Source organism: Streptomyces sp. NPDC090106, from assembly GCF_044747265.1.
Taxonomy (GTDB): domain Bacteria; phylum Actinomycetota; class Actinomycetes; order Streptomycetales; family Streptomycetaceae; genus Streptomyces.
In genome coordinates, this window is the sequence record NZ_JBIVDS010000030.1 from 1 (window position 1) to 48,778 (window position 48,778).

Annotated in this window: 55 protein-coding genes and 2 pseudogenes; 24 read left to right on the forward strand and 33 right to left on the reverse strand. The window is 68.5% G+C overall.

What is annotated here, in order from left to right; translation table 11 throughout:
* Positions 1–206: 206 nt before the first annotated feature.
* Positions 207–2,546 carry an FxSxx-COOH system tetratricopeptide repeat protein gene (fxsT, locus tag ACIPSE_RS45775; protein WP_401675855.1) on the reverse strand — a complete coding sequence of 780 codons (2,340 nt, stop codon included), beginning with the start codon at positions 2,544–2,546 and terminating at the stop codon, positions 207–209.
* 544 nt (positions 2,547–3,090) lie between these two features.
* On the opposite strand from fxsT, the gene ACIPSE_RS45780 reads away from it, so the two are divergent.
* Together ACIPSE_RS45780 and ACIPSE_RS45785 are read left to right on the forward strand one after the other, a co-directional pair.
* Positions 3,091–4,407 carry a pentapeptide repeat-containing protein gene (locus ACIPSE_RS45780; RefSeq protein WP_401675857.1) on the forward strand — a complete coding sequence of 439 codons (1,317 nt, stop codon included), beginning with the start codon at positions 3,091–3,093 and terminating at the stop codon, positions 4,405–4,407.
* Positions 4,408–4,457: 50 nt separating this feature from the next.
* Positions 4,458–4,811: a nucleic acid-binding protein gene (locus ACIPSE_RS45785; protein ID WP_401675859.1), complete on the forward strand. Its 354-nt coding sequence runs from the start codon at positions 4,458–4,460 to the stop codon at positions 4,809–4,811.
* A 28-nt stretch (positions 4,812–4,839) separates the two neighbouring features.
* On the opposite strand, the gene ACIPSE_RS45790 is transcribed toward ACIPSE_RS45785, so the two are convergent.
* The 4 genes and pseudogenes from ACIPSE_RS45790 to ACIPSE_RS45805 all read right to left on the reverse strand — a co-directional run bounded on the left by ACIPSE_RS45790 (position 4,840) and on the right by ACIPSE_RS45805 (position 6,085).
* A complete protein-coding gene (locus ACIPSE_RS45790) occupies positions 4,840–5,055 on the reverse strand; it encodes a hypothetical protein (RefSeq protein WP_401675861.1) in 216 nt (71 codons plus the stop codon).
* 47 nt (positions 5,056–5,102) lie between these two features.
* Positions 5,103–5,453: a DUF6233 domain-containing protein gene (locus ACIPSE_RS45795; RefSeq protein WP_401675863.1), complete on the reverse strand. Its 351-nt coding sequence runs from the start codon at positions 5,451–5,453 to the stop codon at positions 5,103–5,105.
* A gap of 129 nt (positions 5,454–5,582) precedes the next feature.
* A pseudogene (locus tag ACIPSE_RS45800) lies at positions 5,583–5,849 on the reverse strand (hypothetical protein).
* Complete coding sequence (locus ACIPSE_RS45805; RefSeq protein ID WP_401675865.1) at positions 5,849–6,085, reverse strand: hypothetical protein; 237 nt, start codon at positions 6,083–6,085, stop codon at positions 5,849–5,851. The pseudogene ACIPSE_RS45800 and the gene ACIPSE_RS45805 overlap by 1 nt, the downstream one beginning before the upstream one ends.
* A 291-nt stretch (positions 6,086–6,376) precedes the next feature.
* Between ACIPSE_RS45805 and tcmP the strand changes: the two genes are divergently transcribed.
* Positions 6,377–7,555, forward strand: coding sequence for a three-Cys-motif partner protein TcmP (gene tcmP, locus ACIPSE_RS45810; RefSeq protein WP_401675867.1), 1,179 nt, complete (start codon positions 6,377–6,379; stop codon positions 7,553–7,555).
* Between the two features lie 36 nt (positions 7,556–7,591).
* Here tcmP and ACIPSE_RS45815 read toward each other — a convergent pair whose 3' ends face one another.
* The 3 genes from ACIPSE_RS45815 to ACIPSE_RS45825 form a co-directional block, all read right to left on the reverse strand.
* Positions 7,592–8,338, reverse strand: coding sequence for a DUF5131 family protein (locus tag ACIPSE_RS45815; RefSeq protein WP_401675869.1), 747 nt, complete (start codon positions 8,336–8,338; stop codon positions 7,592–7,594).
* Positions 8,339–8,763: 425 nt separating this feature from the next.
* Complete coding sequence (gene dnaB, locus ACIPSE_RS45820; RefSeq protein WP_401675871.1) at positions 8,764–10,125, reverse strand: replicative DNA helicase; 1,362 nt, start codon at positions 10,123–10,125, stop codon at positions 8,764–8,766.
* A complete protein-coding gene (locus ACIPSE_RS45825; protein ID WP_401675873.1) occupies positions 10,122–11,045 on the reverse strand; it encodes a hypothetical protein in 924 nt (307 codons plus the stop codon). The genes dnaB and ACIPSE_RS45825 overlap by 4 nt, the downstream gene beginning before the upstream one ends.
* A gap of 479 nt (positions 11,046–11,524) precedes the next feature.
* Between ACIPSE_RS45825 and ACIPSE_RS45830 the strand changes: the two genes are divergently transcribed.
* Together ACIPSE_RS45830 and ACIPSE_RS45835 are read left to right on the forward strand one after the other, a co-directional pair.
* Complete coding sequence (locus ACIPSE_RS45830; RefSeq protein ID WP_401675875.1) at positions 11,525–12,082, forward strand: hypothetical protein; 558 nt, start codon at positions 11,525–11,527, stop codon at positions 12,080–12,082.
* Positions 12,083–12,401: 319 nt separating this feature from the next.
* On the forward strand, positions 12,402–12,749 hold the full coding sequence (locus tag ACIPSE_RS45835; RefSeq protein ID WP_401675877.1) for a hypothetical protein: 348 nt from the start codon (positions 12,402–12,404) through the stop codon (positions 12,747–12,749).
* Positions 12,750–13,131: 382 nt separating this feature from the next.
* Here the strand turns inward: ACIPSE_RS45835 and ACIPSE_RS45840 are convergent, their stop codons facing one another.
* The 8 genes from ACIPSE_RS45840 to ACIPSE_RS45875 all read right to left on the reverse strand — a co-directional run bounded on the left by ACIPSE_RS45840 (position 13,132) and on the right by ACIPSE_RS45875 (position 19,922).
* Positions 13,132–13,992 (reverse strand): hypothetical protein, encoded by an 861-nt coding sequence (locus ACIPSE_RS45840; RefSeq protein WP_401675879.1) that lies wholly within the window; start codon positions 13,990–13,992, stop codon positions 13,132–13,134.
* A 27-nt stretch (positions 13,993–14,019) separates the two neighbouring features.
* Positions 14,020–15,177 (reverse strand): helix-turn-helix domain-containing protein, encoded by a 1,158-nt coding sequence (locus ACIPSE_RS45845; protein ID WP_401675881.1) that lies wholly within the window; start codon positions 15,175–15,177, stop codon positions 14,020–14,022.
* 472 nt (positions 15,178–15,649) lie between these two features.
* Complete coding sequence (locus tag ACIPSE_RS45850) at positions 15,650–15,838, reverse strand: hypothetical protein (RefSeq protein ID WP_401675883.1); 189 nt, start codon at positions 15,836–15,838, stop codon at positions 15,650–15,652.
* Between the two features lie 188 nt (positions 15,839–16,026).
* Positions 16,027–16,410, reverse strand: a complete 384-nt coding sequence (locus tag ACIPSE_RS45855) for a DUF6009 family protein (protein ID WP_401675885.1) — start codon at positions 16,408–16,410, stop codon at positions 16,027–16,029.
* 154 nt (positions 16,411–16,564) lie between these two features.
* Entirely contained in the window at positions 16,565–18,118 is a 1,554-nt protein-coding gene (locus ACIPSE_RS45860; protein WP_401675887.1) for a phage/plasmid primase, P4 family, read from the reverse strand.
* 620 nt (positions 18,119–18,738) lie between these two features.
* Complete coding sequence (locus ACIPSE_RS45865; protein ID WP_401675889.1) at positions 18,739–19,146, reverse strand: hypothetical protein; 408 nt, start codon at positions 19,144–19,146, stop codon at positions 18,739–18,741.
* 424 nt (positions 19,147–19,570) lie between these two features.
* Positions 19,571–19,702 carry a hypothetical protein gene (locus ACIPSE_RS45870; RefSeq protein ID WP_401675891.1) on the reverse strand — a complete coding sequence of 44 codons (132 nt, stop codon included), beginning with the start codon at positions 19,700–19,702 and terminating at the stop codon, positions 19,571–19,573.
* Complete coding sequence (locus ACIPSE_RS45875) at positions 19,692–19,922, reverse strand: hypothetical protein (protein ID WP_401675893.1); 231 nt, start codon at positions 19,920–19,922, stop codon at positions 19,692–19,694. The genes ACIPSE_RS45870 and ACIPSE_RS45875 overlap by 11 nt, the downstream gene beginning before the upstream one ends.
* Positions 19,923–20,336: 414 nt before the next feature.
* Here ACIPSE_RS45875 and ACIPSE_RS45880 point away from each other — a divergent pair, with 414 nt between their 5' ends.
* The 3 genes from ACIPSE_RS45880 (at position 20,337) to ACIPSE_RS45890 (ending at position 22,461) form a co-directional block, all read left to right on the forward strand.
* The gene (locus tag ACIPSE_RS45880; protein ID WP_401675895.1) at positions 20,337–21,176 is read left to right on the forward strand and encodes a hypothetical protein; all 840 of its coding nucleotides are present in this window, start codon (positions 20,337–20,339) and stop codon (positions 21,174–21,176) included.
* Between the two features lie 323 nt (positions 21,177–21,499).
* Positions 21,500–21,967 (forward strand): hypothetical protein, encoded by a 468-nt coding sequence (locus tag ACIPSE_RS45885; protein ID WP_401675897.1) that lies wholly within the window; start codon positions 21,500–21,502, stop codon positions 21,965–21,967.
* Positions 21,958–22,461, forward strand: a complete 504-nt coding sequence (locus tag ACIPSE_RS45890; protein WP_401675899.1) for a hypothetical protein — start codon at positions 21,958–21,960, stop codon at positions 22,459–22,461. Before ACIPSE_RS45885 ends, ACIPSE_RS45890 begins: the two co-directional genes overlap by 10 nt.
* Before the next feature lie 82 nt (positions 22,462–22,543).
* Here ACIPSE_RS45890 and ACIPSE_RS45895 read toward each other — a convergent pair whose 3' ends face one another.
* Positions 22,544–22,828: a hypothetical protein gene (locus ACIPSE_RS45895; protein ID WP_401675901.1), complete on the reverse strand. Its 285-nt coding sequence runs from the start codon at positions 22,826–22,828 to the stop codon at positions 22,544–22,546.
* A 369-nt stretch (positions 22,829–23,197) separates the two neighbouring features.
* On the opposite strand from ACIPSE_RS45895, the gene ACIPSE_RS45900 reads away from it, so the two are divergent.
* The 3 genes from ACIPSE_RS45900 (at position 23,198) to ACIPSE_RS45910 (ending at position 24,192) form a co-directional block, all read left to right on the forward strand.
* The gene (locus ACIPSE_RS45900; RefSeq protein ID WP_401675903.1) at positions 23,198–23,416 is read left to right on the forward strand and encodes a hypothetical protein; all 219 of its coding nucleotides are present in this window, start codon (positions 23,198–23,200) and stop codon (positions 23,414–23,416) included.
* A 10-nt stretch (positions 23,417–23,426) separates the two neighbouring features.
* The gene (locus tag ACIPSE_RS45905; RefSeq protein WP_401675905.1) at positions 23,427–23,846 is read left to right on the forward strand and encodes a hypothetical protein; all 420 of its coding nucleotides are present in this window, start codon (positions 23,427–23,429) and stop codon (positions 23,844–23,846) included.
* A gap of 133 nt (positions 23,847–23,979) precedes the next feature.
* Entirely contained in the window at positions 23,980–24,192 is a 213-nt protein-coding gene (locus ACIPSE_RS45910) for a hypothetical protein (protein WP_401675907.1), read from the forward strand.
* 56 nt (positions 24,193–24,248) lie between these two features.
* Here ACIPSE_RS45910 and ACIPSE_RS45915 read toward each other — a convergent pair whose 3' ends face one another.
* The 3 genes from ACIPSE_RS45915 to ACIPSE_RS45925 all read right to left on the reverse strand — a co-directional run bounded on the left by ACIPSE_RS45915 (position 24,249) and on the right by ACIPSE_RS45925 (position 25,384).
* A complete protein-coding gene (locus tag ACIPSE_RS45915; RefSeq protein WP_401675909.1) occupies positions 24,249–24,458 on the reverse strand; it encodes a hypothetical protein in 210 nt (69 codons plus the stop codon).
* A 534-nt stretch (positions 24,459–24,992) separates the two neighbouring features.
* Complete coding sequence (locus tag ACIPSE_RS45920; RefSeq protein ID WP_401675911.1) at positions 24,993–25,148, reverse strand: DUF6233 domain-containing protein; 156 nt, start codon at positions 25,146–25,148, stop codon at positions 24,993–24,995.
* Positions 25,145–25,384, reverse strand: coding sequence for a hypothetical protein (locus tag ACIPSE_RS45925; protein ID WP_401675913.1), 240 nt, complete (start codon positions 25,382–25,384; stop codon positions 25,145–25,147). The genes ACIPSE_RS45920 and ACIPSE_RS45925 overlap by 4 nt, the downstream gene beginning before the upstream one ends.
* A 347-nt stretch (positions 25,385–25,731) precedes the next feature.
* Here ACIPSE_RS45925 and ACIPSE_RS45930 point away from each other — a divergent pair, with 347 nt between their 5' ends.
* Positions 25,732–26,070 carry a hypothetical protein gene (locus tag ACIPSE_RS45930; RefSeq protein ID WP_401675915.1) on the forward strand — a complete coding sequence of 113 codons (339 nt, stop codon included), beginning with the start codon at positions 25,732–25,734 and terminating at the stop codon, positions 26,068–26,070.
* 499 nt (positions 26,071–26,569) lie between these two features.
* Here ACIPSE_RS45930 and ACIPSE_RS45935 read toward each other — a convergent pair whose 3' ends face one another.
* A complete protein-coding gene (locus ACIPSE_RS45935; RefSeq protein WP_401675917.1) occupies positions 26,570–27,442 on the reverse strand; it encodes a PIN domain-containing protein in 873 nt (290 codons plus the stop codon).
* A 103-nt stretch (positions 27,443–27,545) separates the two neighbouring features.
* On the opposite strand from ACIPSE_RS45935, the gene ACIPSE_RS45940 reads away from it, so the two are divergent.
* From ACIPSE_RS45940 to ACIPSE_RS45955, 4 genes are all read left to right on the forward strand, one after another.
* Positions 27,546–28,532 carry a PIN domain-containing protein gene (locus ACIPSE_RS45940; protein WP_401675919.1) on the forward strand — a complete coding sequence of 329 codons (987 nt, stop codon included), beginning with the start codon at positions 27,546–27,548 and terminating at the stop codon, positions 28,530–28,532.
* Positions 28,533–29,019: 487 nt separating this feature from the next.
* Complete coding sequence (locus tag ACIPSE_RS45945; protein ID WP_401675921.1) at positions 29,020–29,328, forward strand: hypothetical protein; 309 nt, start codon at positions 29,020–29,022, stop codon at positions 29,326–29,328.
* 5 nt (positions 29,329–29,333) lie between these two features.
* Complete coding sequence (locus ACIPSE_RS45950; RefSeq protein ID WP_401675923.1) at positions 29,334–29,969, forward strand: RNA polymerase sigma factor; 636 nt, start codon at positions 29,334–29,336, stop codon at positions 29,967–29,969.
* A complete protein-coding gene (locus tag ACIPSE_RS45955) occupies positions 29,966–30,625 on the forward strand; it encodes a hypothetical protein (RefSeq protein ID WP_401675925.1) in 660 nt (219 codons plus the stop codon). Before ACIPSE_RS45950 ends, ACIPSE_RS45955 begins: the two co-directional genes overlap by 4 nt.
* 35 nt (positions 30,626–30,660) lie before the next feature.
* Here ACIPSE_RS45955 and ACIPSE_RS45960 read toward each other — a convergent pair whose 3' ends face one another.
* The 5 genes and pseudogenes from ACIPSE_RS45960 to ACIPSE_RS45980 form a co-directional block, all read right to left on the reverse strand.
* Entirely contained in the window at positions 30,661–30,918 is a 258-nt protein-coding gene (locus ACIPSE_RS45960) for a hypothetical protein (protein ID WP_401675926.1), read from the reverse strand.
* Positions 30,915–31,220, reverse strand: a complete 306-nt coding sequence (locus ACIPSE_RS45965) for a DUF6247 family protein (protein ID WP_401675928.1) — start codon at positions 31,218–31,220, stop codon at positions 30,915–30,917. Before ACIPSE_RS45965 ends, ACIPSE_RS45960 begins: the two co-directional genes overlap by 4 nt.
* 58 nt (positions 31,221–31,278) lie before the next feature.
* Complete coding sequence (locus ACIPSE_RS45970) at positions 31,279–32,184, reverse strand: SLATT domain-containing protein (protein ID WP_401675930.1); 906 nt, start codon at positions 32,182–32,184, stop codon at positions 31,279–31,281.
* A gap of 35 nt (positions 32,185–32,219) precedes the next feature.
* A pseudogene (gene tpg, locus ACIPSE_RS45975) lies at positions 32,220–32,528 on the reverse strand (telomere-protecting terminal protein Tpg); the annotation flags it as partial.
* A 1,159-nt stretch (positions 32,529–33,687) separates the two neighbouring features.
* Complete coding sequence (locus ACIPSE_RS45980; RefSeq protein WP_401675932.1) at positions 33,688–35,241, reverse strand: RNA-guided endonuclease InsQ/TnpB family protein; 1,554 nt, start codon at positions 35,239–35,241, stop codon at positions 33,688–33,690.
* 590 nt (positions 35,242–35,831) lie between these two features.
* On the opposite strand from ACIPSE_RS45980, the gene ACIPSE_RS45985 reads away from it, so the two are divergent.
* The gene (locus ACIPSE_RS45985; protein WP_401675934.1) at positions 35,832–36,032 is read left to right on the forward strand and encodes a hypothetical protein; all 201 of its coding nucleotides are present in this window, start codon (positions 35,832–35,834) and stop codon (positions 36,030–36,032) included.
* 111 nt (positions 36,033–36,143) lie between these two features.
* Here the strand turns inward: ACIPSE_RS45985 and ACIPSE_RS45990 are convergent, their stop codons facing one another.
* The 7 genes from ACIPSE_RS45990 to ACIPSE_RS46020 form a co-directional block, all read right to left on the reverse strand.
* Entirely contained in the window at positions 36,144–36,890 is a 747-nt protein-coding gene (locus ACIPSE_RS45990) for a hypothetical protein (RefSeq protein ID WP_401675936.1), read from the reverse strand.
* Positions 36,887–37,720, reverse strand: a complete 834-nt coding sequence (locus tag ACIPSE_RS45995) for a sigma-70 family RNA polymerase sigma factor (protein ID WP_401675938.1) — start codon at positions 37,718–37,720, stop codon at positions 36,887–36,889. Before ACIPSE_RS45995 ends, ACIPSE_RS45990 begins: the two co-directional genes overlap by 4 nt.
* 137 nt (positions 37,721–37,857) lie before the next feature.
* Positions 37,858–38,088: a hypothetical protein gene (locus ACIPSE_RS46000; protein WP_401675939.1), complete on the reverse strand. Its 231-nt coding sequence runs from the start codon at positions 38,086–38,088 to the stop codon at positions 37,858–37,860.
* Positions 38,089–38,740: 652 nt separating this feature from the next.
* On the reverse strand, positions 38,741–39,313 hold the full coding sequence (locus ACIPSE_RS46005; protein ID WP_401675941.1) for a hypothetical protein: 573 nt from the start codon (positions 39,311–39,313) through the stop codon (positions 38,741–38,743).
* A 107-nt stretch (positions 39,314–39,420) separates the two neighbouring features.
* Complete coding sequence (locus ACIPSE_RS46010) at positions 39,421–39,744, reverse strand: hypothetical protein (RefSeq protein ID WP_401675943.1); 324 nt, start codon at positions 39,742–39,744, stop codon at positions 39,421–39,423.
* The gene (locus tag ACIPSE_RS46015) at positions 39,729–40,232 is read right to left on the reverse strand and encodes a hypothetical protein (RefSeq protein WP_401675945.1); all 504 of its coding nucleotides are present in this window, start codon (positions 40,230–40,232) and stop codon (positions 39,729–39,731) included. Before ACIPSE_RS46015 ends, ACIPSE_RS46010 begins: the two co-directional genes overlap by 16 nt.
* A gap of 65 nt (positions 40,233–40,297) precedes the next feature.
* Positions 40,298–41,812, reverse strand: coding sequence for a hypothetical protein (locus tag ACIPSE_RS46020; protein WP_401675946.1), 1,515 nt, complete (start codon positions 41,810–41,812; stop codon positions 40,298–40,300).
* 250 nt (positions 41,813–42,062) lie between these two features.
* On the opposite strand from ACIPSE_RS46020, the gene ACIPSE_RS46025 reads away from it, so the two are divergent.
* The 7 genes from ACIPSE_RS46025 to ACIPSE_RS46055 form a co-directional block, all read left to right on the forward strand.
* A complete protein-coding gene (locus ACIPSE_RS46025) occupies positions 42,063–42,224 on the forward strand; it encodes a hypothetical protein (RefSeq protein ID WP_401675948.1) in 162 nt (53 codons plus the stop codon).
* Positions 42,225–42,578: 354 nt separating this feature from the next.
* On the forward strand, positions 42,579–43,352 hold the full coding sequence (locus ACIPSE_RS46030; protein WP_401675950.1) for a calcium-binding protein: 774 nt from the start codon (positions 42,579–42,581) through the stop codon (positions 43,350–43,352).
* 224 nt (positions 43,353–43,576) lie between these two features.
* Entirely contained in the window at positions 43,577–44,176 is a 600-nt protein-coding gene (locus tag ACIPSE_RS46035) for a hypothetical protein (protein WP_401675952.1), read from the forward strand.
* Between the two features lie 60 nt (positions 44,177–44,236).
* Complete coding sequence (locus tag ACIPSE_RS46040; protein WP_401675954.1) at positions 44,237–44,809, forward strand: hypothetical protein; 573 nt, start codon at positions 44,237–44,239, stop codon at positions 44,807–44,809.
* 21 nt (positions 44,810–44,830) lie between these two features.
* Entirely contained in the window at positions 44,831–44,998 is a 168-nt protein-coding gene (locus tag ACIPSE_RS46045; RefSeq protein ID WP_401675956.1) for a hypothetical protein, read from the forward strand.
* Between the two features lie 269 nt (positions 44,999–45,267).
* On the forward strand, positions 45,268–45,597 hold the full coding sequence (locus tag ACIPSE_RS46050) for a trypco2 family protein (RefSeq protein WP_401675958.1): 330 nt from the start codon (positions 45,268–45,270) through the stop codon (positions 45,595–45,597).
* 65 nt (positions 45,598–45,662) lie between these two features.
* A partial coding sequence (locus ACIPSE_RS46055; RefSeq protein ID WP_401675960.1) for a tetratricopeptide repeat protein occupies positions 45,663–48,778 on the forward strand: 3,116 nt, incomplete at its 3' end.

Genomic DNA, 48,778 nt, shown 5'->3' on the forward strand with positions numbered 1-48,778 from the left:
GGCTTCCCGCGAAAGTGCTTCTTTTTCTCGGGTGGATGGATTCTGGAATGGCTCGGTATTGCCGCTGTGCTTTCCTCGGTAAATTCCTCGAATTGAGTTCGATGAATCTTCGCGTGTCCGGGGCTGGCGCGGCAGCCGTTCCACTCTGGGGGCGTGACGGACCGGACGCTCAGTCGACGAACCCGAGCAGGGTGTCCGGGCGACAGTCACTCGTGCTCGTCGCGAGCACGCAGCCACTTCAAATTCCTGATCGAGGTCAGGGTGTCGGGATGCTCAGGCCCCAGCACCCGCCGCCGCACCTCCAACGTCTCCTCCGCCAGCACCACCGCCTCCTCCACCCGACCCACATCCGCCAGGCGGATGGCCAGGTCCGACGCCGTGCTCAGCGTGTTCGGATGCTCCGCACCCAACACCCGACGCCGCACCTCCAACGTCTCCTCCCCCAACACCACCGCCTCCTCCACCCGACCCACAGCCGCCAGCTCGACGGCCAGTCCGCTCGCCGTGTTCAGCGTGCTGGGATGCTCCGCACCCAGCACCCGCCGCTGCACCTCCAGCGTCTTCTCGTCCAGGGTGACGGCTTCCTGGTACCGCCCCAGTGCCCACAGGTGGACAGCGAGGCTGCGGGCACTGTTCAGGGTGTCGGGGTGCTCCTCGCCATAGAGGCGCCGGCGCCGGGCGAGGGTGTCCTCGTCCAGAGCATGCGCGCGATCGAGGTCCAGGGTGCCGTCGAAGGCGCGGGCCAGGTAGTGAGCGGCCCAGAGGGTGTCGTCGTGGTCGGCGCCGAGTTGCCTGCGCCAGGTGCCATACAGAGTCTGCAGCCGTTCGCGTGCCGGGGCAGGCTGCCCGCGTTCCATCAGGTACCAGCACGCATCCCGCACCACATCTCGCCCCTTCTCGGTGGTGAGCTGGGCGGGGTCGGCGGCCAGGGCGTGCGGGAGCAGGACCTGCCAAGCCGGCCAGAACCGCGGCTCACTGGCGTCGCCGGGGTGGGCTGCGGTGAGGAGTGCTTCGGTGTCCGTGGTTGCGGTGTGGTGCTGGTCGGGGGTGAGGTAGTCGGTGAGGACGGCCTGGGTGAGGCGGTGCAGCTGCACCGTGCCGTCCTGGACCCGGGCCAGACCGTGCCGGGCGATGGACTGCAACGCGGCCCCCGCCGCCAGCTTCGACGCCAGCACGCCGGCCAGGAGCGTAGATGCCTGGTCGGGCAGGCGGCCGGCGCAGGAGGTGAGGGGGAAGGGTTCGGGCGCCAGCAGCGCGAGCGCCAACAGGAGGGTGTGTGCGCTGGGGTCGTCCTGGTGGAGATGGTCGGCGGTGAGCTGGACCTGGGCAGCCAGTGACACCGGATAGTGCGCGGGCGGGCGGCCCGCCGCCAGCACCGCGGCCGTGTTCACGGCCAGCTCCTCCTTCAGATCCGCAGCCGACAGCCCACCCGTCAGCAGCGCCGCCGCCTGGGCGAGGGCCAGGGGCAGGTCCTCCAGCGCGGCAGCAATGTGGTCTGCGTCCGCGTCACTCAACTGCGCGCCCTGCGCGCGGAGCAGGGCGACGGATTCGGCGCGGGAGAGGGTGTCGACGTCGAGGGGAACGGCGTGGCTGTTCCAGTTCGGGTTACGGGAGGTGATCAGAACATGCCCGGGGCCGCCGGGCATGAACGGGGCCAGGGTGGTGGGTTCTTCGGCGTTGTCGAACACCAGCAGCCAGCGTGAGCGCTCCCCCAGCTCGGCCAGCAGCAATTCGACCGCGGCGGCCGGTGGGGTGCCGGTGGGGACAATGCCAGTGCGAGCGGCGAGGGCGGCGAGTTGGTCGGGGATGAGAGTGGGGTCTTCGGACGCGATCCACCAGGCCATCTCGTACTCCCCCGCGAACCGATAGACGTACTCGATCGCGAGCTGGGTCTTACCGACCCCGCCACGGCCGTGCAGGGCCTGGACCGCCACCCGGCGGCCGGAGGCCAGCTCCTCGCGCAAGTGGACCAGCATGCCGTCGCGGCCGGTGAAGGCGGCGTTGCGGGCCGGGAGGTTCCGGACGCGTGGCAGGCTGCCGGGCAGGCGGGGGCCGGTGGCGCCGAGCCGGGACAGCGTCCCGCTCTGGCCGGGGAAAGGCGGCTCCGAAACCGGACCACCAGAGAGACCTTTCACCGCGGCCAGGAGCGCTTCACGTGCCTGGGCCGGAGCCCGGTCGAAGAGATCCTCGCTGGCGATAGCGCTCAGGATGCCTGGGGGGACGACGTTCGCGACACGGACCGGGGTGATCCTCTCCTTCCTGGCCAGCACCGCAGTCCACTCCGGAGTCGTATACCGGTCCGGCTCAAAATAAGCCGGGGAGAACAAGGCAAGGAACCGGCCCCGCTCCAGCGCCGCATTCATCTTCAGGATGAAGTTGTCGCCTGCACCCCAGTTCCAGTAATCCAGCTCAACCTGGAAGCCGGCGTCCAGGAGCTGCCAGCCCACCCATTCCGCCCACGCACGATCCGGACCCGCGTAACTGATGAACCACGTCCGCTCCGACACGCCGTCAAAACCGTCGCCGGACGCCCCGCTCGCACTCATCCCAGTCCCCCGACACCGCACCCAAACCGAATCAACCAGCGTAGAGCTCCGGCCACCGCGCGGTCCCGGACTTCACCCAGTAGGAAGCCTGCACCCGGACGGCGCTGATCCCCGCCCCAACGCTGGCACGCCACGAAGAGACCGGCAGGACACCGCAGACGGCCCTTGACCGGGCCGCGCAGCGGTGCGGCGCCGGAGGCGTGCCCGGGGCGCCGTGTGGCACCGTGGCGCCGCGCCAGGACCCCCACCCTGCGAAAGAAAAACGAGTATTGCCGCGCCCTGCCGGACGGTGCGGTGCTGCGCCCCCTGGCACGCCCCCTGCGGTGTGCCGTGGTTCAGGCGGGCGGGGATGTTGATCTCGCGGTGGTGCAACTGGGGGTGGGCGTGTCGGCATGTACAAGGCATGAGGACACCGCATCCCCTCCGCGCCCTGCGCGCTCGCCGTCGACAGTACCGGCCGTACCAGCCGCGAGCCCCGCGTAAGACCGCGTTGGATCGGCGTCGGAGACGGGTTCGGCTCTGGCAGCTCACCCGGCAGTGGGGCATGTGCGCGCTGATCTTGGTGGGGGCGTTCGTGCTGTTCGTGGTGCTGCCGTGGTTGGTCTGGAAGGGCCCGTTCGAGATCGACAAGGATCATCTGGACGAGGCGAAGGTGAAGGAGCAGTCCGGGGCGCTGGTGACCGGGTTGCGGACGGCGGTGGTGGCGTTCACGGCTGCGCTGGGGGCGGGGATCGCGCTGCTCTACACCGCGCGCAACTACCGGTTGACCCGGCGGGGGCAGATCACCGATCGGTTCACCAAGGCCCTGGAGCGCCTCGGTTCACCCGAGATCTACATCCGTATCGGCGGGATCCTCGCCCTGGAACAGATCGTCCGGGACGCCCCCGAGCAGGCCGCCACCGACGCCGCCCGCGTCCTGGGCCACTTCATCCGCCACCACGCCCCCAGTTCCACACCCCCGCCGCCGTCCAGCACCCCCTACGCCCTGCCTCCCGACCCGCTGCCCGACACCCCTGCGGGCGATGTCCAAGCAGCCCTCACCGCCCTCACCCGGCCCAAATCCCGCGCCCACGTCGACCCCAGCGAACCCCTCGACCTCCACGGCCTCCACCTCGCCGGCGCCAACCTCAACAGCGCCGACCTCACCAGAGCCAACCTGTCCAGGGCGAACCTCACCAACGCCAACCTGTCCGGGGCGACCTTCACCGGCGTCGACCTGCGCGGGGCGACCTTCACCGACGTCGACCTGTACAGGGCGACCCTCACCGGCGTCGACCTGAACGGGGCGACCCTCACCGACGTCGACCTGCACAGGGCGACCCTCACCGGCGTCGACCTGAACGGGGCGACCCTCACCGGCGTCAACCTGAACGATGCGACCCTCACCGAAGTCCACCTGAGCAGGGCGACCCTCACCGACGTCCGCCTGAACGGGGCGACCCTCACCGGCGTCCACCTGAGCAGGGCGACCCTCACCGAAGTCTTCCTGAGCAGGGCGACCCTCACCGGCGTCGACCTGAACGAGGCGACCCTCACCAGCGTCCACCTGAACGGGGCGACCCTCACCGACGTCGACCTGAACGAGGCGACCCTCACCCGCGTCGGCCTGAACGGGGCGACCCTCACCGACGTCGACCTGAACGAGGCGACCCTCACCCGCGTCGACCTGCACAGAGCGACCCTCACCGACGTCCACCTGAACGAGGCGACCCTCACCAACATCCACCTGACCGGGGCTGATGTGTCGGGCGCTGTCGGTTTGCTCCTGTCGCAGCTTGCTTCCGTGCGAACCGATGGGAAAACCGAGCTGCCTGAGTGGTTCTATCCGCGCACCGGGAAGGCCAGTGAACCGGAAGCGTGACGAGCGCGGACGCGGCCGTCTTCAGCCGGTGGCGTTCTACTGTGGGGGGCGTGACGTTCGAATACCCCGCCGATCTCCTGGACCTTCAGCAGCAGCTCACCGCCGTGCAGGCCGAGCTGCGCGGCGTGCTCGCGGGCCTGCCGTACTCGGTGGAGCCGCGGGACGCCTGGACCCGTGAGGGCTACTGGCTCACCACGCCGCGCGCCTACGCGGCCTCCCCGGGCTGGACGTCCGAGGAACAGGAGCGGGTGGCCGCGCTGCGCGAGCGCGAGCGGGACCTGGCCGCCGCGGTCATCCAGCATCCGTTCTGGGCCGAGGTCGATGGGCCGAAGCGTCCCGACGCCCGTTCCGGGCTGAAGCACGCCGCCGCCCGTCCGGACGGCGGGGAGCGCGAGGCGGCCTGAGCCGCGGGCCGGCCACCGGCCGCAGTCCTCAACGCAGCCAGGTGTGCGGGCCGCCGCCGCGCCACTCGATCAGGTCGGACAGCTCGATGTCGACCAGGTCCCAGACCTCAAGTCCGGCCCGGCGCAGGAACTCGGTGACGTCGGCCGCGCCGAAGGCGCGCCCCAGGATCGCGCCGTCGATCCTCACCCGCCGCCCGCCCTCTTCGTCGGGCGGGTACACGATCACAGGACGGCGGCCGGGCATGGCCCCAGGATCATCCGGACCGGCCCGGCGCGCACCCGGGCCCCGGGTCAGTCGACGAACCCGAGCAGGGTGTCCGGGCGGCAGTGCGGGCACGCCTCCACCCGTTCGGCGAGCGCCCGCACCGCCTGCTCGCGGGTGACACCCCGCGAGCGCTTGCCCGCCATGTGACAGTCACCCCCGTGGACGTAGACCGGCGGGGTACCGCGGCCGAGGCTCTCCTCGATGAGCCAGTCCGGGGCCGGCGGCCGGGCCGCCAGCCCGCGCAGCCGCTCGCTCTCGCGGCGCTCTTCGTCCTCGATCCACCGCCGGGTCCGTGCCAGGTCGCGCTCCTGGACCCGCTCCAGGAACCGGAGCGCGGCGAGCTTGGACGGGTTGGACGGAGCAGCAGATTCGTACACACGTTTCATTTTAGGAGGTGGCCCGGCTTCGGCATCTGCGCCCTCACGGCCGGACGGGTCCGAGGACGTGCGCATGTCCTCGGGGCGCGATGATCACGGGTGTCCCCGGGATCACGGAGGCGCCCGTGATCAGGTCTCGATGTAGGCGACGACGACCACGGTGCGCAGCGCGGTGACGAAGTACAGCACCCGGACGGATTCAAGGTCATCGGCGTACTAGCGCAGTGCCGGGGCGTCCGCGGTGGCGGGGAGCTGCTCGCCGATCTCGGGGTCAACGCTGATGACCACCAGGGCGCGGTCCAGGGCGTTCAGCTCGCTCTCGGAGGTGAGCGCTTCCATCTGCTTGGAGGCGGCGTCCGAGAACACGATGCGGGCGCGACGGCGCTGCGGTGGCATCAGGCGACGGCCGGCCGCTGCGCGGCGAGCCGGGCGCGGTGCGCCTCGCGCAGCTCTTCCCAGGGGGTGCAGTCCTCGACGGCGGGCAGGCCGTTGGCGGCGATGTCCTCCAGGACGGCCGCGAACTGATCGGCGCGGGTGCGGGCCTGTGCCGCGAGGGCGCGCAGGGCGTCCGCGGTCTCCGCGTCCAGGCGCTGCCGGACGGCAGCGTCGCCGGGGGCCGGCTGGTCGCTCACGGGTGCCTCCAACTGGGGGTGGGGCGCTCCCACCACGGTAGCGCCGGGCGGGCAGGCATGAGCCCTTCTTGGCTGGCCTCGGCTCCTTGCTCTGCCTCTTGGGGATCTTTCACTGCGTTCAACTCACTCGAACGAGTTACGTCCGGAACCGGGGTTGCGTGCTTTCGCTTCTCCGTCGGCACAGGCCGCTTCTGAATGACATGTGGCGCGATGGGCCTCTTGTCGGACCGCGAAGTGTGGCTGACCATGCGCTACAGACGGTTAGTTGAGCCGTGACGGAGTGGGGGACCCATGTCCACGGGAACGGGCGGGGAGTACTGGGCGGACAAGGCACTGCCCAGTGTGTTCAAGCACGACCTGCTGAAACGCTATTTGCCTCAGTTCGGCGGCATGACAGGAGCTCAGTCGCACGACAAACGCGTGGTGTACCTGGACGGGTACGCGGGTGAAGGTCGCTACGAGAACGGCGAGCCCGCTTCGGCAGAGATCGCACTACGGGTCGCCTCCAACTTCCGTGCCCAGCGCGGGATCACTCTGGAGTGCTTCTTCACGGAGGCGCAGCAGAAGTCGTTCGACCGGTTGAACCAGATTGTTGAGGACTACCAGGCACGCAACGTGCTGGCGCACGCCCGCCACGGCGAGGTCGACGGCGTACTCGACAACGTGATTCAGCGGGCTGCGCGCGCACCGCTGTTTCTCTTCCTCGACCCGTGTGGGCTGGTGCTGCCGCAGGCCCGGCTCGTGGATGTGCTGGCCCTGAAACGACCGCAGAAGAAGCCGCCGACTGAGCTGCTGATGAACTTCAGCATGATGGCTGTGTGGCGTCTGGGCGGTCACGTCCGTTCCCCACGCGGCAACGAGCGGTCGCTTCAGCGCTTCGACGACGTGTGTGGCGGTACCTGGTGGCGTGAGTACTTCGCCGAGGCCACCGCCCCCACCGCTAAGGAGGGCGCCGCCGAGGATGCCATCGAGGCTGTGGCAGCCGAGTACTCGCGTCTGCTTGCCCAGCGCACCGGAATGTTCGTGCAGTCGGTGCCGGTCTCCCACCACCCCCACAAGCGGGCCGTCTACCGGCTGGTCTTCGCTACCCGTAGCCAGTACGGCCTGTGGGTGTTCGGCGACTCGGTCGCCCGGGCGCGGGACGAATGGTGGAAAACGGTGGATGCGCGCGAGGAGAGCGAGGGAATGTTGCCGCTGTGGCCTATGCGTCCGGACCCGGAGGAGGTCGCTGTCCGGGCAATTCCTAAAGTCGCAGAAAACTTGGAGCAGCTACTGCTGCGAGTACGGCGGCCGGTCAAACTCGTGGATCACACGTTGGAGATCTTTGGGGACTTTTACGGACAGGTGACTGAGCCGGTGGTCCGGAAGGCGGTACAGCGCCTGCACGAGCAGGGAAAGACGCCAAGCAACGGCGTGGGCGTAAAGCGGACGCGAGAGATCACGGTCTACCCCAGAGGTATCGCCGCATGACGAGCCGGGTTCGGGCAGCGGAGTGCGCGAACCCGGTCATACGGCCACCGGCAGCGGCATCTGATCCCAGGTACGGCCATCCAACTGGCGGCCTCCAGCTTTCGGGGTCCGACCGCCCCACTGCTTGAAGAAGAACGCCACATCGGCCTGCTGACAGGTGTCGCGGATCTGTGTGACCCACACAGCGTCGAGCGGACGGTGACCTGGTCCGGACTCGCCTCCGGCGATGACCCAGTCGATGTTCGTCAGCTCCAGCCCGTCCAACGGCCCAAGCAGAGGCTCACACGACAGGAACCGGACCGCAGCAGGAACCTGCCGCAGATCATCCACGCGCGGCAGTTCCCTCGCGCTCTCCACGGAGACGCCCATCCACAAGTTGGCCGGCCACTCCAGCCGGTCGGCAACCTGTCGCAACCGGCGGGCCCGCTTGGTCAGGACTTGGTAGGTGTGCTGCGGAGTATCAGCGATCACCTCGAAGACGCGGCGCACGTAGTCGAGCGGCACACGGGCGTGGAACAGATCGCTCATGGAGTTCACGAACACTGTCCGCGGGCTCTTCCACCGGTACGGCACTGCCAGGGCGTCCGGATGAACCGTCAGCCCGAATCCGGGCCCAGAGGTCCGCGGGTCGCCATCAACCTGGTACTTCGGCGAGCCCATTGCCTTCAGCCGCTTCGACAGTGCCAGCGCATAGCAGTTGTCACATCCTGGAGAAACACGATCGCACCCAGTGGTCGGGTTCCACGTGGCCTCGGTCCACTCAATCGAACTGCGATCACTCACGGCCGGCCCTCCATCCACTCGAACCGAACCTGTCTACCTGGAACCGCAACGGCCTGTCGTGTCCAACGAGATTCTCCGCAACCGGTATTGGCATCCAACCACCCGGCTCCAGCACAACTCCCACCACCCCATTCATCGAACGCATGTACCCATTTCATGAAGGGTGTAAGCGGGCATAAAGAGGCAATCGCCCCGCCAATCAACGGCGCCGACCTGCGCGCAGTGACACCACCGGGAACCTTCGCCAGCAAGCTTGCCAACCCACGCCTCATCGAGATCTCAGTCGCCGCCCGCGCAGCAACGACGCGATCCACTTGATCGCCTGTGTGGCGCCCTGAGTGCCGATCTCCCTCTTCCGGACCCAGGGAGGTCCGGAAGAGGGAGATCGGCGATTCACGGGCCGCTGAGGGGCTCCTGAGGGGTGCTCAGGTCTGCGCCATGTCCACGAACCTGCTGTAGTGGCCCTGGAAGGCGACGGTGACGGTGGCGGTGGGGCCGTTGCGGTGCTTGCCGACGATGATGTCCGCCTCGCCCGCGCGGGGGGTCTCCTTCTCGTAGGCGTCGTCGCGGTGCAGCAGGATCACCATGTCGGCGTCCTGCTCGATGGCACCGGACTCGCGCAGGTCGGACACCTGGGGCTTCTTGTCGGTGCGCTGCTCGGGGCCGCGGTTGAGCTGGGACAGGGCGATGACGGGCACGCCCAGCGTCTTGGCCATCAGCTTCAGCCCTCGCGACATGGCCGCGACTTCCTCCTGGCGGGTGGCGCCGCGGCGGCTGGCCGGGGTCATGAGCTGGAGGTAGTCGACGATGACAAGGTCCAGGCCCTTGGTCCTGGCGAGACGGTTGGTGCGGGTGCGGATCTCGGCGAGGCTCAGGCCCGGGGAGTCGTCCACGTGCAGGCGGGCCTGGCCGATGTCGCCCATCCGCCGGCCCATGCGTGTCCAGTCCTCGTCGGTGAGGGTGCCGCCGCGCAGGTGGTGCAGGCCCACGCGGGCCTCTGCGGACAGCAGGCGCATGCCGATCTCCTTCTCGCCCATCTCCAGCGAGAAGAACGCGGTGCTCAGGTCGTGCTTGATGGACGCCGCGCGGGCGAAGTCCAGAGCCAGGGTCGACTTGCCGACGGCGGGACGGGCGGCCAGGACGATGAGCTGGCCGGGCTGGAACCCCTTGGTGAGGGAGTCCAGGTCGGTGAAGCCGGTGGGCACCCCGGTGATGGCGTCACCGGAGTCCGAACCGAGGTCGTCGATCACGCGCTCGATGATGCTGGCGGCGCTGCTGCCGGTGGAGCTGCCTGAGCGGGCCTCGACGGCGGCCTGGAGCTCGGTGTGCGCGGTGGCCACGATGTCGTCCAGGTCGCCCTCGCCGCTGTAGGCGAGCTGGGCGATCCGGGTGGATGCCTCGGTCAGACGGCGCAGCACCGCCTTCTCGCGGACGATCTCGGCGTAGTACTCCGCGTTCGCGGCCGTCGGCACCGTCTGGACCAGGGTGTGCAGGTAGGGGGCCCCGCCGACCTTGTTGATCTCGCCGCGTCGGGTGAGTTCGGCGGCGACGGTGAGGGGGTCGGCCGGGTCGCCCTTGGCGTAGACGGCCAGGATCGCGTCGTAGATCGTCTCGTGGACGGGCCGGTAGAAGTCCGCCGGCTTGAGGACCTCGGACACCTCGCCGATAGCGTCCAGGGACAGCAGCATGCCGCCCAGGACCGACTGCTCGGCGTACAGGTCGCACGGCGGCATCCGGTCGATGGCGCCCTCGGGTGAGGTGACCGGCGCGGACAGGGTGTCGGTCATGAGGTCCCCCCGGACTGCCCGCCTCGCAGCGCGCTGAGCATCGCGGACATGTCGAGCTGAGCGGGGCCCTCACGGCGAGGGCGGGACTCCTGCACGCAGGACGGGCAGTCACCGGCCGGGAACGCGCCCCCGCCGTGACCAGGCTTGTGGCACATCTCCCGGCCGCCCGCGCCCGCGGCCTTCTCGGGCCGCGCCTCAGCCAGGACCACGCTGTACAGGCGCAGGTCCTTGATCCACTTGGGCAGGATGTGCGCCACCGACCGGGCGCCCGTCGTGTTGCGCAGGATCTCCCGCGCCAGCATCTGCTGGTCCACCTCGTGAATCGACGGCCAGCCCGTCTCGCGCATCTCCGCCAGCAGCAGCGGCGCGCACTTGCGGGCCGTGCCCCTGCCCGCACCCCACGGCTTCGGCAGCGTCTGGAGGAACCTCTCCGCCTCCGCGAGATCACCCGCGGCGAACTCCGGCTCCTTCGCCGGCTTCGGCTGCCGCTGTTCCCGCTGTGACGGCAGCGCCCCCTTGGGGTCAGTGAGGGGGTAGGGGGAGGAGTATTCCTCCTCCTCCGGGGTGTGTGGGGGGGGAACGTCATTGGTGGCATGTGGTGCGACCTGCGGTTTTGCACCATCGACCACATGTGGTGACTCACCACGTGTGGCCATTGGTGGCATGTGGTCCGACCTGCGCTTTTGCTCGACGTCCGGCGGTGCGGGAATCCAGGCACCGGTCTGCGGCTGGTCCACGCGACGCTGGGACACGCCGTATTGGATGCCGACCGTCTTGCCACCCTCGCCCCGCAGACGTGCGGTCGTCACGAAGCCGGCCTCGCGGATGAGACAGATCTCCCGGCGGACGACGTTCTCCCCCAGGGGCTTGCCGTTGGCGCCCTTCCAACCCAGCCGGGCGTACCAGTCGACCAGGTACACGCACGCGACGAACTACGGACCGAGGTCTGGCTGCCCGCCGGTCCCAGCCGCCAGCTCCGCGCCATCGCCGCCTGCACCGGCCTGCACCCCGAGCAGCTGCTCGCCCAACTCGCCGACCACACCCGACTCAACAACGACGGCACCCTCACGGTCGACCCCTCTTACGTCGGTACTCCCGCGGAAGGTGTGGCGTGGGCGTGCGGGCTCCTCAGCTATAAGCACTTCTTGGTTGACAGTGTCAAGAAGGACATTTAACGTGTTCAACACGACACGTTGTTTCGACGGATCGGGTGATGTTGATGCTTCGAGCCGATGATGTGCAGGCTTGGCCTGTCGTGGGCTGGCGCGACATCGTTCGCGCCTACCGGTCGGACTCTGCAGTGAGCGAAGCGCCACTGAAGACGCTGCGTAGTCATGGAGTCCTATCCCGGGGGCTCCGGTTCACAAGGCACAACCACAGCAGGTTGGCCGGTGCAGGCATGCTCTACAGCTGCCTGAACGTCAGCGCTGCCGTACTGGACCGCCGAGGAGACAACTCCGCCGCCCGGGCTTACAGCACGCACGCACAGCGATTGGAGGATGAGCTTGTGGAACTGCTGAATCAGTTGTCGGTCGACCGTGCCGAGCTGGAACCGCTCGCTAATCCCTCCGGAGCGGCGTGGAAAGCTCTCGGCTGGCTCTGCACCGAGACCGGGAAAGCCTTGGCGTCACTGCCTGCGGTTCCCGACGAAGAGCGCTTTTCGGGCGTCCTGAAGAGCACAGACGGGAAGAAGGTCCTGTTTGTCGAGGCAGGTTCGAATGGAATGGACCGCGAACTCCCCTACGGGATGCTTGAGTCCGCCGGCTTGTCCATCGGCGACCCTGCCCTGCTCACGAACGAGTTCACGGGAGAAGCCATCATCACTCGACTGCAGCCGGGGCTGCTCACCGACGATCTGGAAGACTCTGTCGACGACGTCACAGACGACAGGGTCGGCCGTTCGCTTGGGGACGAGAACTTCGCCGCTTCACTCTTCGACGAGCTGAGGGCGGAGTAACGCCAACTACCCATACAATCCATGGGTGGAAGGCGTGAACTGGTCCTTAGGCGATAAGTCGGACCGCCCAAAGCTGGAGAGATTTGCCTGCTGCCCGGGGTGCCAGGCCAATGCGACCCGCCCTGTGCAGGACCGTCAGTCCTGTCCGTCGTGGGCCCATGGGGTACAGACGTACTTCCGGCAGCAGGCCATCCGTCACGCAAACCGCAGGCGCCGGTCCCATGACCAGCGCCTGCTGCTGTTGCATGACGCCACTGACCTGGTGGGCACAGCAGTACACGCCTCTACACCCCACCCCAGCGCGCCGGACCGTCCGGCTGTGTTCGAGCGGCGACTTGAGTTCTACGCAGTCGCCAACAGCCACCAGGGACAAACCCTCTCGAACGGCGAATACGCTGCTCAGGCACTGCTCCGAGCCGTCGTAACTGACATTACGAGTCGGCACGACCCTCACGACGAAGTCTTCCTCACCGCACTGGTCCACCCTGAAAACCACGCATCACAGAAGTGCCTGGAACGCTATGGCTGGCGGCAGCGCAAGAACCCCGACAGCCCGTATCTACTCTTCGCCACGTCTTTGAGCACGCTGCAAAAGGTCCATGGCGTCATCTCCCCTGCCGCACACGCTGATGCCTCCGGTCCCACCACGGACACCCCGGACGAATAGCACAAGGCCGAGGCTGAACAGTGCGGCCGCGGTGAGTCAGACCTAGCCACCCAACAAACCGGGCGTTCCTACCCATATATGTCGATAATATCCATCGGGCCGTCCGGCCACAGGGGGGAAGGCTCCTCAGACAAGTCGTCAAAAACATGTCACGGTCATCGTATGGACCACGTGCAGCGGATCTACCACCGATCCGAGAAGTCCCTCATCCCCCGACGCCTCTGTCCGGACTGCCGTACCCCAATCCAAGGCCGCTGGACAGAGCACCCAGGCATGACCGCTGAGTTCGACCCGGAGGGAGACGTCACCTGGCGCTGCCATGACGAGCGATGCCTCACTGGCAGTGAACTGAGAGGATTCTAAGCTGCGGCCTGATGGCCGGTCAGTTGGTCAGCGCGCCGACGTAGAACGGCGCGAGGGCGCGGATTCGGAGTTCTGGAACGTCTCCAGCCAGTGCTTGAACGGCGAGTTCCGTGCCTGGGGTGGCGGCCCCGCCGAACAGCTTGTGTAGGCGGAGCAGGCCGTCAGCAGCGACTTCACCGACTCGGGTGTCGGACTGTAGCGCGCGAAAGGTCTCGGCTACCTCTTCGACGGGAACGACGGCCATGATGCGGTAGACGTCACCGGCATCCTTGTTGGACAGCCGATCCGTTCGCTCTTTCGCCTCAGCTTCGGCGATCCGCTCGTCTAGCTTGAAAGCCTTCGCGATCAAGAGGGCGGCCGGTCCGGCAACGTAGGCGTCGACCTCGCGGTTGTCGTCCGGCGTGAGGCTGCGGAGAGTCATCACGGAACGGTCCACGGCGGCGACCTCAAGGCCGGGGACCTTCTTGGTGGCCCATTCATTGTGGGGCGGCAGCTCGGTGCGCCGTTTCTTGTTCGGTAGGGGTGCCAGTTGGTGAGGGACGAGCAGGTCCACCTCAACAGGCACGGTGAGGTCGCCGATCTGTTCAGGGCGCTCCCAGAGGCCGGACTGGTTGGCTCGAAGTGAGAAGCCCGCGTCGCGCATGGCCTGCTCGAGCAGGGGCTGGTCTCCGAGCTGGGCGGGATCGATGCTGATGTCTCCGTCGGAGGTGTAAGCAGCGCTGCGGATCTCTGCTTCCTGTGTACGGAGGTAAACCGCCTGCGCTCCCACTACCGTCAGCGCGTCCCGGTGGTCTTTGAGCGCGGTGAGAGCGTCCAGCAGGACGTTGCGGGCTGCCACGTTGAGTTCATCCGGGCCTACGCCCACTGGTGCTTTCGACATCGCGCCCCCTTGATCGGTGGCGCGATCCTAGAACAGGCGATGTGATTCGTCCCGGGAAAGGAGAGAAAGGCTGTCTGTCCGCCACAGGCGTTCTTCCTCCATGAACGCGAGGACCTTCTCACCTTCCGCTGGCATACGGCCCGGGCCGGAAAGGCAGTCCAGGACAAGTTGACTCAAGCCCACCTGAAAGTAGCGGTCGTATCGCCTCGGCCGTTGCAGCACACCGAGATCCGGAGCCCGGAGCAGCAGAACATCGGCAGCCTCCGGAACCGGGAGCAGATGGAGCTCCTGAACCACATCACGGGTGTGCTTCTTATCGGGCGTGACGTAGAGCATCAGCTGGCCGCCAACGGCGACTGGAGCAACGGGGCGGGCAGCATAGGAACCTGTGACCAGCACTCTGCCCTCTGCGATGACGCCTTGCCGGTCCACCAACTGGTCCAGGACCTGCTGCACCCCATTGGGCGCAAGGAGTCCCTGCGGGTTCGTCTGCCGCATGAGGTCCAGATGGTTTGCCCTGGTCCGCAGAAGGTCCTGCCAGTGGACCGAGGTGACGGTTCTGCCTTCACGTCCGATCAGCAGTTGGTCTTCAAGGGCATCGAGAAGACGTGACACGTACGGGAGACTCAGGCCCGAATGCTCGGCCAGCTCGGTCGCCCGGTAAGGAGGCTTGACATCGGCCAGCAGGCGAATGAGGCGGCCTGCCCGGGGCCCTGTCAGCAAGGGCTTGCCGCTGGGTGCCGACCGGTGGCTGGCAGGAGCACGCACCGCTCCCTGCGTGTGGATGACGACGGCTGGCCGACTGATCCTGAGCGAGATGTTGCCCGTCAGGTCGAGGAAATCGATCTCGCGCCGCCGGAGTTCTTCCTGCGCCTTTGGGCTGATCCACGGCGAGAACACCATCAGAGCCGAGTTGCGGTTGAGCCGTCGAACCAGTGCCGCCGTCGAACCGAGCTGCGTCACTCCCTTGGGGGTCAGGTGATCGCGAACATCGACAAGCAGCTCGGTGAAAATGCCGTCGCCGCGCGACAGAACCCGCACAACCGCGTCCCAGCCCTCATCACCGTGCAGAGGAAGCGGCGGCTGAGGCTCAATGGAGACCTCCCACGCCTCGCCCAGCAGCCCCTGGAGGGCCTCAATGCCCTGATCGATCACTTCACCAGAGGTCTGAGCAGGTAGGTCCATGCCCACGATGATGACATGGCAAGTCCACAAGAACTATAGAACTTGCCGATCCTACGAACTTTCCGAATGAAGGAAAGTACGGCGGATCGGCAAGTTCTCCGAAAGTTGCAACTTGCCGAACTAAGTAAACAGGGCAGATTCAGCAAGCGCACATCACCAAGCGTGACGCATGACGGCTATATGCTCACAAAAAGTAGTGGGATTGTCTGCGTAGGGTCAGGAGATGAGCCAGTGGGTGGCGGCCAGCCCGATCGCACCGAGCCCGAACCTGGCCTGGATCCGGTCATCTGCCGACTCCGCCACCAGACGCGCTTGCCACGCGGCACTTTTTTTCCCCCCCCCACCCAGCCCGCCCGGCACAGTGTTTCCCCAGGTCACAGGACTGGAGAGGCTGGAAAGAACTACGGAGCGAAGAGTCCCCGTCGAACTGGCGAGGGCTGGCCCGTCGGCAGGGGGCGATCCATGGGGAAGGTCATGCGCCCCGCGCCCCTGGCCGGGCGGCTCTCTTGGTGGGCCTGTATCGGAGCAGATGCAGATGCGCCAGGTCCACGGGGAGTTCGGCGTGGTGCACCACGGTCACGTCCGTACCGGTGGTGAGGTGCAGGGCGATCAGATCCGCCCACACGCCCCACCCGATGCGGTACGCGCGCAGAACGGTCATCCGCTGCCACGCGGCCGGCACTTCGGCAACTCGCGTGACCGCCCGCGGTTTCTGGCTGTGGATGGGCTGATCGACGCACTCGGATACCGCCCTCGCCGCCCAGCAGGGGCGAGGAAGCGGCCCGAGCCGATGCCTTTGATTTATCCCGTGCCACAACGGATCCACCCAGCTCAGGGACCATGCTGGGGTCAGCGGCCGGCAGGGGCTATCTGGATGGCGCGGCCCTGCGAGCGGGTGGTCTTCGCTCCCGCCGTGCCGGCTGCGAGGGTGCTGGGGTCGACGGCTTCGCCGGGGGCGCCGACGGCGTAGGGGCCCTCGGGGTCGGTGTCGCGGTCGTGCGGGAGGAGGAAGAAGACGCGGCGGGCGAAGAGGCCGCTGTCCGGGTCGCTGGGCGAGCCGGGCTTGAGGTTGGTGTAGCCGACGAGGCGTCCGTCGCGGTCGTAGCGGGGCCGGCCGCGGCGTGTGGTGACCTTGTCCAGGGCCTGGCGGACGTAGTCGAGGTTGTCGGGGTCTTCGAGCCAGACGACGTCGGCTTCGTCGACGAGTTGGGTGTCCTGCAGCATCGAGCTCATGGCCGAAGACCTTCCTGATCGTCGTCGGCCGGGCGGCGGCCTGCCGGGGCGGCACGCGTGCCGCTTTGTCTTGTAGAACGTGTGTGATCGCGTTCTTGTTCGGGGCTTTCATGGTACGGGCCCCTCAACCACGTACCCCGCCGGCCGTCGGCGCTCACGGGGCTTCGTCTCCTGCAACGTCGTCGGCGAGGAGTGCGAGGCCGGGGTAGAGCTTGACGTTGTTGCTCTTGATCATTTCGGTGGGGGACGACAGGCCGATCTCCTGGCGGATGCGTCCCGCGAAGGCGCGGCTGGTGCCGGGACGGATGCCTTCGTCGCCGCACCAGCGCAGGTAGGTCTCGTACAGGAGTTTCTGCTCGACGCGCAGGTCGGGGTCGGGGCGCCCGTCGGCGCCGCGGGTGCAGCGTTCGGTCATGAAGCGGCCGATGTGGTCTTCGGTCTTCTCGTAGGCCTCGGTGGCCAGCCGCACGGAGGCCGGCCCGTGCAGGGGGTCGCGGGTGGCGAGGTAGCGGCGGGCGCCTTCGATGAGCCAGTTGAGGATGCCGGGGCCCTCGTCGCGGACGAGTTCGTGCCCGAGGTTGTCGATCTTGCGTTCGTCGGGGACCTGCCGCTCGAACGGCACGAGCCGCATGCGCCGCCAGAACGCGTGCCCGCCGGTGCCGACTTCGGGCCGGTGGTTGCCCAGCAGCCACAGTTTGTGGGTGGGGGTGAAGGTGAAGAAGTCCTGCCGCATACGGCGGGCGGTGATCGTGTCGCCGCCGGTGAGGAGCTTGACGCGGGCCTCGTCGAACTTGTCGTTCGGCTTCAGCTCGCTGCACACCACGATGCGCCGGCCGTGCAGTTCGGTCAGCTCGGTGGAGTGCTCGGTGTACTTGCCCTTCTCCATCAGGAAGCCCGGTGGGGCGGCGTTCGCGTAGTCGCCCAGGATGTGCATCATCACCTCGAGCAGCACGGACTTGCCGTTGGCGCCGGCCCCGTAGAGGAAGGGCAGCACCTGGGCGCCGACGTCGCCGGTGATGGAGTAGCCGAGCAGCAGGTGCAGGAACGCGATGGTCTCGCGGCCCTTGGGATCGGTGCCGAAGGTCTCGTCGAGGAACCGGTACCAGCGCGGGATCGGCATCGCTTCCGGGCCGACGCTGGTGGCGCGGGAGTGCATGTCGGACAGCGGGTCGGGCTTGTGGAGTTCCCCGGTGCGCAGGTTGACGATCCCGGAGGGCGTGCACAGGGCGTAGACGTCGCCGTCCAGGGTGTCGGGGTCCATGCTCAGCCCGGGCGCGGCCTGGGCCTGCTCCAGGAGCGCCTTCATGCCCGCGGTGGCCTGGGTGCGGCGGCGGTGCACGGCCAGTTCACGGTCGCTGAACCGGCCGTGGGGGTCGGTGCGGGGCATCTGCTCGGCCATGTCGCCGGCCGCCCACATGGCGCCCTTCTCACCGCCCGTGCGCTTCCAGCGGTACTGGTCCCAGGAGTACCAGCCCAGGCCTTCCACATGCCGGAACTGGTCCCCGTACATGCGCGCGAACAGCTTGGCGTTGCCCCGGTCGGTCAGCTCGTCGGGAAGCTGACCCGGCGGCGGGACCGCGGCACGGCTGTCGTCGGTGGCCTGAGAGGGCAGCACGAGGTGCCCGTCCGCTGCCGGCAGTGCGATCTGCTCGTGCATCTGCTGGGCGGCTGCCACCGGGTCGAAACGGACCGGCTCCGGGCTGCTCATGGGTGTCCTAGGAGAGACATCGGACGCGGTACGCCTTCAGACACGGCACGGTCCCGGACAGGCGTACGTCCGCCGGGCAACACGCTCAAGGGCAGATGCCACGGGGCAGGTGTCTGAACTGTCGCGGGCTGGCGTAGCACTCGTGTCCTCGTCGGGGGCTGGGGTTTTCAGTGACCGCTGACCGCTGAGGCCTGCAACGCCCGGCACAGCGCGGGTTCGAGAGGCTGACGGGACTGACGGGACTGAAAATTTCACATGCGGCTCAGACAGTAGCGCACGCCGCTCTGTTGCCAGGGCGGGGAGCGTCCGCGTGTCGAAAGTTCAGTCCCGCCAGCCCCGTTCATCCGTGTATCGGGGCTTGGCTCGCGGCCTCGGGACTGCAGAGAAGCCGTTCAGTCCCGTGGTCAGCCCCATCAAGTCGTGGCAGGTCAGAGGCCATGTGCGCTTCCTGTACGGGACTGACGGGACTGACAGTTGCAGTTATGAGCTGCATGCGTGTGTACCAGGAGTACTTGTACGTACGCGCCTGCATGCACACGCGCCTGATGGCTATAACTGACAAGTTCAGTCCCGTCAGTCCCGTACCAGCAGAGAAGCATCCTCTGACCTGGCCTTTTACTCTACGGGACTGAACCCGTTTCGCCGCCGCCGAGGCTCTGGACGCTACCGACACCAGGCTGCTCGCCCGCGAGCTGCGCGGGATCGTCCTTCTGCGGCCCGATCAGGCAAGTGATGGCGACGTTGCGCCCGCCATCGAGGACACCGCCCGCCTGCAGGGCGCGCGAGCCCAGGCACGTCAGCACGCCGCCCAAGGCGGCTCTCACGGCGAACTGGGCAGCGCGATGGGCGCGTCCCCCGGGCGCCGCCCAGTCCTGCCGCCGGACGCTGCTGAACGCCTCCCCCGACCCGATGGAGCGTTTGGCCGCCGACCCGGTCACGTGAACCGATGAGCTGAGCCGTACAGCGACCAGACGACTGGTTGCTGCACAGCGCTGCCATGCGCGGCTACGGGCCAGCTGGCCGAGCACACCCGCCAGTGCCGTCCTCCCCGGCAGGCAGCAGTGTCAACGCTCTCCGGCCTTGCGGGCAGCATTTGAGCACACAACCGCAGCAGCGCCGACGGAGGTCGGCGTAGCTCCGTCGGACCCGGCTCGTTGAGCATGGGACTGCATCGCGAACGAGGACCGATGCCGAAGAAACCCGCGCACGATCCGACATACGGCTACGCCCCGGAGAGACTCACGATCTGGGTCCATCAGCACGACCTGGCGCGGCTGCTGTTGATGTTCCGTCGGCTGGTGCGCGAGCAGAAACCGGGCTCATGTTTTCACATGAGGGACTACGACCAGTCCTTCGAACGCCTCGCAGACACGGTCGACGCCAGTTCGCAGCTCCAGTACGGCACGCACTGGACGAAGCCGGATCTGGGGCACTGCGCGGCAGTTCGGAACCCTACGCTTCGACGTAGGCGACGATCGCGCGGTCCAGGCGGTGCGTCTCGGACGCGGTGAGCTTCGCCAGCTGGGTGAGCGCGGGCTCCACCACGATGACCCGGGAGCGCCGCGGGGTGTGCTCAGGCGACACGGGGCTCCCCGTCAGCGAGACGGGCGAGGTGGGCGTCGCGGGCGATCTCCCACGGCACGCCGGATTCCGGAGAAGGGTAACCGTGTTCGGCGATGTCCTCGAGCACAGAGGCGAAGACATCGACCTTGGCGCGCTGGTCGGCCGCGTACTTGCGGACCGCTTCGGCGGCGGCTTCGTCGAGCGGCTGGCGGTCGGGCGCGGCGGCCGGCTCCTGACTCATCGATGGCTCCCGGGACGTCGTCTGTCGTGTGCTCCCACGGTATCGCCGGGGCAGCGCCGGTCTGCGGTACAGACGAAACCCGCCCGATGACACAAATGGTCACGACTACCTGGGGAAACAGGGGGTTGATGACACAGATACGCCACCTTGGATGGTCCAGGGGCCAGGTGATGGGTCGGTCGTGCGGCTACGGTCCGTGCCGGTCGGCAGGATCGTGTGATGTGCGGTGACCGGAGGGAGGTGCGATTCTCGGGACGCCACGGTCAAAGGGAGAGGGCGACGTAGATGCGGCTGCTTGATGTGCTTCAGCAAGGCCTGGTGACGCGGTACAGCCAGCTCATTGGCTCTAGACGATCGGCTTTTGGGCGAGAAGTGCAGTACGCGGCCAACTGGATTCGGAAGCAACCTCTTCTCATGGCGATCCTTGATGAAGCGCGTCATGTCGAGGAACCACCCCTCTTGGAGGGGTGGTTGGCACAGTGTGTAGAGGACGACGGCGTGAGTTGGCCGACCGAGACAGAGGAAGGGAGGGCCGTCCTCGGCTGGAACTTGCTCAGCACCCTGGAACCTGCCGATGCCGAAAGGCTGGCACTCAGCATTTACGGTCGGCTCAGTAGCAGCACCACCATCGACACCATGGTGCAGATGCTCGCCCGAGATGCCTTCACATCGCTGTTCAACTTCCTCGGCGAGCAGCTCCAGTACCGAAGCAGCGTCATCTTCACCTTGCGCCGCTACGTCTACCTCACCGAGCGGTTCAACCGTGTCGCGCTGGATGCCCAGTACAAGGAGCAGACCGCTACAGGCGAAGAGTTGTACAACGACGACCTGCAGAAGTTCCTGTTCCAGGACGCCCACTACGTAACCCATGCGAAGGCACGCTCCACCACAGGCGAACCTGACCTGATCGGTGAACTCGAAGGCGAGGATCCGATCGTCCTGGACGGCAAGCTGTACACCGGGAGCGTCGCGTATGTCGGCAAGGGTGTGCGACAGGTGTACGAGTACGCCGTGGACCATGGCAAGCACGTCGCGTACCTGGTGGTGTTCAACCGCAAGGCCGACCGGACTCTGGTAGTGGCTGGAGACGGTCCAGCCGACGTCTCGCCGCCCTACTTCGAGATCGCGGGGGTTCGGGTGTACGTCGTGATCGTGCGGGCAGCACCTCCGGAGACCACCGCGAGCAAGCTGGGACCGCTCACTCCCGTCCATCTCACCCGGAACACGGTAGAGAGGGCCCTGGAGGACGACTGATCAGTGCGTTCCAGAGCTCCTTTCCGGGGCTCGGTGACCTGATTGAGGGCGCACCGGGGCAACACCTCACAACAGCTCCAGCTCGTGCGGGGTGGCGCTCGAGGCGGCCGTCGCCGTGTCTGGGGCGCGGTCACAAGGCGGTCCTCGGTTGCGAGCCGGCTCCGGCTTCGTGGGCGCTCGCGAGCAGGGCATAGAAGGCGAGCGCGGCCGCGGGATCGATGTCGGGCAGCCGGCCGACGGCTGCCTGCTCGTTTTCGCTCAGGCCGTCCAGGAGCCCGGTGCGGGCGAGGGCGCGCAGCAGGGCGTGGCGCAGAACGTCCGGGGTGAGAGCGGCGGGCGGCTTCGGCTTCTTCCTCCTGCCGGCGCTTGTCGGCCTCCATCTGCTGGGTGCGCTCGGGTTCGGTGTCGGCGGCGAGCTCGTCCTGGACTACGGCGACGGTGTCCGGGTCGTACGGGCCGCCCGTGTTGGCGAGCAGCTGCGTGATGCGCGCCCTCTCGGCGGCTTCGGCCAGGCCGCGGGCATCGTCGGCGAGGTCCTCGTGGTCGCGGACCAGGTGCTGCTGCAGTTCGGCTTCCTGGAGGGCGGCTGCCGCCCCCGGGCGGGGCATGCCGCAGGCCCGCCGACGGAATGCACGGCGCCCTACCTTCGCCCGGTCGACCGGCTCGCGCACCGCTGTTCCCCGCACGGGTACGGCACTTCCGGGACAACCCCCGGCGGACAGCGGCCACCGGCCGCCGGGAAGGGTGGGGGCGGCGGCGCATCATCACGGGAGGGGCGTTTGTGCGGCTGACGATCGACACCGGAACGGACACCTACGAGCAGGCTCTCGCCGCGGTGCAGGCCGCGTACGGGCTACGGCCGGACGTCCCGGCCGCCTGGCCGGACGCGCCGGCCACGGAACCGCGGCCCGGCCCGCAGGATCTCGCCGCCGACGACCTTGCCGACGGCTGGACGGACCAGATGCTGTTCCAGATGGTCGCGGCGCTGATGCCCGGGGCCCGGGCGGTCCTGCGCCGGATTACCGAGCTGGACGGCACCGCCTCGTACGATGACGTCCAGCAGCACTTCGCCCACCACCCCACGCACCCGATCCCCGTCTCCCGGATCGGCGGGACTCTGACCAGCATCAGGGCGGCGCAGCGCCGTATCGGCCCGGACGGCGCCGGCCCGCTCCTCCAGCGGGACGAACCAACACGGCGCTACCGCATCGAGGACGTCCTCGTGGCCGGCTTCCGGCGGGCCTTCGCCCTCGCCGACGTCCGCCCCGACCTGCTGCGCGCATGAGCGGGGACGGCGCGCTGGGGCGCTTCGCGGAATCCGGGGCAGGAGTGCGGGCGGCGCAGATCTTGACCGCTGCGGACTGTGATCAGGGCCAGACGGTGGCGGATTCGGGACGAAGGTCCGGCCACTCCCGGAAGATGCAGATGATCTTGTCGGCGGGCACAACGGCCCCCGGGGCCTCCATCAGGAGCCGCGCGTACTCCACGTCGTCGATGACCGCGGTGAACGCGTCGCCGATGTCGTCGAAGGCGCAGAGCAGCCCGTAGCCGGTCGCCGTGTGCTCCAGGCCAGCGCCCCAGCAGAACTCCCGGTAGGCGTCGGCGTCCAAGGTGGCGGGGGTGGCGAGCGCTATCCGGTGAACGGTGATCATGTGCTCTCCTCTGATGGCGAACGAGCTGCTCCCCGTACGCGGGACGTACGGGGAGCAGGGGCTCGGAATGGAAGGCGGGTGCGCGTCCGCGCGCGGGCCCACCTATAAGGGCTCCGTGACAGTGCTCTGAGGGCGCTCGTCCCTCTGATGTGTGACAGGTCGAACGGGAGTGCCCAGGGTGGCGCCCTCGTTGTCCTCCGCCAGGCCCTCAAGCATGCTGACGGCGCCGTCCCCCTACGCCAGGAGGACGTCGCCGCGACGGCATGACCCGGGGGTGGGGCGCCAGGAGCAGCTCTTCGCGTCGACCCCCAGGTCGTATTCACCGCGACGACCACCGTCAACGGCACGCCGGTCACCGCCCGGCGCGTCGTGGACCACGCGGGCTGGAGACGCGTCGAGGCCGATCCCCTGCTGCGCGCCGAGTACGAGCGCAGGATCCGGTACGACCTCGTCGCGGCCGTCGCGGAGCGCCTCGAGATGAGCGTCGCCGTCGATGAGCTGGCGGTCCCCGGCGAGGAGATGGCCGACGCCCTGGCGCGCGCCGACGCCGCGATGAGCAACCAGGCCATCGTCACCGGCTCGAACTAGGCTCCGAAGGATGAGCGCCACCTCCTCCCCCGAGAGCACCCCCAGCGAGACACCGTTCGACCCCGCCGCGTTCCCCCCGGACCTCCTCGAAGCGCAGCGCCGGGCCGCAGAGCTGTTCGCGGCCCTGCACGTCTTCCAAGCCACCCTCCCGTGGTCCCGTGAGCCGTCGGAGGGCTGGCCCGCCGACAAGGAGCGGAAACGGTCTGGGAGGGACGCGACAGACGGGTGGACGGCCGAGCAGGGCGAGCGCTACGACGCGCTCCGGGAGGAGCTGCGGGAGGCCGCGGCGGCGGTGAACGCACACGAGTGGTGGCGGGGGTGCGCGGACGAGGGTGTCCGGGGCGGCGCCCTCGTCGACCTGCGCCAGGTCCTCAAGCATGCCGACGGCGCAGTCCCCCTGCGCCGGGAGGACGTCGCCGCGACCGCGTGACCCGGGGCAGGCGCCAGGAGGGGGAATCTGCTGCTCGTCGGCTCCATGCTGTCCAACACGGGCTGAGCCCAGCTAAGGGGTACCAGGGCCGCGCGGTCGAACGCTGCCCTCCTCAGACCGGAAGGTCAGGCACATGGCCCTGAGCACCACCCGTACCTACATGGTCTCCAACGCTACTGCCGATTCCGGCCGTCGCATTGTCTTTTCCAGCGCTGCCGCCGCCGGTGACGTCGTTCAGCTCGACGTCGTCGTCAACGGTCGCCGTCCCCGAGCCGTGCTCACCGGCGATCGGCTCTACGGCGGTTTCTTCGCCGCGGAGATTGAGGGCGTCTTCCTCTACCTCTGACGGCTCTTCGCGGGGGAGGGCGGCGCCTCGCTGGAGACGCCGCCCTCCCCCGTCGGTCATCCGGCTCGGTAGAAGATCTCCCGGGCCAGGGCCATGGTCCCGGCCGAGATCACCGCGATGCCGACGGCTTGCCCCTGGGGGAGCCATCCGGCGAGATCCGCGCCGATTAGGGCCACCGCGCTGTACGACCACAGGGTTGTACGCGGCACCCGTCGGGCCCGGAACCAGTCCGTTCCCGTGCCGGGAGGCGGGTTGTTACGTGTCATGCTGAACTCTCCGGTGTACACGTGCGTGCACGGAAACACAGGGGTCGCCTCCCGCAACGGGGCGGCCCCTTCCGTGTGCGGCCGGAAGACCGCTACGCACAGAGTGCACCATGCCGAACACCGCGTCTGACATGTTGGTTTGGGCCCTGTAGTGACTTGTCGACTTGTGACATTCACCCAATCAATGGGATGGCGGTGGCCGTTTCGAAGAGCCTTCCGCAGTGAGGTAAAAAGCGGTCCGAACTGGGATGACCGCCGGACTCGGCGACGCGGAGTCAGCGATCTCGGACGCCGTACGGAGTAAACGTGATATCGCGTCTGACCTGCGGACTTGACATGGGCGGGATTCTTCTGCCGAGGGCATCCTGGTCACTTGTTCGCGCCCCCAACACGGTCGAGTGTGGCGCAAATCACATCGAAGCCGATTGGGGTTGTACACCGCGTCCGATGTTTATTCGGGGTTTGTTCGGAAGAGGAGACGCCTGCGATCCCACATGAGGCCGGGGATACCCGCGCCCGGTGCTCCTTCTCGGACTACGAGGGGTCCAGGAACCTGTCGAGGAACTCCGGTACGCCGCACTCCTTGCACAGGATGACCCCGGGCATACGCGCGTAGTCGAGCGCCTCGAGGACGTCCATCGCGGGGTCGCCCTTGGGCGCGTCCTCGCAGCCCGCCGCGTGCAGGATCACGGCCCCGGGGCGGCCGTTGCGCGGGCGGATCCGCTGGAGTTTCCATCCGTCCTGGCTGTCGTCCCGCCCGCTGCCGCTCGCTCCGCGGGGAGCGGATGCCGGGGGACCTGGTCGTAGGAGACGCCCTCGATCGGCTGGACCTGCTCCCCCGGGGTCAGCCACACCCGGTACTTGCGGGGCTCGACGCTCTCGCCGTCGACGCTGGCCCAGGCCGAGTGCAGACCAGGTACCGCCATTGGCCGTTCGGGAGCTGACGGTGCTCCCGCAGAAGCCCGCGGAGCTCCTGGCCGTCCGGGAGGATGACCAGCACCTCGGGCGGAGGCGGGACGGCGGGCGGCATACGGCCACGATAGGCGCACGGCTACCGCAGGGGACTCGAACCCCTCGGGGCACCGGAGGCGGTGATCGTGGCGGGCCCTTGGGCGCGCCCCCGCCTCGCTCCACAGGTGATGCGCGGCACCGTGCGTGAGCCGACCCTGGCCGGCGCGCACCCCGTACGGCAACCCGGTTCGGCGGCACGCGACGCAAGGCCGCACCCGCCTCCACGATCCGCGGCCTCATCCCTGCGTCTGGAAGCCACACCGTGAACACCTCGCCGAAGACCCGCCCCAGCCTGTTCGCCCCCATCATGATCGGCGCCTTCATGGCCGTCACGTTCGCCCTGATCGCGCTGGCCGCGGCTGCTCTCGTCGACACCGAGCGCGACAGCACGTCCCGCGCCTGCCCGGCGGCCGTCGTGGGCACGACGGACCCGGTGACGTGCCTGCCGTACACGGGCGCCGCCACCTCGGCCGCGGGCACCGGCACGTCCCGGACCACCGGCCAGAAGCCGCAGCCGAAGACGCCCACCGCGAAGGCCCCCACGGCGCCGAAGGTGCCCGCCGCGCCCGTCGTGAAGCCGCCCGTGAGGCTCACGAAGTAGGGCGCGACACAAGCCGTGGCGGTGAGGCACCTTCCGCGCCTCAACTCCCGTACGGAAGGCACTTCCATGCGTTTCTCGCTCCCCCAGTCCATCAAGCGGCTCGCCGCGTTCCTGGTCCTCGCGGCCGGAGTGCTGCTCGCCGTGTCCGCCCTCGGCAACGACTCCTCCGGCGGCGGCACGACCCCGACGCCCTCCAGCTCGCCGTCGACCGTGCCGACGAGCCCGTCGCCCACCGTGAAGCCGACGGTCGAGCCGTCACCGACGGCCGAGCCTACGAACGAGCCGACGCCCGAGCCAGCGTGGTCGCCGGGCCAGTTGGCGCTGGTCTCGGTCATGCAGTTCACCGACTGGCACGCGCGATGTCGTGCGCGTCGGCGGGCCGGTCCAGGGCGTGCGGAAGCGCGGCCGCGAGCTCCACCTCACAGCTCACCCCGTTCACCTGGGAAAACGGGGTGTGAGTTTTACAGCCCTCATACCCTGCCGGGCGGTCTGCGTAAGGTCAGGGCTCGACGAACGGCAGGGCGACGGCGTGCAGTTTGGTCTGGAGGTTGATGTCGCTGGTGGCGACGTACCAGGCGGAGCCGGGGTGGCGGGACTGCAGGAGCAGTGTCGAGGCGATGAACCGGTCGTCCGGGACGTCCAGGTCGAGCCAGTCGGGCAGCGCGTCGGACTTGGGCTCGATGTACTCGAAGATGGCGTGGACGTCGCCGGCGACCCTGACTCCGAGGGTGACGTCGCCGTTGTTGCGCAGTCCCTTCAGACGTCGGTCGGCCTTCTTGGCTGCCTCGCGCAAGGCGTCAATGCGGCCAGCGCGCTTCTTGTCGTCGAGTTCGCGCAGTACGACCGGCAGCAGGTGCGCCATGTAGCGCGGACCGATCTGGCCGGTGTAGGCGGCGAGGTCGGGATTGTCGATCAGCGCGTTGGTGTCGACGGTCAGCCGTACCGGCCACGGATCCGTCGGCAGCAGGTCGGTGAGACCGCGCAGTTGTTTCACCGACGCCCGAAGGAGTTTCACCGCGTGGGGGATGTACTGCGGGATGGAGTAGTCCTGCCATGTCTGGTCGCGGAGCAGCCAGCGCTCCAGGAGCTCCAGGCTGTCCTTGAGTTTCTCCGCCGTCTCGGTCGTCGGGTGCGGGTACAGCAGGAGGAATCGCGGCTTCCAGTCGCGCAGACGGCGCAGCAGGTCCATTCGCTGCATTTCCAGTTCGGGGCCGCTCGGTGCCCACTCCCAGTTCGCTGCGGTGATGACGATGGAGTCCACGTACTCGGTGTCGGATGCCTCAAGGACGGCGACGTAGTCACTCTCGATCGCGTCGAGCTGCATCAGGAGGCGCTCTTTGTACGTGGGCGGGAGGGGCTTCTTCGGCGGCATGCACCGATGATGGTCCACCCCACTGACATCCCGGCCCCGTCCGTGTTCCTTTACTGGGGAAAACCCGTGCACCAAGGCCCTGGTGGAGGCTTACGCTCCCATCATGGACAGCAGCGCCTCTCCCCTGCCGTTGACCGGCAGTGGCTTACGGCTCGGGGTCTTCGACACCTCGGTTCTCACCTCGGACGTCACCGCGGCGCTGAAGCGGGGCCAGCCGTCCTCGATCCTCGCCGGAATGCAGCACGGCACGCTGCGCGGTTTCATCCCGCACTACGTGTGGGCGGAGGTCCCCCGCGTGCTGGCCGACCGCAAACGCGAGGGCGGCGCCTTCGACCTCGAGACGGCGGAGCGGCTGTGGTGGCAGCAGTACGTACCGCTGCTGCACGTCGTTGACGTGAACGGGCTGCCCATGACCGAGGCCGCCGACAAGCTCGCCCAGGAGGACCTCAGCGACGTCGGCATTCTCCAGCTTGCCGGAGTCCTCGCGCCCGTCGTGCTGTTCGCCGAAGACCCCGACCTGATCCGCCACGGCGTCGCCGTACCGAAGTGGCGAGACGTACGGGCCGTCCTGGGGCGGATCGGTCAGGCGGAAGCCGGCATGGAGGGCAGCAGCGCCGTGATCGTGGGGACCGGCTACAGCCTGTACGGCGCTGCCCGCCTCGCCCGCGCCCACCCCGTGGCTACCGGCATCGCGGCGGCCGGCGCTGTCTTCTACGCCTACCTCAACCGCTCTCGGTTCACCGAGACCCGCGCGAAACTCGCCCGGTTCGGCACGGGGGCCTTGACGGTCCTGAGCGAGCCGTACGGCCAGTACGAGCTCCACAAGCCCGGCTGGACCCAGGCACAACGCGGCACCGCGGGAGATGACGTGCTGTCGCAGGTCGCCCGGCTGCTCGCCCGCGCGCCTCAGCCGATGACCCGGACCGACATCCTTGCCGCGCTCCCGGCCGCGGTGCAGACGCCGCACCGCCGACAGATGGATGGGCTGGGGCGGCTCCTGCACCGCTTCCCCGCCTTCCATCAAGCGGAGCCCGGCAGATGGCAGATCGGCAGGACCAACGTGCAGATCACGGTGCCGTCTTGGGGATAGCCGCAGTGCGGCGGCGGCCGGAGCGAAGGTTGCCTGACCTTTGTGTGCGGGCGGAAGCCTTTTCAGGGGCAGTGAACGAAGTCAATGACGAGAGTCGTTCATTACCGTGTGACCTAGGCCACTTCAGCGTCACCCAGGGTGGGTGGGTGGGTCGTCATAGAGGCCGAAGACTTGTACTCCCCGGAGTACGTCTTCCCTCCGGGTCCCGCCGCTGCCGCTTTGGGAAGAGTTGAGGCGGCGGGCCCGTTTAACTTTCGTGAAGGCAGTGTGCCGTCCACCACTGTTTTCCGACGGGCTGGGTAGCCCGACTCACGGCTAAGCGTCCTGTGGCCAGCCATGTTCAAACTTGCCCCCGAGCTGTCCCAGATCATGACAACTCCCCTTTGCGTGTGGTTCAGTTCGGTCCAAATTCGCGGACCGGGTTCCTTCCCAGAACCACCAGCGGCTCCCGGCCTCGCGGAACGGTTTCAACCGAGGGAAGACGTTCATGGGCAAGAAGACGCTCAACAGTGCGGTGCAGGCGGCCGCCTGTGTAGAGCACGGGGGGCCGTGGCAGCGCCACCGCCAGCGCGGCGTCCAGGTCACGGTCATCGTGATCGAGATCCTGCGGATCGTGCAGGACAGCGTGGACTGGAGCAATTCGCTCGAGGGCGCGATGGCCGTCGCCGTCGCGCTGGCGGCCATCGACCTCGTATGCAGGGCGGTCCGGCGCATCGGAAGCGCGCTCGCCGCCCTGATGCCCGAGCGGGTGGTCCTTACCCGTCAGCACGGCAAGCTGCGCTCCCGGTACAGCTGATCGCCGTGTCCACCGACGATCAGTCGGCCGGAGCCCTGCCCGCAGATGCGGGCAGGGCTCCGGCCCTGCGCGCGGCCAGCTCATCGGGGCGCGAAGAGCGCTTGAGCGAGTTCATCACGCACAGGTCTCATCTGCGGAGGATGCTTTGGACGCATCTCCCGGCTGAGGACGTCGAGCAGGTCCTGAACGACGTCGCTATCCGGTACATCAGGGTCGATCGCCCGCTGGAGTCCGGGCAGGTGCTGGCGTACCTGCGGGCGATGGCCAAGAACGCTGTCGTCGACCACTGGCGCGACGCCGCCCGACGACGGCGGGAAGTCCTGGTCGGAGGGCAAGCGGAACTCGATCCCCTGCGATGCGAGGATCGGCTGAACAGTCTGGAGCGTTCGTCGGAGGAGATCGTCGCCGACATCCTGATGCGCGAGGAACTGCGGCGCAAGATCACCAGTCTGGCCCCCATGATGCGCAAGGTCATCGAGTTGGTCTACCTCGGGGAGATGTCGAGCGCCGAGGCGGCCCGTGTGATGAGGATCCCGGAGCCGGCCGTCCGCAAGTACCGCACACGCGGCCTGCGGCGACTGCGCGAACTCTATGCCGAGGACCCCCGCTCCGCCGTGACGACACCGGAGGATGAAACGTGATCCCATCCCCCGGTGTCATCGGCTTGAAAGCCGTCAACATCTGCTTGCCCGATGGCACTTTGCGCAAGCTTGCCGACCTTCAGTCGTACTTCGTTGCCGAGGCCGCTCGCACCCGCACGGCGGGTATGAGCGACACCGGAACGCTGACTGCCCGAGCACGCGCGGCGCGCAAGGGGCGTCTGGACATCGAGAAGGAGCAGCTGCGCCTGCAGGGCCGTCTCATCGACAGCAAGCGCGCGCTCGTGATGGTCGGGCTGGTCCAGGAGATCGCATCCCGGGGGTGGCAAGAACGGACGTGGGGCCCGCTGCCCGGCCAGTCTCGGGGTCGATGGCCCGGCTCCGCGAATGGAAACTGGCCGGACAAGATGACCGTCGATCTTCCCGCCGACCTGGTGAACACCGTGAAGGCCGGCTGCTGGGACACCAGTAAGGAAGCCGTCGGTTTCCTCCGTGAGTGGCGCGATCGCTATCCCGCCGCACGCCCCACCTGCCCGACCCGGCCGGGTTGCCCACCAGAAGCCGTCGCTGAGTACCACCGGTATGCCGCCCGGGTTCTGACGGCCGGTGCCATCTGGCGCCTCGCCGTGGAACGAGGCATCGCTACCGCTCTCGCCCGTCGCAGCGAGGAGGGTGGATACACGTTACGGCGGCGGTGAACACCAGCAGATATGGACGCGTCGTGCCGGCGTGGCTATCCGAGCCAGACGATGTTCAGGACCGTCAGGCTGCGCAGGTGCCGGTTGACCCAGAAGGTGACGGAGAGCTGGCTGACAGCCGCGTAGCGAACGTCCTCGCCCTCGTCGTCGGTGTCGAACCGCCGGAAGCCCCACGGATCGGCGGCGGCCGCGGCAAGGATGTCCCACAGGGTGTCCACTGCGTGCTCGGGCAGGGAGTCGAGGACCTTGGCGGCCGGGGCGGAGACGCGGACCGCGTACGGCGCCGGGCTCACCCGCGACGGAGGCGGAGCTCCGCCAGGTCGACGGCGTCACTGTCGTCGTAGCCGGAGGCGACGAACGCGTCGACCGCCGGGGCGTGCGCGAGGCGGCCCTGCCAGTCCGGGACGACCTCGTACAGCCTGGCGAGGGAGAACGTGCGGCGGGATTCCTCGAGGGCGGCCGCCCACTCGTGCTCGAAGGCCGGCACCCAGCGGTCCGCGCGCTTGTCGGCGCGCAGCTGGGCGAGCAGTTCGGCCGGCGCCCCGGGCGCGGGGGCGTGGACAGTGGTGGGTGCATGGTCGGGCTGCGCGCTCATCTTGTCCTCCCGGCAGGGTCTATGGCCACCGTATTCGCGAGGCCGCTCTGCGGTTGTCCTACTGCTGAGGTTGCTGGGTGGAAGTGCTCTGTTCTGCTGGCTGGTCAAGCTGCTGTTGCCGTCGCCGTTGCTCGTTCCGGAGGGCTTCAACGCGCTGTGCGAACCGAGCTAGCAACTCTTCATTCTGCTGCGGACTGAAGTCGCTGTACTCGCCGACTCCGAGCAGTGCCGCGTTCAGTTCCTCTTCGACAGCATCCGCGCTCTGCTGAAGGAAGTAGCTTCGTTCACGGAACTTGTAGTACCCGCTGAATCCAGAGGCGCAGGTGACGACAAAGCTGATGCCGATAATCACCTTCTTCTGCCAGTTCAAGCCGGGGTCGAGGGCTGCAACTGCGGCGATACTGGCGGATCCAATGGTGACCAGAGCGTGCAAGGCGTTGTGCCGTCGGCGGTATCTCCGGCTCAGCGTCGCATATTCATCGATCACTTCACGGATGTTCTCGCGGTACAAAGCCCGCTGTTCAGTGACCGAGGAGCGTGTCTGAGCACTGAGGAAGTGAAATTGATCCAGCAGGAGGGCTAGTTCTTGCTCCACATCCTCGCGATCAACGATCAGCCTGGTGTTGTTCACCGATGGAACAGTCACATCGGTGAAGGAGAGCCAGATTAGTACCGCAATGCTGGACAGCAGGAGAGGTAGCCATACTGCGGTTGCGGTACCGGCAACCGGTCCGAGACCCCGGCGGTTCAGCTCAACGGAGATGGCGATACCGGAAAGGAGTGATAGAGGCGCGATCGTTCCTGCGGTCGCCCCAAGAGCAGATCTGATCTTAAGAATGCGAAGCAGTCGCTTCTTTTTCTGAATATTGCGGCGAATTGCGTGAATTGCTTGCCGAACCCTCCAGTTTTCGTCGCCGCCCGGTAAGGTGACCCAGTTGGAGTTTCCGTCCGCACTGCCGGTCACGATACCCCTTGCTCTTCGGTAGTCGACTGCCTCGGTTAATAGTCGAGATCCAAGTAGTTGATGTCGTTGATCTCCACATCTGACAGTCCCATGGCGCGGCCGCCGCCGTCCTGAAAATAGACCTCCTTAAGCCCTTCGGAGATGATTCCGCGCATCTCCTGGTCGCTGGAGCCCGCCTCGCGGGCGTTGAACAGGTGGCGGGCGTACTCCGGGGGAAGGTGCACGGTCAGTCGCCGGAACCGTCCGTCGTCGGTGGTGCCGATGGGCGCGGTGTAGCCGAAGCGGGCCCTGGTCTCCACGGTGATCCCGCCGGTGGTGGCCGCATGGCGCTGTCGGCGCTGCGGCGTGAACGGCGAGGGCAGGCGCGCATCCAGCTCGATGTGGGACAGATCGACCAGCCAGGAGCCGGGGATCTTCGGATTGAACGTCGGGGCGTGGAAGTGGTCCGGTGCGGACAGGCCGACGACCAGGCGGGCCGTGGCGGCAAGGAACGCGGTGTTGAGGTCCAGGCCGACCGCGAAGGGCAGCATGCACTCCTCATCGGAGAGCGTGTCCACCGGCCGCACCCACTGGTGCGCCTCCTCGTTGAGGAACCCGCCCGTCCAGCCGGACTGCACGACGACGGGGTGTTCGGCGGTGGCCTCCGGCGGCGCCGGGTCCATCGGCTCCGTCCCCAGGCTGCCGGGGTTGTAGCCGGAGACCCAGTTGCCGGTCTCCGGATCGCGCTCCGGCTTCGTCGGCGGGCGCAGCGCCGTCATCAGCTCCAGGCCCGAGACGGAGCCTGCAGCCAACCAGTCGCAGCGAAGACCACACGACGCGCACACCCGACCGAACAAGCACCGACCAGTCCGTGACTCTCACAGCCACCGGCCCGCGTTGATAGCCATACGGATTGCGGGGTGCTACCTGACGTCAGGTAGCACCCCACCCCACGCGACCTGGATCCACCCGTCACCTAGCCCGGTCTCGCGCCTGTCAGGCAGCCGATCATGTTCGGCCGACCCCGCAGGTCTGGCAACCGGGCGCCGCCAGCAGCTGGACCAGCCCGCCAATTCAAGCCACGCCCTCCAGCCAGCCGCCCGGGGCCTGAAGCCGAGCCATCTACCGGCATCGGCAGATGTGTAGTGACGTCTTGGCGAACATGTCCACAACGACCACTCCTCACGCGTGCAGGCCGGACTCAGCGCCGAGGCAAACCTGCTGCTTGCGCGACAGGCGCTTCCTACACCAACGGGCCGGACCATCCATCCGTATCGGCCTCCGGAGCTGCGAACGGGCGCTCCCCACGCCTAAGCGCCGGACGCCTTCTGCGCCTGCAGCGTCGACGCGATGCCCGGTTGCTCCTCGCGTGTACGGGCCGGACGTCTGGGAGGGCCCTTCGACCATGAAGTCGTACGGTCGCTCCTCGCGCGTACGGGCCGGACACAGCCACGGCGAACACGAAGCCGGACGGCATCGGTCGCTCCTCGCGCGTACGGGCCGGACGCTTCGTGAGCTGCGGTGTCAGGGCCGCTTTGCCGTTTCGTGTCCTGCGCTGTTGCGGGTGAGGAGCGTCAGCGGGTTGCTCCGCTGAGGTGGCACCGGCCCGGGTGGGTCGGTGTCTTCCCGTTTCATCGCCTCCTGCCGTCCGGCCCGTGGGCCGGGCGGTCTTGTGGGGGCTCCGCGGGCGTTTTGTGTCTCCCCTCTACCAGGGGCGACAGGTCGGTCAACCGGGACGGCGTGGGCCGCGATGTTGCTTGCGGCGTTGAGGTCCCGGTTGAGGGTGAGGGTGCAGTTGGTGCAGTGGAACGTCCTGTCCGCGAGCGTGAGGCGTGGGTTTTGCCACCCGCAGGCGGAGCAGGTCTTGCTGGAGGGCCACCAGCGGTCCAGGACTGCGAGGGTGGAGCCGTACCAGCAGGTCTTGTAGGTGAGCTGGCGGCGCAGCTCTCCGGGTGAGGTGTCGAGGATGGCCCGGTTCAGGCCGGCTTTCTGTTTGACGCGGCGGCCGGTTTTGTCGAGGGTGCCGCGGGCGGTGCGGGTCATTCCGGCGACGTTGAGGTCCTCGATGGCGATCTCGGCGAACCGGGTGGCGAGTTGTTTGGTCATGGCGTGCAGGACGGTGCTGCGGCGCACGGCGACGTCGTGGTGGAGCCGGGCCACCCGTTGGCGTGCCTTGGTTCTGCGTGCGGAGCCCTTTTGGGTGCGGGCTAGGGCTTTTTGGGCTTTGGCCAGGCGGTGTTCGGCCTGGCGGACATGGCGCGGGTTCGCTACGAACCTGCTGGCGTCGTCGCCGGGGTTCAGGGGCTGGGAGAGGACCGCGAGGTGCTTGACGCCGAGGTCGACGCCGACCCGGCCGCGGTCCTGCTGGCGTCGGGTGGGCCGGTCGGGCAGGTCGGTGGTGACCTTGCACAGCACTGAGGCGTACCAGCGGTGGCCGGCCCGGGAGACGGTCACCGACTGCACCACGGCCTCGCCGCGGCCGATCAGGCGGGCCATGCGGCGGGCGGCGTCGTGCAGCCGCACCGTGCCGATCCGGGGCAGCAGCAGTCGGCGGTGCCCTTCCAGCCGGATCCCGGGCCGCTTCACATCGTGGTGGAGGCGGAACGCCTCCCGCGCGCGGCCCTTCTTCTTGAACCGCGGGTAGCCCACCGGGCGTCCGGCCCGGGCCCCGCGCAGGGAGTCCAGCCAGTTCGTCCACGCCCGGTCCGCGTCGATGAACGCGGACTGGAACGCGTAGGTGTTCACCTCATGCCACCACGGACACGGCCGCTCAGGGCCGAACACTCCCTCGGCAAGGCCGCCTTGGCGGGAGTCGCCCTTGATCTGGTTCAGATGCTTCTGGATCGCCGGCTTCGTCGGCACCGGCACCCGCACCTTCTTACGCGCCTCAGTCTCCGGCACGCCCTGGTCGACGAGGACCTGGACCTCGCGCCGCCACTGCTGGTGCGCGGCGACCTTCACACCGAGCGCATGGTTGAACGCCCACCGGGCCGCCCCGGCATGCCGGGACAGCGCCTCCACCTGGGCAGGGGTGGGATCGAGCGTGAACTTGAAAGCCCTCAGCACCTCCTGCTCCACCCGGCCCACCCCCTCTCAACTCGACTCGCTGTCGGCACTGTTGGAGGACTGTAGAGACTGCCACTGACAACCGGACCTGACCTGCTCATTCAGCTCAGTACCGGACGGCTGGTCCCGGTCGCGATACTTCCTGTGGGAGCAGTGGCTGGGATGCCTGAGACTCTGGTGCTTGCCGAAGCCGCGCGAGGCACGACGGTCTGGGTGTTGGTCTGAACACGCCTGCGTGCCAACGGGGTTGATGCGTCGTCCTTGTACTACAGTGCGAGCAGTGCGACGCGCGCGAGCTTGGGACTTCCGACGTATCCCAGGTCGGCCGACAACAAGGCGCCCCGAAGCGGGCTTGAGCCTCATTGCGCGTTGTCTGGAAGGCCTATGCGAAGCCCGTGGCTGATGCATCGAGGAAGTTCGCCTCGGAAGCCCACTGAACCCCTCCGAGCGTATCGGGATGAACAGCCACAGCATGGCCCTGGCAAGGCATCGAGAGCAGTGAACGTCGGCACGGCCTCAGCAAGATCCCACGTACACGAACGTGGTGGTCGGGCTGAGTGCCGTTGCACCCGGAGCCGGCCACCGGAAGGGTCTCCGGGCCGATGTCCACAACGTCATTCAGCACCAAGGTGCTGCTTGTAGTGATCTGTGCTCTGGTCTCCATAATCGTTGCCACTGGTGCTGGCATCCTCACCCACACCACGGGCGCGTCGCTGGCCGAGGCCGTCCTGTCCGCAGGAGGCGCTTTCGCCGTCTCCATGGGACTGTCCTTGACCACCCTTGCAGCGCTGGGCTTCGTCTGACAGCCGCCGCAAACGCGCCGAGGGCGCCGTCCCCGCTCCTCTGGGGCAGGGGCGGCGCTCTTGCACACGGTGTGCCCGGGCCGGCGTCGCAGCAGCGGTGCTGTGGGCCCGTCACTGAGTGCAGACGTGCGTGGCAGCCCGTTCCAGGACGTCGCATCGGGCGTGGGCGTCGTCACGGAGCAGGGAGTTGACGCGGCGGGCGAAGCCGGGGCCCGGCAGGGGGAGTTCGAAGTCGTGGCGGAGGTAGCCCACGTCGACCGCGGTCGGAAGGTAGGCCATCAGGCCGGTGACGGGTGTGGCGCGGTGGTGGCTTCGGGCGAGCTGGCGCAGGACGCGCAGCATGGTGGTGGGGAACTCGCCGAGGCGGTGGTTGGCCGGTGCCCATTCCTTTTCGCAGGCCGGGGTCTGGTCGCGGATGTCGTCGGTGGGCACGGTGGCCGCGGTGGCGTCGGTCTGCTGCTGCCACCAGTCGGCGATGTCTGTTTCACCGTTGGACAGGTGGTGGAGGTAGAGGCAGTAGGCGGCGGCGCTCTGGCCGGCGCCAGCGGCGTACTGCCACCAGAAGCGGGCGCCGTCGTCGGTGTCGGTGAGTTGCATGACGCAGGCCAGGGCGAGGGCGCTGCGGGGGCCGGGGACCTGGTCGGTGACGAAGTCGGCGACGTCGGCGGAGGAGGTGTGGGAGACGACGGTCTCGCACAGGGCCCTGAGGTCTTGGGCGGCTTCGGCAGCCCCGCCCTGAGTGACGGTTGTTTCCGGTTCGGGCTGGGGGAGGGTGGGGGTGGTGGGGATGACGTCGGGGGGCACCTGGCGGTCACGGGCCAGCAGGGCGCGCGACAGGATGTCTTCGATACGGGTCACGAGGGGTTTCCTTCCGGATCGGGCGGCGAGTCGCTGCACAGGATGCTGTCCAGGAAACGGGTGGCATGGCGTTCGTCGGAGCGCACGGTGGCCAGGGGCAGGCCGAGAAGGTCGCTGACCTGCTTCATGGCGATCCCGCCCAGGGAGCGCAGGACGACGACGTCGAGCTGGTGGCCGGGCAGTCGGCTCATCGCCCTGAACAGGGCCTCGGTCTCGGTGAGCTGCGCGGTGGCGGCCTCGATCTGCTCGGGTCCCGACAGGTCGCGCAGCGCGACGGTGTCGAAGGCGGCGTGCGTGAACTGCGGGCGGCCGTCGATGTGCGGGGTGCGGGACATGACGCTGGTGCGCAGCACCTCCCATGCGTGACGGCGGGTGTCGGCGCTGGCCAGGGCCTTGTTCCAGGACAGCCAGAGCTGGTCGTAGGTGTCCCGGACCGCGGCGTCGCGCTGCGGGTCGGGCAGGAAGACGCTGGCGTAGAAGTCGTAGCCGGCCTCGGTCAGCGCGCGGAACGCGGTGTGGTCCATGGGTGGGGCGGGACGGACGGCGACGGCTACGGGGGGCTGCTCCTGCCAGGAGCGGGACTTGCGGCGGATGTCCGGTGCGGCCTGGCGCCACAGCCGGTACAACGGCCCGGCCGGCAGGCTGAGTTCGGCCGCCAGCGCCTGGAGGAGTTCCCAGCGCGGATACAGGCGGCCGCTCAGCAGCTCGGAGATCTTCGACGTGGCGATGTGCAGGCGCGGACTGAGCGTCTTCATCGTCAGCGGGGACCGCTGGTACGCCTCGCGTACCGGCTCGAGCCAGGCGCAGTGCGCCGTGTCGCAGCCGTCCACGATCGGTCCCAGCGGCCGCCCCGGCCCCGGCCGTTGAGCAGCCGGATGATTGCGTGGCGGATCGTACGGGCGGAACGTGCCGGACACCCCGTCAGGGGTGCCCGGCAGACCGCCGTGAGCAGGCGGATCGGAGGGGGTCACGGTGCGCCGTCCTCCTCACGGCCTGCCACTTCCTCCACCCGGCCGGTGCCGGCGCCGGTCTGGGGCTGGGGGCGCAGGGCGACAACGATTTGCTGCACCGTCACCCCCAGCGCCGGCGCCAGCGTCACCACCGCCTCGAGATGGCCGGCCATGGTCATCATCAGGCTCCACGCGAACACCGTCACCGCGACAGCGACGATCACGAGCCCTCTGCGTCGGAACTCCAAGACGTACTCCCTCAAGGTTGGTCGGCCCGGAGAACTTCGCTGCTCTCCGGTCCTGCCAGCCCATCCGGACGCCGGCAGGACTCCCCGGCCGGACGGGTGCCGAATCCGTCCAGCGGGAAGGCCAACCAGCATGGCCGCCACACAAGTTGCTACACCATGTGATCGCCTATTTACGGAACAATGAACTTCGATCCCGCCCGCCCACCGCACGGACCTGACCGCCCCGTGCTCCAAGAACGAGCACGTCGTACACCGTGTGGTGAGAAGTTCCCGGTTTTCCTTGCAATCCGGCGCCGCACAGACGTCAATGGAAGACCAGGCACCCTCGGTGTCGGCCTTCCATCCGGAAGGGCCCGCCCCTGTGCCGAGCTCAACCAAGGGGCGAGCAGCAACCGTTCCTGCCTGACCCGGCGAATGGGTCAGGCGGGAACGGCGGTCACGGAACCGACCGTAGCCCACGCCACCGACAACCGGCCCCGGCCGTGTCCCCGGCACCTTCCCCGCGCCCAGCCTGCCAGTTCACAGCAGGCCCCTACGCCCCTTCTCCGATCCCAAGAAACCGGTCGGTCACACCGGTTACAGGGCGCGGGACCGGGCCGGCCTCCAGGGCGACTGTGTCCTGAACGGAGCCGGCGCCGCAGCCGGACAGGGCTCAAGCTCCCCTGGTGAAGATGCGTCCCGTCTCATCGATCCATACGTGGACTTGCAGCGTCTGATCGTGGGATGCGGCGCCGCTGACCCCGGCCGCCATGCCTACCGTGCCGATCGCACCTCCGGCGGCAGTTGCCACGGTGCCCCCGGTGAGCATGGCCGCCCCTGCCGCGATCATAGGGAGGCCGACAAGCGCGCCGATGATCGTGACGGTCAGGACCACCCCGAAGAAGATCATGGCGATGCCGCCCAGTACGCCCAGGAGCCCGACACCGCCCACCGTCGCACCGGCCGCGACACCGGTCGCGCCCACGGCGACGGCCGTGCCACCGTCGGCGCGCTGGACACGGGCCAGGAGCACAGCGCCGGGCATGCGGTGGGCTTCGGCCCACCTTCTCGCCGTCATGTAGCCGACGAACCGCGTCAGCTCCGCTTCCCGCTGCTCGGGACCGATCGGCCTGCCGTAGCCGGGAAACACCACCCGCGGCGGGACCTGGGCACCCCACTGGGGTGCCTTCCAGACCGCCGTGGTTCCTGCAGCCAGCAGTCGGGGATCGTGCGCGCGGTCGCTCATGGCTCTGCTCTCCGCCCGGACCACCCTTCACCCATTACACACCCGATCCCTGAAGCCCACCCGGCAGCACTGCGCAGAGCACCAGGCACGGCCGGGGCGGCTGCGTCTCAGTACGTGGTGCAGTCCACGATCACGTCACAGTGCGGGTCGTCGGAGGGCTGGTGCAGATGCTCGTTCGCCAGGTACGCCGGGGAGGCCAGGGCACCCAGGAGCCCGGGGCCGGTGTGGCTGATCAGCACGTCCACGCCGTAGGTGAGGTCCCGTTCGGGCGAGCGGAAGTACAGACGCATGCGGTCCTGCCCGGTGATGACCGCGCCGGTGCACAGCGGCTTCCACGACACGTGCGTGGTCACGAAGGAGCGGACGATCTCGAGGAGGCGGCCGGTGGCCACCTCGAGGTCCTGCTCGGGAGGGTTCACATCTTGGCCCATGCTGGACACTTGTTCCCCGGCTGGTTGTGGCAGTACGCCGTGATCACGCCGATCTTCTGACCGCGCCCGGCATCGTAGCGTCCGTCCGTGGTCTTCCGCGTGTACTGCACGACCACGGTGAACTTCACCTGCCGAGGCCTCTGTACGCCCGTCTCGAACACGACGCCGTCGTACTCCAGGTGTCCGTGGTGGTCGTCCCGGTCGACATTGCCCCTGAGGGCCGCAGAGATGGTGGAGCACTTCTTGATGTTGTGACGGCTGGTGAAGTGGTGCCAGCCCAGCTCTGAGTTGCCGTAGCGGGTGACGATGTGCCGCTGGTCCGGGTCGTCCGCCTGGCATTTGGCCCGCTTGTCCCAGGGGTGCGGTTCCTGAGGCATCGGGGCAGCTCCTGCCGTTCCCGACAACAGCGAGGCGGTGAACACCGTCGTGACGGCAAGCTTCATGATCCTCTTCACAGAAGCGATCTCACCATCGAACTGCTGCCACACAAAGGACATCTACCCGATGCCGGTCGGCGTCGGGTGGTGGGCTTGGGGCAGGTCCGTTGACTTCGTCAGGCGCAGGTGATGTCGAAGACGTCGCCGGAGGTGCCGCGGTTGGCGTCGGGCGAGGTGACTTCCACGGTCATGCCGCCCTGGACGCGTTCGCCGGGCTGGGTGCCGGTGAGCTGGACGGTGAATTCGTCGTGCTGCTCGTTGGTGGTGGTGAAGGTCATCGTCCCGGGACGGTCCTGCACTCCGCGGGCGATCAGCCGGTCGTCGGGATGCCACGTGTACTGCACGGCTCCCGGGCGCTGGGCGGCGGCGCTGAGGGTGAAGACGATCGGCTGGGAGCAGTCCGCGGCGTCCAGGCGCGGTGAGGCGTTCACGCCCCAGCCGCCCAGTACGGGGCCTTGTTCCTGGTCGGTGGAGGGGCTGGTGAAGGTGATGGTGGGGCCTGTGCTGGTCTGGCTGCTGTCCTCTTTCGTCTTCGAGGGACCAGGGCCGGGATCACCGTCCGTGCCGGTGTCGGGGGTGGGGGTCAGTCCGGGGCGGGGAGTGTCCGACGGCTGCGGGTCACGGGTGGTGGTGGCCGTGACGGTCTCGGACGCTGTGGGTGTTGCGGTGTCGCCCGTGCGGTCCTTGTCGAGCAGGGGCAGCAGGTACAGGTAGGCCAGGACCAGGACTGCCACCACGAGCAGGCCGACGACCGCGGGCGCGCAGCCGGTCTGCGCGGGGCGCAGCGTCCCGGGCTCGTCGTAGGAAGGCGCGATGACCGCGGCAGGTGCCGGCGGCGCGGGCGGGGTGGGGTGGTCGGGCGGCTGGTCTTCTGTGTCGGCGGCCAGGGCGCGGTGCAGGGCGCGGGCGGAGTGCTGCAGGACGTCGTCGATCTCCTGCAGCACCCCCAGGATGGTCACGGGTTCCGCGGGTTCGGGCGTCATCATGCGTGCCGGCAGGGTGATGCCCGCGGCGATGACGTCGGCGATGTGGACGACGGTGTCGGCGCGCAGCGTCCGCACCGGCGGCGGCAGCAGCTCGGCCCCTGCCTCTTCCGCGACGGCATCCTCTGCTTCGTCATCGCCAGAAGCGTCCTGTTGCGGAGCGGGGGCGTCCGGGGAGCCGGTGTGCAGGTGGTAGAGGCGGTCGCGTTCCGTACGCAGACGACGGTTGTCGTGTTCCAGGATTTCCGTGCGGTAGCGGCCTGGGGAGGCCACCGCGAGCGCTCGCAGCCGCAAGGCGTCCAGTTCCTGGCGCGCGGCGCGGGGCACGGGCTGCCCTGCGACCTCACCCACCAGATCCAGGATCGCTTCCAGTACCTGCGGCTGCGGGATCCGCTGTCCGCTGGCGATCCGGCTCAGCGTCGGGGTACTGAAGCCGGCCGCGCCGTCCTCGCTGAGCCTGCGGCTGATCTTCTCCAGCGGCCAGCCTGCGGCCCGCAGCGGATTGAAGACCTGATCGCGCATCACGTCGGCGAAGTCCTGCTGAGCCTGCGGCATCGAGCGCGGCAGCGCCTTGCGCGGCCGTCCCGGTCCGCTGCGCGCCAGCCCTCGACCGGGCGGCTCTCCCTGACGGTCCGTCGGTTCCGACACAGCATGTCCCCCGGCCGCAGGTTGTTTCACAGTCCGGAATTCTTTCCATTGTTTCCGTCCTGAGCTGCGGTTCTTTCCTCTAGCGGCACAAATTGCGGCCCCCGCACAGTGAACGCTCCACCGTCCGCCGGACTCGCCGGCCCGTTCACCTGCAGGGAGAAGATCCAGCATGTCCGCACCCGTGAGGCCCCCGGGCCGAAACACCTGCACATCCCCCGGTCGTATGACCTGCGCGCAGACGGGTTGAACCATGGCCGACGTCGCCCTGCAGTTCCTCGCCAACTTCACCGCCGGCCTCGCCCTGACCGCCACCACCCTCGCCTGGCGCTGGCTCCGAACCCGCCGCACCCCACGCGCACCCCATCACCAGAACGACGGCACATCCCCTGATGCGGGGACTGACCCCGACTGAGCGACGGTTTCCCGTCCGGCTTCCTTCCTTGGATCATTGCCCGCGCCACGGATAGGGCCTTTGACTGCGCTATCGGACCCGGTCGGCGCGGCTACGGCGTTCGGACGTCACTATCGGTGGGCGACTGCAGTTCGTCGAACCTACGGGCGGGCAGGAAGTCGGATCCTGGCACCGACAACGCCTCGAACCATGTGACTGCCCCGCCGTCGGCCATCGTCCGGCCGCACCGGTTCATCGTGAGCGCACCAGCACTGCCCTGCCGCAATCGGTCTGCGCACGCACCCCATACACTCCGCACACCTGTTCACCCCACCGCCATGAACCAGACGGTGGGCCTGACCCGTGGGGGGTTTCGTGCGCAAGTTCGCCGTCGGCATCGCGCTGCCGTGCGCTGCGGCGTTCTCGGTCCTGACCGCTCCGGCTGCCGGAGCCGCGTCCGGGGACGGAGATCTTAAGATCACCAAGGTGTCGATCAACGGCGGTAAGACCGTCGTGGTCGGTACGACGCAGTTGAAGACTTTCACCGTGGCGGTCACCGCCACGGACAGCTCCGGGATCAACGCGGCCTACGCCGACATCTGGAGCATGACCACCGCCACAGGATTCGGCTACCACGACAACCTGGGCTGCAAGACCGTCAACGCCACCACCGCCACCTGCTCGCTGAGCTTCCGCATGGACCCTGGATCCGCGGCGGGCCGCGTCGGAATGGGCAACGCTCAGGCGGGGGCCTGGAACACGTATTTGGAGGTCAGCTCCAAGGACCACGACGTCGTGACCCGGAACAACGACGACAAGTTCTACGTCAAGCGCTACGCCAAGCTCACGACCGACGCCTCGCCCGAACCGGTGACCAAGGGCAAGACCCTCGCCGTCACCGGCAAGCTCAGCCGGGCCAACTGGGACGACAACGCCTACCACGGCTACGCCGGCCAGTCGGTGAAGCTGCAGTTCCGCAAGGCGGGAACCAGCACCTACACCACGGTCAAGACCGTCACGACAAGCAGCACAGGCACTCTGCGGACCACGGTCACTGCCTCCGCCGACGGGTACTGGCGCTACGCCTTCGCGGGCACCACCACGACGGCCTCCGCCAAGGCCACCGGCGACTACGTCGACACGAAGTAGCCGACAGACACACCGACACCGGCCGTGGAAACGGCAGCCAGGACCACGCCTGCGCAGCCTCAACGTCGCTTTCCGCGGCCGGTCTCAGACCGAGGAACCCGGCCGATGGCGGCTGAGGTGACGTTCGCTCTCCGGGGTGACCTGGGGCAACCGATGTGTGCGGGTTGTGCGGCAGGTGCGCAACGGCCCTGCCTCCGGGGCGGTTCAGTGGCCAGCCTTCGGCCATGGAGAAGTTGATCGAGTTGGCCAGCTCGCTCGTGTCCGGGGTGGTCATCGCCGTCCTCGCGTCGTGGCTGACCGCCCGCGCCCGCAACCGCCAGGACCAGCAGGAGGAGATCGGTGCCCTGCGGGTGCAGGCTGACGCGTTGACGGTGGCGGTCGCCGAACTGCGGGGTGCGGCCGCCGCGAACCGTCTGCTGTGGGAAGGCCCGGCTGAGCGGGCGCGGTCGTTCCTGCTGGCCACGCTCGGGTTCTTCGGTGGTGCCGCCCTGGCGAAAATCGCCGGCGGCCCGGACCATCTGAGCGCGCAGGTGGGGATGGGGCAGGCGGCGGAACTGCTGAGTTGGGACCGGCGGGCGAGCAAGCAGAACGCGGCCGCGGTACGGGAACCGCTCAGCCGGGCCGCATCAGCGGCGGCCCCGTTGATGCGCTCCACCGACGCCGCCGTCGCCGCCACCACCGAGCAACTGCTCAGCGCCTGCGGGGACGTGGAGAACGCCGAGCGCCTCGAGGCCGCCCTGGAGGCGTTCGGTCAGGCCGTCCGCGCGGCCACGGCACCGCGCCTGTCCTGGTGGGTGCGGCGCCGCGCGGCCCGGGCGCAATGACGGCTGGCACCTGGCCGCCCGCCCACGGGCACCGGCCGGGGTGCCAGTAGCGTCCGTTCCATGATCGCCCTCGATGCCCTCGTCCGGCTCTGCCCGCCGCCCGTCGAACCGCCGCCCACGGTGAACTGGGCGCAGGCCGAGCGCGCCATGGGCACGGCTCTGCCCGCTGACTACAAGCGGCTCGTCGAGACGTACGGCGACGGCATCTTCGACGACACGATCTGGCTGCTCGTCCCCGATTCCGCCTACAGCGACTGCGACCTGCACGCGCAGAGGACGGAACGGGACGAGATCCTGGCCGGCCTGTGGGAGTTCGAGGCGAAGCCTGCCGGGCTGCTGGAAGCGGGGGCGCGGGTCCTGCCGTGGGGATTCGAGGAGGGCACGGGGGCGTTCCTGTACTGGCTGATGCGGGCCGGCCAGCACCCCGACGAGTGGACCGTGCTCTACAACGAGGGGCGCGGACCCCTGTGGGAGCACCACGACATGGGGTGCTTGGCCTTTTTGCTGGCGGTTCTCACAGGGACGGCGGAGACGGTGTACTTCGGCCACCTCTACGACGTACTGAAGCCGACGGAGCACCGCTTCGTTGCGGCCGACCAGCTCCTCGGAACGCCTCGTCGCAGACACGTGTGACTGAGCGGCTTACTCGGCGAGTTGAGCAGTGCGCCTCAGGACGCGGGCAACACCTGCGCCTACAACACCGACTGGGTCGCAGTGAAAGCCCGCTGGGGGCAGTCGATCGACCCGGTGGAGAAGACCGCCCTGGCCGGACAGCTCGGCTACTGTCCCGACATCCCGCTCACGGTCACTCTGGCCCGCTGACACAGGTCGGGCCCGCCGCTACGGGGGTAAGCGACGGGCCCACCCTTACGGTGGCACAGCTTCCCCCGGCGGCGCAGCACGTTCGTTGAGTGCTCCGCCGGGTGCGGTCAGCGTTTGGGCGTGCGTGGGTGGGTGAGGACGGCGGCAGGGGCGGGATACGGCAACCGGCTGCACCGTGTGCATGTCTTCTCCTACGGTGAGTGACCTGGCGGCGGGGGCCCGTAGTCCTCTGCCCGGAGTGTGCCGGTGGTCGGTGGAGGGGGTTGTGGGTGGAGATCAAGCTGGTGGATGCGGTGGCGGCGCTCAGGGATGAGTTGCTGGAGGCCGCGGCCCGGGGTGCGGGGCAGGATCTGGCGTTCAAGGTGGGGCCGGTGGAGCTGGAGTTCGCTGTGGAGTTGCGGGCGGATGCGAAGGCGAAGGCCGGGTTCCGGGCGTGGGTGGTGACCGGTGATGTGGAGGCGGGTGCGGGGCGGGTGCGCACGCACCGGGTGAAGCTCGCGCTGACGCCGCAGCAGCCCGGCGGCGGGGACATCCTCGTGCACGGAAGCCAGGAACGTGCGTCGGGTCCTGGGGATGTGTCCGGGTACATCGAGCCCTGACCCGGCGGGGGCCGGATAGGGGCAGATGCCGGGAGTGGTCGGGTGGTTGAGGCGGGGGATCAGGGGTGGAGTGGGAGCAGGTTGTCGCCGTGGACGGGCCGGCGGGGCCGGGCTCGGGGTATGTGATCGCGGGCGGGCTGGTGCTGACGTCGGCTCATGTCGTGCCGCCGGTGGGCGGCACGGTGCGGGTGTACCGGCCCGGGCGGCCGGATTCGTGGCAGGCCGTGGTCGTCTGGCGGGGCACGCCCGGCGGCCGGGACGACGCCGCACTGCTCCGCACGGACAGCACAGCCCGCGCAGACGCGGCTGACAGCGCGGACGCCGTCGGGCTGGTGCCGGTGGCGGGGGTGCGGTGGGGGCGGCTGGTGACCCAGCGTCCGGGCACCGTATGCGAGGTGTGGGGTGTGCCTGAGGTGGTGCAGCAGGACGGGCGGGCCACGGACACTCTGCAGTTGTCGGGGACGATCAATCCCGGGGACCGCCGCGTCGGCAACCGGTACGTCATGAACCTCACCCACCATCCCCCCGCCGCCCGCACGGACGGCACCTCCCCGTGGGGCGGTATGTCGGGGGCGGCCCTGTTCTGCGGCGGCCTGCTGGCCGGGGTCGTCACCAGCGACCCGGCCGGCCGCCGGCACAGTGTTCTGGAAGCGGTCCCCGCCTACGTCCTCCTGCACGAGCCAGGCTTCCGCAGCGCGCTCGCCGAACACAGGGCGGGCATCGGCCTGGTGCAGGAGCCGGTCGAATGGCAGGACCTGGCCGAACCCCCCGAACCTGCCACCGGTCCCCTCCGCTCCCCCGCCGCCCTGCTGCGCGCCCGCCGCCAGGTCGTCCCGTTCCGCGGCCGCACCACCCTCCTCGACCAGCTCGCGGCATGGGCCGGCGAGCCGGGCTTCGGCGCCCTGCTGCTGCACGGGCCGGGAGGACAGGGCAAGACCCGCCTGGCCCAGCACTTCACCGACCGGCAGAACACACAGCGCTGGGCGGTCCTTTGGCTCCGCGCTGACACAAATTTCGAGGAACTCGCCGTACTCGCGGACGCCGCCGTCCCGGCGCTTGTGGTCGTCGACTACGCCGAAACCCGCACCGCCCAGCTGGCCACACTGCTGAAGACCGCCGCCCGCCACCCGGGAAACACGCCGTTCAAACTGCTCCTGCTGGCCCGCACTGCTGGTGACTGGTGGACCGCCCTGCACGCGGCAACCCCCACCGGGGCCGACATCCTGGACGGCACCCCCGTACTGTCCCTTCCCCCGCTGGAACCCGAGCCCGGCAACTCCCGCGCTCTGGCCTACGAAGAAGCCGTCGACGGCTTCGCCCGCCACCTGCCCGACACCCGCGGCTGGGAAGACCACGACTGGCCCGACCTCGCACACCGCCTCACCAGCCGGCCGGACCAGACCGGTTCATCCATGGTGTTGGACAGCAGCGGCCCGCTGACCGCCCTGACCCTGCACATGACCGCACTCGCCGACCTCCTCGACCTCGCCCAACCACCCCACAGCCCGACCACCCCCACCGCGGCCAGTCCCGGGCCCGGGCAGAGCGTCGAAGACCGGCTGCTGCTCCACGAACGCCACTACTGGACCACGAGCGCCGCCACCCGCACCCCGCAACTGCCGGGCACAGGCACCCTGACCGACGCCCTCACCGCGGCCTTCCTCGTCGGCGCCGCCACCCGCGAACAAGCCGACACTCTCCTGCAGCAGGTGCCCGGCCTGCACGACCAGCCCCACGACGCACGCCGCTCAGTCCGGGAATGGATCACTTCTCTCTACCCGCCCACCGTGCCCGGACGGCCGTGGGACACCTTGCAGCCCGACCGGCTAGCCGAACACTTCATCGGCCACCAGCTCGACGACCACCCCGAGCTGGCACACCACCTGGCCCGCGACCTCACCCAGGAACAGGCCCAACAACTGCTGACTGTCTACGCGCGCACCGCCACCCACACCGTCTTCGACCACCGCCTCGACCCACACCTCACCCTCCTGTGTGTAGAGCAGGCGACAACCCTCGCCCCGGCCGCGATCACGGTGACCACCCAGGCCGAAGCCCCCGCACCCCTCCTCACCGCACTCCAGCAGATCAGCAACGCTCCGGGAACCTCACAGGAACTGCTGGAGCAACTGGCAGACGACCTCCCCCGAACAAGCCATCGCCTCGCGAACTGGGCGGCACACCTCGCCCAGCGCATCACCGACCACCACCGCCACACCGCGCAGCACAACGCAGAGCGTTTGCCCGACCTCGCCATGAGCCTGAACAACCTGTCTGTCCGGCTGGGCGAGCTGGGCAGCCGGGAGGAGGCATTGGAAGCGATCAGCGAAGCCGTCGTGGTCTACCGTCGGCTGGCGGAGCAACGGCCCGACGCCTTCCTGCCCAACCTCGCCTCAAGCCTGAACAACCTCTCTGTCGACCTGGGCGAGCTGGGCAGCCGGGAGAAGGCACTGGAGGCAAGCGCCGAAGCCGTGACCATCCAACGTCGGCTGGCGGAGCAACGGCCCGACGCCTTCCTGCCCGACCTCGCCATGAGCCTGAACAACCTGTCTGTCCGGCTGGGCGAGCTGGGCAGCCGGGAGGAGGCATTGGAAGCGATCAGCGAAGCCGTCGTGGTCTACCGTCGGCTGGCGGAGCAACGGCCCGACGCCTTCCTGCCCAATCTCGCCTCAGGCCTGAACAACCTCTCTATCCGGCTGGGCGAGCTGGGCAGCCGGGAGAAGGCACTGGAGGCAAGCGCCGAAGCCGTGACCATCCAACGTCGGCTGGCGGAGCAACGGCCCGACGCCTTCCTGCCCAACCTCGCCTCAGGCCTGAACAACCTCTCCAACCGGCTGGGCGAGCTGGGCAGCCGGGAGAAGGCACTGGAGGCAAGCGCCGAAGCCGTGACCATCCAACGTCGGCTGGCGGAGCAACGGCCCGACGCCTTCCTGCCCAACCTCGCCTCAGGCCTGAACAACCTCTCCAACCGGCTGGGCGAGCTGGGCAGCCGGGAGAAGGCACTGGAGGCAAGCGCCGAAGCCGTGACCATCCAACGTCGGCTGGCGGAGCAACGGCCCGACGCCTTCCTGCCCAACCTCGCCTCAAGCCTGAACAACCTCTCCAACCGGCTGGGCGAGCTGGGCAGCCGGGAGGAGGCATTGGAAGCGATCAGCGAAGCCGTCGTGGTCTACCGTCGGCT

Coding starts and splice junctions, on each gene's coding strand:
- ACIPSE_RS45855 (WP_401675885.1), bottom strand. CDS start 16,410: ATGAGCTCGATGCTGCAGGACACCCAACTCGTCGACGAAGCCGACGTC.
- ACIPSE_RS45945 (WP_401675921.1), top strand. CDS start 29,020: ATGGGCAAGAAGACGCTCAACAGTGCGGTGCAGGCGGCCGCCTGTGTA.
- ACIPSE_RS46040 (WP_401675954.1), top strand. CDS start 44,237: ATGATCGCCCTCGATGCCCTCGTCCGGCTCTGCCCGCCGCCCGTCGAA.
- ACIPSE_RS45860 (WP_401675887.1), bottom strand. CDS start 18,118: ATGAGCAGCCCGGAGCCGGTCCGTTTCGACCCGGTGGCAGCCGCCCAG.
- tcmP (WP_401675867.1), top strand. CDS start 6,377: ATGTCCACGGGAACGGGCGGGGAGTACTGGGCGGACAAGGCACTGCCC.
- ACIPSE_RS45910 (WP_401675907.1), top strand. CDS start 23,980: ATGGCCCTGAGCACCACCCGTACCTACATGGTCTCCAACGCTACTGCC.
- ACIPSE_RS46005 (WP_401675941.1), bottom strand. CDS start 39,313: ATGAGCGACCGCGCGCACGATCCCCGACTGCTGGCTGCAGGAACCACG.
- ACIPSE_RS46025 (WP_401675948.1), top strand. CDS start 42,063: ATGGCCGACGTCGCCCTGCAGTTCCTCGCCAACTTCACCGCCGGCCTC.
- ACIPSE_RS45985 (WP_401675934.1), top strand. CDS start 35,832: ATGTCCACAACGTCATTCAGCACCAAGGTGCTGCTTGTAGTGATCTGT.
- ACIPSE_RS45780 (WP_401675857.1), top strand. CDS start 3,091: ATGTGCGCGCTGATCTTGGTGGGGGCGTTCGTGCTGTTCGTGGTGCTG.
- ACIPSE_RS45905 (WP_401675905.1), top strand. CDS start 23,427: ATGAGCGCCACCTCCTCCCCCGAGAGCACCCCCAGCGAGACACCGTTC.
- ACIPSE_RS45845 (WP_401675881.1), bottom strand. CDS start 15,177: ATGGACCTACCTGCTCAGACCTCTGGTGAAGTGATCGATCAGGGCATT.
- ACIPSE_RS45965 (WP_401675928.1), bottom strand. CDS start 31,220: ATGAGCGCGCAGCCCGACCATGCACCCACCACTGTCCACGCCCCCGCG.
- ACIPSE_RS45895 (WP_401675901.1), bottom strand. CDS start 22,828: ATGATCACCGTTCACCGGATAGCGCTCGCCACCCCCGCCACCTTGGAC.
- ACIPSE_RS45915 (WP_401675909.1), bottom strand. CDS start 24,458: ATGACACGTAACAACCCGCCTCCCGGCACGGGAACGGACTGGTTCCGG.
- ACIPSE_RS45830 (WP_401675875.1), top strand. CDS start 11,525: ATGCTCTACAGCTGCCTGAACGTCAGCGCTGCCGTACTGGACCGCCGA.
- ACIPSE_RS45790 (WP_401675861.1), bottom strand. CDS start 5,055: ATGCCCGGCCGCCGTCCTGTGATCGTGTACCCGCCCGACGAAGAGGGC.
- ACIPSE_RS45875 (WP_401675893.1), bottom strand. CDS start 19,922: ATGAGTCAGGAGCCGGCCGCCGCGCCCGACCGCCAGCCGCTCGACGAA.
- fxsT (WP_401675855.1), bottom strand. CDS start 2,546: ATGAGTGCGAGCGGGGCGTCCGGCGACGGTTTTGACGGCGTGTCGGAG.
- ACIPSE_RS45935 (WP_401675917.1), bottom strand. CDS start 27,442: ATGCCGCCGAAGAAGCCCCTCCCGCCCACGTACAAAGAGCGCCTCCTG.
- dnaB (WP_401675871.1), bottom strand. CDS start 10,125: ATGACCGACACCCTGTCCGCGCCGGTCACCTCACCCGAGGGCGCCATC.
- ACIPSE_RS45850 (WP_401675883.1), bottom strand. CDS start 15,838: ATGACCGTTCTGCGCGCGTACCGCATCGGGTGGGGCGTGTGGGCGGAT.
- ACIPSE_RS46035 (WP_401675952.1), top strand. CDS start 43,577: ATGGAGAAGTTGATCGAGTTGGCCAGCTCGCTCGTGTCCGGGGTGGTC.
- ACIPSE_RS45880 (WP_401675895.1), top strand. CDS start 20,337: ATGGCGATCCTTGATGAAGCGCGTCATGTCGAGGAACCACCCCTCTTG.
- ACIPSE_RS46010 (WP_401675943.1), bottom strand. CDS start 39,744: ATGGGCCAAGATGTGAACCCTCCCGAGCAGGACCTCGAGGTGGCCACC.
- ACIPSE_RS45940 (WP_401675919.1), top strand. CDS start 27,546: ATGGACAGCAGCGCCTCTCCCCTGCCGTTGACCGGCAGTGGCTTACGG.
- ACIPSE_RS45925 (WP_401675913.1), bottom strand. CDS start 25,384: ATGGCGGTACCTGGTCTGCACTCGGCCTGGGCCAGCGTCGACGGCGAG.
- ACIPSE_RS45840 (WP_401675879.1), bottom strand. CDS start 13,992: ATGTCGAAAGCACCAGTGGGCGTAGGCCCGGATGAACTCAACGTGGCA.